At 64.9% G+C, this 56,201-nt stretch carries 54 protein-coding genes and 2 pseudogenes; 18 read left to right on the forward strand and 38 right to left on the reverse strand.

What is annotated here, in order from left to right:
- From HWX22_RS26575 to proP, 3 genes are all read left to right on the forward strand, one after another.
- Nucleotides 1-711 (forward strand): AMP-binding protein (locus tag HWX22_RS26575; RefSeq protein ID WP_175916714.1); only part of this gene is annotated, 711 nt, incomplete at its 5' end.
- A gap of 227 nt (nt 712-938) precedes the next feature.
- The gene (locus HWX22_RS26580; RefSeq protein WP_175916715.1) at nt 939-2,006 is read left to right on the forward strand and encodes a porin; all 1,068 of its coding nucleotides are present in this window, start codon (nt 939-941) and stop codon (nt 2,004-2,006) included.
- Nucleotides 2,007-2,475: 469 nt separating this feature from the next.
- Nucleotides 2,476-3,945 carry a glycine betaine/L-proline transporter ProP gene (gene proP / locus HWX22_RS26585; RefSeq protein ID WP_175916716.1) on the forward strand — a complete coding sequence of 490 codons (1,470 nt, stop codon included), beginning with the start codon at nt 2,476-2,478 and terminating at the stop codon, nt 3,943-3,945.
- A gap of 69 nt (nt 3,946-4,014) precedes the next feature.
- On the opposite strand, the gene HWX22_RS26590 is transcribed toward proP, so the two are convergent.
- The 4 genes from HWX22_RS26590 to HWX22_RS26605 all read right to left on the reverse strand — a co-directional run bounded on the left by HWX22_RS26590 (nt 4,015) and on the right by HWX22_RS26605 (nt 8,117).
- Complete coding sequence (locus HWX22_RS26590) at nt 4,015-4,839, reverse strand: alpha/beta fold hydrolase (RefSeq protein WP_175911462.1); 825 nt, start codon at nt 4,837-4,839, stop codon at nt 4,015-4,017.
- 359 nt (nt 4,840-5,198) lie between these two features.
- Complete coding sequence (locus HWX22_RS26595; RefSeq protein WP_175911464.1) at nt 5,199-6,551, reverse strand: TRAP transporter large permease; 1,353 nt, start codon at nt 6,549-6,551, stop codon at nt 5,199-5,201.
- A gap of 4 nt (nt 6,552-6,555) precedes the next feature.
- Nucleotides 6,556-7,134, reverse strand: a complete 579-nt coding sequence (locus tag HWX22_RS26600; RefSeq protein ID WP_175911466.1) for a TRAP transporter small permease — start codon at nt 7,132-7,134, stop codon at nt 6,556-6,558.
- A complete protein-coding gene (locus HWX22_RS26605) occupies nt 7,131-8,117 on the reverse strand; it encodes a TRAP transporter substrate-binding protein (protein ID WP_059693628.1) in 987 nt (328 codons plus the stop codon). Before HWX22_RS26605 ends, HWX22_RS26600 begins: the two co-directional genes overlap by 4 nt.
- A 555-nt stretch (nt 8,118-8,672) precedes the next feature.
- Here HWX22_RS26605 and HWX22_RS26610 point away from each other — a divergent pair.
- Entirely contained in the window at nt 8,673-8,867 is a 195-nt protein-coding gene (locus HWX22_RS26610; protein ID WP_059693630.1) for a hypothetical protein, read from the forward strand.
- Nucleotides 8,868-8,992: 125 nt separating this feature from the next.
- On the opposite strand, the gene HWX22_RS26615 is transcribed toward HWX22_RS26610, so the two are convergent.
- From HWX22_RS26615 to HWX22_RS26625, 3 genes are all read right to left on the reverse strand, one after another.
- Nucleotides 8,993-9,673: a GntR family transcriptional regulator gene (locus HWX22_RS26615; protein ID WP_059525948.1), complete on the reverse strand. Its 681-nt coding sequence runs from the start codon at nt 9,671-9,673 to the stop codon at nt 8,993-8,995.
- Nucleotides 9,674-9,879: 206 nt separating this feature from the next.
- A complete protein-coding gene (locus HWX22_RS26620; RefSeq protein ID WP_175911468.1) occupies nt 9,880-10,263 on the reverse strand; it encodes an ATP-dependent protease in 384 nt (127 codons plus the stop codon).
- 323 nt (nt 10,264-10,586) lie between these two features.
- Nucleotides 10,587-11,189 (reverse strand): DnaJ domain-containing protein, encoded by a 603-nt coding sequence (locus HWX22_RS26625; protein ID WP_175911539.1) that lies wholly within the window; start codon nt 11,187-11,189, stop codon nt 10,587-10,589.
- A 270-nt stretch (nt 11,190-11,459) separates the two neighbouring features.
- Between HWX22_RS26625 and HWX22_RS26630 the strand changes: the two genes are divergently transcribed.
- A complete protein-coding gene (locus HWX22_RS26630) occupies nt 11,460-12,383 on the forward strand; it encodes a recombination-associated protein RdgC (RefSeq protein ID WP_175911540.1) in 924 nt (307 codons plus the stop codon).
- Between the two features lie 289 nt (nt 12,384-12,672).
- On the opposite strand, the gene abaF is transcribed toward HWX22_RS26630, so the two are convergent.
- Nucleotides 12,673-14,052 carry a fosfomycin efflux MFS transporter AbaF gene (gene abaF, locus HWX22_RS26635; protein WP_059820796.1) on the reverse strand — a complete coding sequence of 460 codons (1,380 nt, stop codon included), beginning with the start codon at nt 14,050-14,052 and terminating at the stop codon, nt 12,673-12,675.
- A gap of 579 nt (nt 14,053-14,631) precedes the next feature.
- On the opposite strand from abaF, the gene HWX22_RS26640 reads away from it, so the two are divergent.
- Nucleotides 14,632-15,573 carry a dihydrodipicolinate synthase family protein gene (locus tag HWX22_RS26640; protein WP_059525958.1) on the forward strand — a complete coding sequence of 314 codons (942 nt, stop codon included), beginning with the start codon at nt 14,632-14,634 and terminating at the stop codon, nt 15,571-15,573.
- A 148-nt stretch (nt 15,574-15,721) separates the two neighbouring features.
- Here HWX22_RS26640 and HWX22_RS26645 read toward each other — a convergent pair whose 3' ends face one another.
- From HWX22_RS26645 to HWX22_RS26660, 4 genes are all read right to left on the reverse strand, one after another.
- The gene (locus tag HWX22_RS26645) at nt 15,722-17,095 is read right to left on the reverse strand and encodes an MFS transporter (RefSeq protein WP_175911470.1); all 1,374 of its coding nucleotides are present in this window, start codon (nt 17,093-17,095) and stop codon (nt 15,722-15,724) included.
- A 205-nt stretch (nt 17,096-17,300) separates the two neighbouring features.
- Nucleotides 17,301-17,642 (reverse strand): NIPSNAP family protein, encoded by a 342-nt coding sequence (locus tag HWX22_RS26650; protein ID WP_175911472.1) that lies wholly within the window; start codon nt 17,640-17,642, stop codon nt 17,301-17,303.
- A 14-nt stretch (nt 17,643-17,656) separates the two neighbouring features.
- On the reverse strand, nt 17,657-19,438 hold the full coding sequence (locus HWX22_RS26655; protein ID WP_244135297.1) for an FAD-dependent oxidoreductase: 1,782 nt from the start codon (nt 19,436-19,438) through the stop codon (nt 17,657-17,659).
- Between the two features lie 85 nt (nt 19,439-19,523).
- Nucleotides 19,524-20,357 carry an SDR family oxidoreductase gene (locus HWX22_RS26660; protein WP_175911543.1) on the reverse strand — a complete coding sequence of 278 codons (834 nt, stop codon included), beginning with the start codon at nt 20,355-20,357 and terminating at the stop codon, nt 19,524-19,526.
- A 186-nt stretch (nt 20,358-20,543) separates the two neighbouring features.
- Here HWX22_RS26660 and HWX22_RS26665 point away from each other — a divergent pair, with 186 nt between their 5' ends.
- Nucleotides 20,544-21,443, forward strand: a complete 900-nt coding sequence (locus HWX22_RS26665) for a helix-turn-helix domain-containing protein (RefSeq protein WP_059820799.1) — start codon at nt 20,544-20,546, stop codon at nt 21,441-21,443.
- 84 nt (nt 21,444-21,527) lie between these two features.
- Here the strand turns inward: HWX22_RS26665 and HWX22_RS26670 are convergent, their stop codons facing one another.
- Both HWX22_RS26670 and HWX22_RS26675 read right to left on the reverse strand, forming a co-directional pair.
- Nucleotides 21,528-22,700, reverse strand: a complete 1,173-nt coding sequence (locus HWX22_RS26670; RefSeq protein ID WP_175911476.1) for a 4-hydroxybenzoate 3-monooxygenase — start codon at nt 22,698-22,700, stop codon at nt 21,528-21,530.
- 144 nt (nt 22,701-22,844) lie between these two features.
- Nucleotides 22,845-23,099 (reverse strand): hypothetical protein, encoded by a 255-nt coding sequence (locus HWX22_RS26675; RefSeq protein WP_059820801.1) that lies wholly within the window; start codon nt 23,097-23,099, stop codon nt 22,845-22,847.
- Between the two features lie 57 nt (nt 23,100-23,156).
- Between HWX22_RS26675 and HWX22_RS26680 the strand changes: the two genes are divergently transcribed.
- On the forward strand, nt 23,157-23,570 hold the full coding sequence (locus HWX22_RS26680; RefSeq protein ID WP_175911478.1) for a hypothetical protein: 414 nt from the start codon (nt 23,157-23,159) through the stop codon (nt 23,568-23,570).
- Nucleotides 23,571-23,614: 44 nt separating this feature from the next.
- Here HWX22_RS26680 and HWX22_RS26685 read toward each other — a convergent pair whose 3' ends face one another.
- A complete protein-coding gene (locus HWX22_RS26685) occupies nt 23,615-24,319 on the reverse strand; it encodes a TetR/AcrR family transcriptional regulator (RefSeq protein WP_175911480.1) in 705 nt (234 codons plus the stop codon).
- Between the two features lie 52 nt (nt 24,320-24,371).
- Between HWX22_RS26685 and shc the strand changes: the two genes are divergently transcribed.
- The gene (gene shc / locus HWX22_RS26690) at nt 24,372-26,417 is read left to right on the forward strand and encodes a squalene--hopene cyclase (RefSeq protein WP_175916717.1); all 2,046 of its coding nucleotides are present in this window, start codon (nt 24,372-24,374) and stop codon (nt 26,415-26,417) included.
- A 174-nt stretch (nt 26,418-26,591) separates the two neighbouring features.
- On the opposite strand, the gene ampC is transcribed toward shc, so the two are convergent.
- The 3 genes from ampC to HWX22_RS26705 all read right to left on the reverse strand — a co-directional run bounded on the left by ampC (nt 26,592) and on the right by HWX22_RS26705 (nt 29,278).
- On the reverse strand, nt 26,592-27,761 hold the full coding sequence (ampC, locus tag HWX22_RS26695) for a class C beta-lactamase (protein ID WP_175911484.1): 1,170 nt from the start codon (nt 27,759-27,761) through the stop codon (nt 26,592-26,594).
- Between the two features lie 185 nt (nt 27,762-27,946).
- Complete coding sequence (locus HWX22_RS26700) at nt 27,947-28,759, reverse strand: alpha/beta hydrolase (RefSeq protein ID WP_175916718.1); 813 nt, start codon at nt 28,757-28,759, stop codon at nt 27,947-27,949.
- Between the two features lie 102 nt (nt 28,760-28,861).
- Nucleotides 28,862-29,278, reverse strand: a complete 417-nt coding sequence (locus HWX22_RS26705) for a hypothetical protein (protein ID WP_175911488.1) — start codon at nt 29,276-29,278, stop codon at nt 28,862-28,864.
- Nucleotides 29,279-29,678: 400 nt separating this feature from the next.
- Here HWX22_RS26705 and HWX22_RS32295 point away from each other — a divergent pair, with 400 nt between their 5' ends.
- Complete coding sequence (locus HWX22_RS32295; RefSeq protein ID WP_006750603.1) at nt 29,679-29,813, forward strand: hypothetical protein; 135 nt, start codon at nt 29,679-29,681, stop codon at nt 29,811-29,813.
- 50 nt (nt 29,814-29,863) lie between these two features.
- Here HWX22_RS32295 and HWX22_RS26710 read toward each other — a convergent pair whose 3' ends face one another.
- Nucleotides 29,864-31,051, reverse strand: a complete 1,188-nt coding sequence (locus tag HWX22_RS26710; RefSeq protein ID WP_175911490.1) for a beta-propeller fold lactonase family protein — start codon at nt 31,049-31,051, stop codon at nt 29,864-29,866.
- Between the two features lie 273 nt (nt 31,052-31,324).
- On the opposite strand from HWX22_RS26710, the gene HWX22_RS26715 reads away from it, so the two are divergent.
- From HWX22_RS26715 to HWX22_RS26725, 4 genes are all read left to right on the forward strand, one after another.
- Entirely contained in the window at nt 31,325-31,963 is a 639-nt protein-coding gene (locus tag HWX22_RS26715) for a TetR/AcrR family transcriptional regulator (RefSeq protein WP_175911492.1), read from the forward strand.
- An 84-nt stretch (nt 31,964-32,047) separates the two neighbouring features.
- A complete protein-coding gene (locus HWX22_RS26720; RefSeq protein ID WP_175911494.1) occupies nt 32,048-32,740 on the forward strand; it encodes a pentapeptide repeat-containing protein in 693 nt (230 codons plus the stop codon).
- 398 nt (nt 32,741-33,138) lie between these two features.
- Nucleotides 33,139-33,360, forward strand: coding sequence for a hypothetical protein (locus tag HWX22_RS32080; protein ID WP_244135293.1), 222 nt, complete (start codon nt 33,139-33,141; stop codon nt 33,358-33,360).
- Between the two features lie 193 nt (nt 33,361-33,553).
- Complete coding sequence (locus HWX22_RS26725; protein ID WP_175916719.1) at nt 33,554-34,672, forward strand: polyamine ABC transporter substrate-binding protein; 1,119 nt, start codon at nt 33,554-33,556, stop codon at nt 34,670-34,672.
- A gap of 39 nt (nt 34,673-34,711) precedes the next feature.
- Here the strand turns inward: HWX22_RS26725 and HWX22_RS26730 are convergent, their stop codons facing one another.
- The 7 genes from HWX22_RS26730 to HWX22_RS26760 all read right to left on the reverse strand — a co-directional run bounded on the left by HWX22_RS26730 (nt 34,712) and on the right by HWX22_RS26760 (nt 41,890).
- On the reverse strand, nt 34,712-35,278 hold the full coding sequence (locus HWX22_RS26730) for a DNA-binding protein (RefSeq protein ID WP_175916720.1): 567 nt from the start codon (nt 35,276-35,278) through the stop codon (nt 34,712-34,714).
- A 77-nt stretch (nt 35,279-35,355) separates the two neighbouring features.
- Complete coding sequence (locus tag HWX22_RS26735) at nt 35,356-36,603, reverse strand: MFS transporter (protein WP_175916721.1); 1,248 nt, start codon at nt 36,601-36,603, stop codon at nt 35,356-35,358.
- 267 nt (nt 36,604-36,870) lie between these two features.
- Nucleotides 36,871-37,200 (reverse strand): H-NS histone family protein, encoded by a 330-nt coding sequence (locus tag HWX22_RS26740; RefSeq protein WP_175911501.1) that lies wholly within the window; start codon nt 37,198-37,200, stop codon nt 36,871-36,873.
- A 728-nt stretch (nt 37,201-37,928) separates the two neighbouring features.
- A complete protein-coding gene (locus HWX22_RS26745) occupies nt 37,929-38,873 on the reverse strand; it encodes an SDR family oxidoreductase (protein ID WP_175916722.1) in 945 nt (314 codons plus the stop codon).
- A gap of 163 nt (nt 38,874-39,036) precedes the next feature.
- The gene (locus HWX22_RS26750) at nt 39,037-39,450 is read right to left on the reverse strand and encodes a DoxX family protein (protein ID WP_059449243.1); all 414 of its coding nucleotides are present in this window, start codon (nt 39,448-39,450) and stop codon (nt 39,037-39,039) included.
- 318 nt (nt 39,451-39,768) lie between these two features.
- Nucleotides 39,769-40,752: a lysozyme inhibitor LprI family protein gene (locus HWX22_RS26755; protein WP_244135294.1), complete on the reverse strand. Its 984-nt coding sequence runs from the start codon at nt 40,750-40,752 to the stop codon at nt 39,769-39,771.
- Nucleotides 40,753-41,005: 253 nt separating this feature from the next.
- A complete protein-coding gene (locus tag HWX22_RS26760) occupies nt 41,006-41,890 on the reverse strand; it encodes a LysR family transcriptional regulator (protein WP_175911505.1) in 885 nt (294 codons plus the stop codon).
- Nucleotides 41,891-42,017: 127 nt separating this feature from the next.
- Between HWX22_RS26760 and HWX22_RS26765 the strand changes: the two genes are divergently transcribed.
- Together HWX22_RS26765 and wrbA are read left to right on the forward strand one after the other, a co-directional pair.
- Nucleotides 42,018-42,743, forward strand: coding sequence for a pirin family protein (locus tag HWX22_RS26765; protein ID WP_059697848.1), 726 nt, complete (start codon nt 42,018-42,020; stop codon nt 42,741-42,743).
- A 61-nt stretch (nt 42,744-42,804) separates the two neighbouring features.
- Entirely contained in the window at nt 42,805-43,407 is a 603-nt protein-coding gene (gene wrbA / locus HWX22_RS26770; RefSeq protein WP_175911507.1) for an NAD(P)H:quinone oxidoreductase, read from the forward strand.
- Nucleotides 43,408-43,526: 119 nt separating this feature from the next.
- On the opposite strand, the gene HWX22_RS26775 is transcribed toward wrbA, so the two are convergent.
- From HWX22_RS26775 to HWX22_RS26785, 3 genes are all read right to left on the reverse strand, one after another.
- Nucleotides 43,527-43,841, reverse strand: a complete 315-nt coding sequence (locus tag HWX22_RS26775) for a hypothetical protein (RefSeq protein ID WP_059820816.1) — start codon at nt 43,839-43,841, stop codon at nt 43,527-43,529.
- A gap of 243 nt (nt 43,842-44,084) precedes the next feature.
- The gene (locus HWX22_RS26780; protein ID WP_175911508.1) at nt 44,085-44,819 is read right to left on the reverse strand and encodes an LrgB family protein; all 735 of its coding nucleotides are present in this window, start codon (nt 44,817-44,819) and stop codon (nt 44,085-44,087) included.
- A complete protein-coding gene (locus HWX22_RS26785) occupies nt 44,816-45,187 on the reverse strand; it encodes a CidA/LrgA family protein (protein WP_175911509.1) in 372 nt (123 codons plus the stop codon). The genes HWX22_RS26780 and HWX22_RS26785 overlap by 4 nt, the downstream gene beginning before the upstream one ends.
- A 354-nt stretch (nt 45,188-45,541) precedes the next feature.
- Here HWX22_RS26785 and HWX22_RS26790 point away from each other — a divergent pair, with 354 nt between their 5' ends.
- Nucleotides 45,542-47,395, forward strand: a complete 1,854-nt coding sequence (locus HWX22_RS26790) for an ABC transporter ATP-binding protein (protein ID WP_175911510.1) — start codon at nt 45,542-45,544, stop codon at nt 47,393-47,395.
- Nucleotides 47,396-47,903: 508 nt separating this feature from the next.
- Here HWX22_RS26790 and HWX22_RS26795 read toward each other — a convergent pair.
- The 7 genes from HWX22_RS26795 to HWX22_RS26825 form a co-directional block, all read right to left on the reverse strand.
- Nucleotides 47,904-48,614: a hypothetical protein gene (locus HWX22_RS26795; protein WP_244135295.1), complete on the reverse strand. Its 711-nt coding sequence runs from the start codon at nt 48,612-48,614 to the stop codon at nt 47,904-47,906.
- Between the two features lie 92 nt (nt 48,615-48,706).
- Nucleotides 48,707-49,255 (reverse strand): hypothetical protein, encoded by a 549-nt coding sequence (locus HWX22_RS26800; protein WP_175911511.1) that lies wholly within the window; start codon nt 49,253-49,255, stop codon nt 48,707-48,709.
- Between the two features lie 8 nt (nt 49,256-49,263).
- A complete protein-coding gene (locus HWX22_RS26805; protein WP_175911512.1) occupies nt 49,264-50,082 on the reverse strand; it encodes a hypothetical protein in 819 nt (272 codons plus the stop codon).
- Between the two features lie 292 nt (nt 50,083-50,374).
- Nucleotides 50,375-50,836 (reverse strand): hypothetical protein, encoded by a 462-nt coding sequence (locus HWX22_RS26810; RefSeq protein WP_175911513.1) that lies wholly within the window; start codon nt 50,834-50,836, stop codon nt 50,375-50,377.
- Nucleotides 50,837-50,844: 8 nt separating this feature from the next.
- Nucleotides 50,845-51,525: a pilus assembly protein gene (locus HWX22_RS26815; RefSeq protein WP_175911514.1), complete on the reverse strand. Its 681-nt coding sequence runs from the start codon at nt 51,523-51,525 to the stop codon at nt 50,845-50,847.
- Between the two features lie 30 nt (nt 51,526-51,555).
- Nucleotides 51,556-53,688 carry a TcfC E-set like domain-containing protein gene (locus HWX22_RS26820; RefSeq protein ID WP_175911549.1) on the reverse strand — a complete coding sequence of 711 codons (2,133 nt, stop codon included), beginning with the start codon at nt 53,686-53,688 and terminating at the stop codon, nt 51,556-51,558.
- A gap of 316 nt (nt 53,689-54,004) precedes the next feature.
- Nucleotides 54,005-54,535: a CS1 type fimbrial major subunit gene (locus HWX22_RS26825; protein WP_175911516.1), complete on the reverse strand. Its 531-nt coding sequence runs from the start codon at nt 54,533-54,535 to the stop codon at nt 54,005-54,007.
- Between the two features lie 331 nt (nt 54,536-54,866).
- Between HWX22_RS26825 and HWX22_RS32085 the strand changes: the two are divergent.
- Nucleotides 54,867-54,986: pseudogene (locus tag HWX22_RS32085) on the forward strand (IS3 family transposase); the annotation flags it as partial.
- On the opposite strand, the pseudogene HWX22_RS26830 reads toward HWX22_RS32085, so the two are convergent.
- Together HWX22_RS26830 and HWX22_RS26835 are read right to left on the reverse strand one after the other, a co-directional pair.
- Nucleotides 54,970-55,182, reverse strand: a pseudogene (locus HWX22_RS26830) (transposase); the annotation flags it as partial. The pseudogenes HWX22_RS32085 and HWX22_RS26830 overlap by 17 nt on opposite strands.
- Nucleotides 55,183-55,499: 317 nt before the next feature.
- Nucleotides 55,500-56,135 (reverse strand): thiol:disulfide interchange protein DsbA/DsbL, encoded by a 636-nt coding sequence (locus tag HWX22_RS26835; protein WP_175911518.1) that lies wholly within the window; start codon nt 56,133-56,135, stop codon nt 55,500-55,502.
- Nucleotides 56,136-56,201 lie beyond the last annotated feature (66 nt).

Consider the following 56,201-nt stretch of genomic DNA (forward strand, 5'->3'; position numbering starts at 1 on the left):
CAGACCGAAACCGGCGGCCACATGATCACGCCGCTGCCGGGCGCGACGCCGACGGTGCCGGGTTCGTGCACGCTGCCGCTGCCGGGCATCATGGCCGCGGTGGTCGACGAGACCGGCCAGGACGTGCCGAACGGGCAAGGCGGCATTCTCGTCGTCAAGCGTCCGTGGCCGGCGATGATCCGCACGATCTGGGGCGACCCGGAGCGCTTCAAGAAGAGCTATTACCCCGAGGAACTCGGCGGCACGCTCTACCTCGCCGGCGACGGCACGGTGCGCGACAAGGACACCGGCTACTTCACGATCATGGGCCGCATCGACGACGTGCTGAACGTGTCGGGTCACCGGCTCGGCACGATGGAGATCGAGTCGGCGCTGGTTTCGCACGAGCTGGTTGCGGAAGCGGCGGTGGTCGGCCGCCCGGACGACACGACGGGCGAGGCGGTGGTCGCGTTCGTGGTGCTGAAACGTTCGCGTCCGGAGGGCGAGGAAGCGGCGGCGCTCGCGAAGACGCTGCGCGACTGGGTCGGCAAGCAGATCGGACCGATCGCGAAGCCGAAGGACATCCGCTTCGGCGACAACCTGCCGAAGACGCGCTCGGGCAAGATCATGCGGCGCCTGTTGCGCTCGCTCGCCAAGGGCGAGGCGATCACGCAGGACACGTCCACGCTCGAGAACCCGGCGATCCTCGAGCAGCTCGGCCAGCCACTCTGAACGACGGGGCCGGCATCGGCCGGCCCTACCCAACCTCTTCGACGCACGCGCGTTCGGGCGCCCATCCCCGCCATGAACGCGTCGCATGCGGCCGACACCCGGCCACGCACGTGCGTTCCGCCGCGCCCCATCCTGCGTATGCGGCCCGCGCACCGGACACCGCTTGTCGGATGTCCAGCGCATTCCCCGTTCGATGCATCGACGTACAACAACACTGGAGACACCCAATGAAAAGCAGAATCGTGATCGGTTGCGCCGCGCTGGCGGGCGCGATGGTGGGCAGCAGCGCCTTCGCGCAGAGCAGCGTGACGCTGTACGGCAACCTCGACGCCGCGTTGCTGTATACGAGCAAGACGCTCGACGCCGCCACCGGCGCGAACGCCGGCCATCAGTTCGCGATGACCGACACCGGCATGACGCCCACGACGTTCGGGATGACCGGCACCGAGGATCTCGGCGGCGGCCTCAAGGCGAAATTCCAGCTCGAAAGCGGCTTTGCCGTCACCAATGGCGCGTTCGCCCATTCGAACGGCAACTTCTTCGGCCGCCAGGCGTGGGTCGGGCTCGACGGCGGCTTCGGCACGGTCAAGGCCGGCGTGCAGTACTCGCCGTTCCTGCTCGCGATCTTCGATTCGGATCCGCGCAGCTTCTCGCACTTCGGTAGCGGGCTGATCAACTACGTCGACAACGTGCTGGTGACGGGCCTGTTCAACCCGAACGCCGTGTCGTACACCAGCCCGACGATCGCCGGCCTCACCGGCAGCGCGATGTTCGCGTTCGGCGGCAAGGCAGGCGACTTCCAGGCCGGCCGCCAGTATTCGGCGAGCCTCAAGTACGAACATGAGGGCTTCATGATCGACGCCGCGTTCTACGACGGCAACGACGGCACCAACCCGACGCCGACGCCGAGCACCGTCGCGTTCGTCGGGCGCACGATCGGCGCCGCGTACCGCTTCGGCCCGGTCACCGCGAAGGCATCGTTCACGAGTTACAAGGTCGGCGGATCGTTCAGCAACAACGTGTATGGCGGCGGCCTCGATTACCAGGCCACGCCCGCCGTCGACCTGAACGGCGGCGTCTGGTTCACCAGCGATCGCAACGACACCGCCAATCACTCGCTGCTCGCAGCCGTCGGCACGACCTACAGCCTGTCGAAGGCAACCGCGCTGTACGCGCAAGTCGCGATGGTCAACAACCACGGTGCGATGAACACCGGGCTCGGGATCAACAACGCGCTTTACGCGGTCACCGGCACGACCGTCGGCGCGAACGTCGGGATCCGCCACATGTTCTGATGCGCAAGCGGCGGTTCAAGTGCCGAATCGCCGCCGCCGTGTATTCGCAGTCCGAATTATATTGCACCGACTTCGGCACGCGAATATGCGTCTGGATTCGGTGCGACTTCCATCGCGTGCATCCGTACGCGATGCATCGCCGATCCCATGCCCGCACGATCCGCCACCGGCAAGATCAACGCCCGGTATAGACCGCCATCGACGCGGCCCGGACCGCCATCTGCCGAACCTGCTGTTACCCGGAGTTGCCCAGCTGCGCCATCCGTGTCGTTTTCGACCGATTTCCGGGCGCATGACCGATAGTCAGCGTTTCCCGTTTCTCTACACTGCTTCACACCAGCACACACCTGCCGGATGTCGCGTGACGCGCGCCGCATCACCGACATCACGGCGATCCCGAGACAACCGCCTTCGTCCCCGACGGTTCCGAATCCGCTCGGCCAGCCGAAGGCTTCTCCAGGAGCGTTCTTTGAGTTCATCGCAAGCGCACCCCGCGAAAGCCCGGTCTTCGCGCAAGTCCCTCAAGCTGGACGACATCACGATCGTCGACCCTGCCGTCCTGAAGCGTGCGGTCGGAGCCATGGCGTTCGGCAATGCGATGGAATGGTTCGACTTCGGCGTCTACAGCTATATCGCCGTCACGCTCGGCAAGGTGTTCTTCCCGTCCAGCAGCCCGTCCGCGCAGCTGCTCGCGACCTTCGGCACGTTCGCCGCCGCGTTCCTCGTGCGCCCGCTCGGCGGCATGGTGTTCGGCCCGCTCGGCGACCGCATCGGCCGCCAGCGCGTGCTCGCCGCCACCATGATCATGATGGCCGTCGGCACCTTCGCGATCGGCCTGATCCCCAGCTACACGTCGATCGGCATCATGGCGCCGATACTGCTGCTCGTCGCCCGTCTCGTGCAGGGCTTCTCGACCGGCGGCGAATACGGCGGCGCCGCCACCTTCATCGCCGAGTTCTCGACCGACAAGCGCCGCGGCTTCATGGGCAGTTTCCTCGAGTTCGGCACGCTGATCGGTTATGTGATGGGCGCCGGCGTCGTCGCGCTGCTCACCGCGTCGCTGTCGCCGGAAGCGCTGCTGTCGTGGGGCTGGCGTGTGCCGTTCTTCATCGCCGGTCCGTTGGGCCTCGTCGGCCTGTACATCCGGATCAAGCTCGAGGAGACGCCCGCGTTCAAGAAGGAAGCCGAAGCGCGCGAAGCGGACGAACGATCGCGCCCGAAACAGTCGTTCGGCACGCTGCTCGTCGAACAGTGGAGGCCACTGCTCCAGTGTGTCGGTCTCGTGCTGATCTTCAACGTGACCGACTACATGGCGCTGTCGTATCTGCCCAACTACCTGTCGGCGACGCTGCACTTCAACGAAACGCACGGCCTGTTCATGGTGCTGCTCGTGATGGTGCTGATGATGCCGATGACGCTTTACGCCGGGCATCTGTCGGACCGGCTCGGCCGCAAGCCGGTGATGATGTTCGGCTGCGTCGGCCTGCTCGTGCTGTCGGTGCCCGCGCTGCTGCTGATCCGCTCCGGCGAGATGCTGTCGGTCTTCGGCGGGATGCTGATCTACGGTACGCTGCTGTCGACCTTCACCGGCGTGATGCCGTCGGCGCTGCCCGCGCTGTTCCCGACGAGGATCCGCTACGGCGCGCTCGCGATCGGCTTCAACGTGTCAGTGTCGCTGTTCGGCGGCACAACGCCGCTCGTCACCGCATGGCTCGTCGATCGCACCGGCGACCTGATGATGCCGGCCTACTACCTGATGGGCGCGTCGTTCATCGGCATCGTGTCGGTGCTCGCGCTGCGCGAAACCGCACGGCGGCCGCTGCCCGGCTCCGCGCCGTGTGTCGCGAGCCGCGCGGAAGCGCAGGACCTGATTCGCCGCGGCGTTGACGAGGGGCGCGTGCGCGACCGCAAGTTCACGCCGGTCGGCGAACGCGCGTAATGCAGTGATGCAGTAACGCAAGTCGTTGCGACGCCGCGCGGCGCCCGCCGCCGGCATCGCGTACGGTGCTCAGCCCGCCGCGAGCTGCTGTTCGTCGAACCAGTCGAGCAGCGTCCGCGTGACGAACGCGGGATTCTCCAGACTCGAGATGTGGCCGGCATCCGGCACCAGCGCATGGTGGCAACCGATCACGCCCGCCATCTTCACCGTCTCCGACGGCGGGCGCGCCATGTCGCCCGCGCCGCACATCAGCAGCGTGCGCTCGGCATCCAGTTCGGCGAGTGCGGCCAGCGTATCCGGTCGCCCGAAGATCAGCCGGCCGAGCGGGACGATCGACTGACGCAGCCGGTCGGACGGCAGGTTCGCGAGCGCGGCGCGAAACGCGGTCGGCACCGGGTCGGCAAGGTTCACGTCCGGCCGGAAGAACAGCGGCACGATCGCATCGAGCAGCGGCGGCACGATACAACCGGCGGCGTCGATGGCGTCGAGCATTCCGAAGTAACGCAACCGCGTCGCGTCGGGTTCGGCCTCCAGCGATGCATCCATCAGCACCAGCGAGCGCACGCGCCGCGGTTCGCGCAACGCGAGCCGCGCGCCCCACATCCCGCCGACGCTCAGCCCCACGACCGCGCACTGCTCGATCTCGAGCGCATCGAGCAATGCGCTCGCATGAGCGGCGAGGTCGTCGAGCGTCTGGGTGCCGTCGGGCAGCGGGTCGGACGCGCCATGCCCCCACAGGTCCGGCACGATCACGCGATAGCGGCTCGATAGCGCGTCGATCTGCGGCGCCCACATCGCCGAATCCCACAGGTAGCTGTGTCCAAGCAGCACCGGAAAGCCGGCGCCGTGATCCTGGTAATGCAGGGTGCTGCCATGAACAATGTGTGCGGGCATGTCGTCTCCGGATGTCAATGCGATCGGCGGCGGCCCAGAAACGGGCGCCGCGATCCGCGGCGTTCTGCGACGAACGCGAAGCGGCGAATCATCGCACAGGTTGCCGCACGGCGTGTGACCGCCGCCGTGCGACCGGGACGACGCCGAACACCGGAATGCCGCGGCTGTCGCCGTTCGAGACATACGCTTACGTCGCCGCATGCGCGAGCGATGCGGCCAACGCGAATGCGGCGGCCGCGACGGCGCGCCATGCTCTTTTCATGTCGATGTGAATTTGCCGTGCGTGAAGCACACCGTAGACGTGACCGCGGCGCCGGATAACCTCGGTCGTCCGGCGCCGCGACGGGCGAAACGCGCGATCAGAACACCGCGTGCCCGCTGATGAGGCTCGGCAGCCAGGTGGAGAAGAACGGCATGTACGTGACGATGTTGATCGCACTGAAGATCGCGAGGTAATACGGCCACGCCATCTTCGTCGTCTCGCCGATCGACACGTTGCCGATCGCGCAGCCGACGAACTGCACCGAACCGATCGGCGGATGAACGAGGCCGAGCGAGCAGTTCAGCAGCAGCATGATCCCGAACTGCACCGGCCCGACGCCGCATGCCATCGCGATCGGCAGGAACAGCGGCGTCGTGATCAGGATGTGCGCGGCCATGTCGACGAACGTGCCGAGGAACACCTGGATGATGTTGATGTACAGCAGCATCAGCCAAGGCGCCGCGGTCGACTGCTTCAGCAGCCCCTCGATCGCATCCGGAATCTCCAGGTACGACATCTGGAAGCGCAGCATGTTCGACACGGCGATCAGCAGCAGCACGACGCCCGTCGTGCGCGCCGCATGCGACAGCGCGCGGCGCAGTTTCTCGACGGTCAGCGTGCGGTACACGATCGCGGTCAGCACGAGCGAATACACGACGGCGATCGCGGCCGCTTCCGTCGCGGTGGCGATCCCCTTCGCGACGCACACGAGGATGATCGCGATCACCATCAGGCCCGGCACCGCGCCGACGAAGCTGCGCAGCACCGCATACCAGCCCGGGAACGCCGGCAGCGCGGACGATCCGTCTTCACGGCGCGGATAGCCGTGACGCACGGCCTGCCAGTACGCGGCGGCGAGCACGAAGCCCATCACCCACAGCACGGGCAGAAGGCCGGAGAACAGCAGGTCGCCGATCGACACGCCGCTCACCTGCTGGCCATGCAGCATCCCCGTGATCCCCTGCGCGGCGAACGCGTAGATGATCATGTTGGTCGACGTCGGCATCAGCGCGCCGGCGAGCGACGCGTGGGTCGTCACGTTGACCGCGTAGGCCGCGCTGTAGCCTTCGCGCTTCATCAGCGGAATCACCACGCCGCCCATCGCCGACGTATCGGCGGTCGGCGAGCCGGACACGCCGCCGAACAGCGTGCACGCGACGACGTTGGCCATCCCGAGGCCGCCGCGGAAGTGGCCGACGGTCGCCTGCGCGAAACGCAGGATCCGGTCCGCGATGCCGCCGTGCAGCATCAGCTCGCCGGAGAAGATGAAGAACGGCACCGCGAGGAACGAGAACGCATTCATTCCCGAGATCATCGACTGCATCGCGGTCGCGATCGGCAGCCCTTCGACCATATAGGTCAGCACGCAGGCAATTCCGAGCGCGAACGAAACGGGCACGCCGAGCACGAGGAAAAGCAGAAAACTGACGGACAGGATCGCGAGTTCCATGACGTTATTGGCCCGACGAAGAACGACGAAGCGCGAGCAGGTGCTCGAGCGAGAAGAGGATGATGGCGATCGCCGCGGGAATCGTGATCAGGTAGCGCACGCCCTCGGGCAGCCCGATGATCGGAATGCGGTCGCCCATCGTCTCGGCGGCCATGCTGCCGCAGCCGACCATGATCGCGATCGCGAACGCGATCAGGCTCAGGTGCTGGATCGCGATCACCACGGTGCGCGCGCACGGCGACAAGCGCCGCACGAGCGAGTCGAGGCCGATGTGGCCGCCGTCGCGCACCTTCATCGCGGCGCCGAACATCGCGATCACGATCACCAGCAGCAGCGCGATCGGCTCGACGAAATCGGGCGCGTTCTCGAACACGTAGCGCATCACGACCGCGTAGAACACCAACACCGTGAGCGCCGCGAGACACAGCGACGCGACCACGGCCAGTGCGCGGAACAGCAGGTCGTTCACGCAACGCAGGAGCGGCGCGGCCGCGCGCGGCCGGCACGATGTCGCACCGTCCGCGGCGGCCGCATCCGGCGAGCCCACGGCGGCCGCGCCGTTCAGGGAAGTGCGACGGGTCACTTGGTTGCCTCGATCTCGTCGACGATCTGCTTCATCTGCGGCGTCTTCTCGTACTTCGCCCACAGCGGCTGCATCGCCTTCACGAACGCCGCGCGGTCGACCTGCGCGGCCGGCAGGATCTTTGCGCCGCCCTTCGTCACCGTCTGCTGCGCCGACGCCTCGCGCGCGGTCCACAGCTTCTGGTAATACGGCACCGAATCGGCCGCGGCCTTCCTGATCGCGGCCTGTTCCTGCGGCGACAGCGTGTCCCAGATCTTCTTCGAGAACACCAGCACTTCCGGCGTCATCGCGTGCTGCGTCTCAGAGTAGTCGGGCGCTACTTCGAAGTGCTTGGTTTCCTCGTACGACGGCAGGTTGTTTTCCGCCGCGTCGACGAGGCCCGTCTTCAGGCCCGTGTAGACCTCGGCGAACGGCATCGGCGTCGGCGTGCCGCCCATCGCCCGGATCTCGTCGACCATCAGGTCGGATGGTTGCACACGCACCTTCAGCCCCTTCATGTCGGCGGGCGTGCGCACCGGGCGCTTCGCGTAGATCGAGCGCGCGCCGCTCTCGTAGAACGTCAGCGCGATCATCCCCTTCGCCGCGAACGCGTCGAGAATCTTCTGGCCGGCCGGGCCGTACATCGCCTTGCGGAAATGGTCGACGTCGCGGAACAGGAACGGGAACGACGGAATCAGCGATTCCGGCACGATCTCGTTGAACGACGCGCCGTTCACGCGCGCCATGTCGATCGCGCCGATCCGCACCTGGTCGACCGTGTCCTTCTCGGAGCCGAGCGCGCTGTTGCCGAACACCTTGATCGAGTCCTTGCCGCCCGTCAGCTTCGACAGCTCGTCGCCCATGTACTTGACCGCCATATTGGTCGGGAAGCTGTCGCCGTGCACGTCCGCCGAGCGGAACACGCGGGCCTGCGCAGACACCGCGAAGCCGGCCATCAGTGCGACGGCCAGTGCGTTACGGGAGCGGGTGAATCGGTGCTTCATCGTCAGTCTCCTTGCTGGTTGCTCGTTATTTGGCAGCGATCCGGGCGGCATCCGCATGCATCGACGTACGGCCCTTCGAGGAATCGCAGTCATACGTTGTATGATGTGTCGGAGCGAATGTACGGCGGTTAATCGTTTTACTCACTTGGTGCATACCCTATAACGGGCACTGGCGCGGGCTCGCGGCGGGATATGAGGCGAAGTCTTCTCTATTCGGGTGACTTTTGGCGAAACGTTTTCCGGAAATGGGTCGGCATCTGAATCGGCACGACGTTGTATCGCTTTCCCGAGATCGAACACCGGGATCCACTTCTATTTCGCAAGTTGTAGGATGACCGACCACGCGACAATCGCTGCCGCGCGACTCCAGGTCTCGAGGATCAACCGGATGCGAACCTCACGCTTCGCAACGTGGCTCGATGTGGGCGCCGTCGTTGTAACGACGATGCGATGACGACTTTCGGCATACGGACCGGCGCCCACACGCATGCAGTCGCCGCGGGCACGCGCGATGCGTGCTCGCGGCGACATCGAAAATGCGAAAGGAGGTATGCGATGCAGACGACCAGAATGTCGGCAGGGCCGAATCAGGACACACCGCTGAATCCGGGCGACGAAGGGCCGCCCGATGCGCCGGGCGTGGGCGAGGACCTGTGCGGCGTGTGCCGCGGCACGGGCATGGTCGAAGGACAGCCGTGCACGGTGTGCGGCGGAACGGGCAAGGTGCTACAGGGTATCGGCGGCGGGTAGGCGAACGTCACGCATGCAGGCCCGTTGCCGCGATGCCCAGACGGGCCGCGCCTCGCACGCGATCGCGCCTCGATGCCGGAATCCGCTGCAACGCGGTGTTCGCAGCGTCCTGGCCGGACGCGCGCTCAACGACCGAGGCGTCGATCGCGCAGAAACGCGTTCAGCTCGCCGCCCGCATGCTCGATATGCCGCTTGAGAAGCGATGCCGCCGCGCGCGCATCGCCCTTGCGGCACAACGCGACCAGTTCGGCGTGTTCGGATTCGGCCACGTCGCGCGCGGCCTCGGACAGCGACAACTGCACGCGCGTGTAGCGGTCGGTCTGCTGCAGCAGCGACGCGACGATCGCCGCCGTCTTCGGCTGGTCGGCGCGCGACAGCAGCAGATGATGCAGTTCGGTGTTCAGTTCGCCCCAGCGCCCGGACTGGCTCGCATGCAGCACCTCGCTGTATTCCTCGAGGATCGCATCGAGCCGCGCGAAATCCTCGGCGGTCAGCTTCGGAATTGACTTCTTCAGCAGCACGGGTTCCAGCAGCGCGCGCAGTTCGAACAGTTCGGTGATGTCTTCCGGGGACAGTTCCGAAACGATCGCCCCCTTGTGGGGCAGGATCTTGACGAGCCCCTCGCTCTCGAGCTGCACGAGCGCTTCGCGCAGCGGGATCCGACTGATGCCGAGCTCGGTCGCCAGCGCATCCTGGCGAAGCTGATAGCCGTCGACATACTCCCCTGTCAGGATACGGCGGCGCAATTCGTTCGCTGCGGCTTCGGCGCGCGTGGCGTAGACAAGAGCAGGGCGTTTCTCGTTCATGTTCGGGCTGGGGAAGGCGGTCAGGCAGGATGCCGGCGCAGCGGCGGATATTGCATATTTTCTACAATATTAGCAGAGCGCCCGTGTCGTCGAACCGCCCCCGCATGGGGCTTCACGCTGTCGCGCCCTTCGTTCGCCCGCCTGCGGATGTCGGGTACCGCCCCACTGCACCCAGCACGACTCAACACCCCAGCGACAAGCAACGATCAGAGATCGCCGCGCACTTCACCGGTTCCCAGCGCGCTCCGCTGCCGATTGACTTCCGCCCACAGCTCATCGCTATCGTCATCGCGCAGCAGGACCATGCAGTCCAGTTGATCGTCGGTCACGCCGAAGTATTCCAGGATTTCCCGGCGAACCGCATCGACGAACTCCGCGTATTCCGGGGTCGCCTGGGCCTGCGCGTGCAGCGCATCGTATGCTGCATCGTCCGCCCCGCCGCCGTGCTCATCGATATAGCGCGTGATCCACCGGTCTCGCTCGCGGTCGTAATCGGCCTCGGCGCGCATCGCTTGCACCGCCGTGTAGAAATCCAATTGGGCAAATGCGGCGATCGCCGCCGTTGTCGCCTGGTCGAACGTAGTCGTCATTCCATCTCTCATGTTGGTCACGGCACATCATCGCATGGGTCGCACCCGGACAGGCGCCGCGAATTCGGACGATGCAACGCGCCGCCTGACGCCGACGTTTGGCCCGTGCGCCTTCGCACCCGTTCAACGGCCGTATCGCCGTCTCGGGCCTCTGCCCCGCAAGTGTGTCAACTCATCGTCCTCGATGGGAATGACCGTTTAGTGATGCAGATTCAATCCAATTAGCCATCGATTCATGAAGCAGTCGATCGAAGAACATCCCCCGAAGACGGCACCGATCGCGGTCGAGTTCCGCGTTCGCAAAACCGGTCGCCCACCAGGACTCACGGGCGCAGCCCGAACATGCCGTGCCACAGAGCGCGGAAAAAGTCCGTATGCGCGTGTTCGTCACTCCTTCGCGCGTCGCTCTCTGACGCTTGCGCCGATGCCGCCTGCGTCGCCCTCTCGTCGCATTGCGGCATCTGCTCATCATGCTGTCCGTCCCGCGATGCACCAGGCTGGCGCGACGCATGCAGCTCGACCACGCTGTCGGCAATGCGCTCGGCGAGTTGAACATCGCAATCGCGGCCGAGCAGAACACCGAACACGACGTCGCGGTTGTGCCCTTGCTCGGCGAAGCGCATCGCCCATGCCACGAACTGCGCATATTCCGCTTCGCGCTCCGCCTTCAGGCGCTCCTCTTCTTCGCGAAGCCGTGCGTGACGGAGCATTTCCTCTGCGTAAACGGTGTCGTAGACGCGGCGCAGCTCCGGATTCGAGAGAATCGCGTATGCCTCCTTGATCTCCTGAAATCGCGCATGCGCGTCCGCTTCGCACCCGACGTTGCGGTCGGGATGCGCTTTCATCGCCGCCTTTCGGTAGCCGCGCTTGATTTCCTCGTCGGTGGCGTTCTCGCACACACCGAGCAATTCATACATTGTCGTCATCGTGCGTCGGGATGAAAGTCGGATCGCGTTGATCGTAGCATGTCGCCGCAACGCCAATTTGTCGGGTTGAGAATTCACCAGATGCTGAACACCCTGAGTGCAGGTCGGGAGCACTTTGGTGGATGACGAGATCCGAATCATTCACATCGGAACGTCCGTTTGCCAACCGGAGCGGTCGCTCGAGTATCCGAATGAGCATGCAGGCTGACGGCGCTTCCTGGCCGGCAAACGTCACCGTCATATAGAATGATGCGCTTTGCCCGCACGCCTATGTGGTTCAAGAATCTTCAGCTTCATCGTCTTCCGGCACCGTGGGCCGTTACCCCCGATCAGATGGAAGCATGGTTGGCGCCTCACGCGTTTCAGCCGGGCACCAGCGTCGAGATGCAGCGCGTCGGATGGGCGTCGCCGCGTGACGACGGCGCGCTCGTGTATTCGATCAACCGGCAGATGCTGCTGACGTTTCGTGCCGAAAAGAAGCTGCTCCCGGCCTCGGTCGTCAATCAGGTGACCAAGGCCCGCGCGCTTGAAGTCGAGGAGCAGCAGGGCTTCAAGGTCGGACGAAAACAGCTGCGCGAACTCAAGGAGCAGGTCACCGACGAACTGCTGCCGCGCGCGTTCACCATTCGCCGCGATACCCGCGTATGGATCGATACGGTGAACGGCTGGCTCGTCATCGATGCGGCTGCACAGGCGCTCGCCGACGACGTCCGCAGCCTGCTCGTCAAATCGATCGATCAATTGCCGCTCGCCGGCGTTCAAGTGGCGCTTTCGCCGGTCGCCGCGATGACGGATTGGCTGCTGTCCGGCGACGCGCCGGGCGGATTCACCGTGGACCAGGACGCCGAGTTGCGCTCGAGCGGCGAAGGCGGCGCCACGGTGCGATACGTCGGCCACGCGCTGGAAGCGAACGACATGCGCCGGCACATCGAGGCCGGCAAACAATGCATGCGCCTCGCGATGACCTGGGATGACCGGATCTCCTTCGTGCTGACACCGTCGCTGACGATCAAGCGTGTCACGCCGCTCGACGTGATCAAGGAAGCAACAGATCCGACCGCGCAAAACGACGAGGAACGCTTCGACTCGGACGTCACTCTGATGACGGGTGAATTGGGGCGGATGTTGACCGATCTTGTCGATATCCTGGGCGGTGATCGAGACGACGCGATTCATCAGGCGGCAGCAGCCTGAACCCCGTCGACTGTCGAAAATCATCGCCCCGCGGCGGCAAGGTTTTGCCCTGACGCGACATGTCGAGCAGGACCGTCGCCGCGCCGGCGCGGGTCGCGGCTGCGCGCTCGCGATCCATAGGAAACCGGAGCAATTCCTGAAAGCGGCGGCGATCGTCAAGGGCTCCAGGCAATTCGTAGAAGGCCACTGACCGTCTTCCCCGCCCTCCCCCGGGAATCCGCGATGAACCGAAAAAAAGCCACCCTCGCGGGTGGCTTCGGTGCGTTCAAGCAGGCTTCGGTCGCATACGTCACGCGTGGGTCCGTCGGCTTGCCTCGGCGTCGACGTCGCGCAGCGACTTGCCGCGCGTTTCCTTCGCGAGGCCCACGCATACGATCGAGATCGCCGCCGCCGCGACCAGATACAACGCGATCGGCGTCGAGGAATGATAACGCTCGAGCAACGACAGCCCGATCAACGGCGCGAGCGAGCCCGCCATCAGCGGCGCGACCTGATAGCACAGCGACAGCGCGGTATAGCGCACGTTGGTCGGGAACATCTCGGTCATCAGCGCCGAGTACGGCGAGTAGGTCATCGATTCGATGAACAGGCCGAGCACGATCGCGGCCATGATGATCCAGTCGTTGCCGGTGTCCATCATCGGGAACGCGACGAAGCCCCAGCCCGCGGTCAGCACCGCGCCGGTCAGGTACACGGGCTTGCGGCCGACGAGGTCCGACATCAGCCCCATCAGCGGAATGAAGAAGAAGTGGATCGCGTTGGCGGCGAACATCAGCTTCAGGATCCGTGTGGTATCGAAGCCGACGACCAGCTTCAGGTACGTCAGCGAAAACGTGACGACCATGTAGTACAGGATGTTTTCGGCGAAACGCGCGCCGATACCGATCAGCACCTGCCGCCAGTGGTACTTCAGCACGTGCCCCACGCCGAGCTGCTTTTCCTGCTTCTGCGCGCGGCGCGCCTGCGCTTCCTTGAAGATCGGCGCATCGTCGACCTTGCGGCGAATCCAGAAACCGATCAGCACGACCACCGCCGAGAACCAGAACGCCGCGCGCCAGCCCCACGCCAGGAAGTCGGCCTCGGACAGCGAGCTCGACAGCACCAGCAGGATGATCGTCGCGACCAGGTTGCCGGCCGGCACGCCGGCTTGCGGCCAGCTGGCCCAGTAGCCGCGGCGGTTGTCCGGGCTGTGCTCGCTGACCAGCAGGATCGCACCGCCCCACTCGCCGCCGAACGCGAAGCCCTGAATCAGGCGCAGCGACACCAGCAGCACCGGCGCCCAGTAGCCGATCGCATCGAAGGTCGGCAGGCAGCCCATCAGGAACGTCGTGATGCCGACCACGATCAGGCTGACCTGCAGCAGGTATTTGCGGCCGAACTTGTCGCCGTAATAGCCGAACACCAGCCCGCCGATCGGGCGCGCGGCGAATCCCACCGCATACAGCGCGAACGCCGCGAGCAGGCCGTCGATCGGGTTGCCCGTCTTCTTGAAGAAATGCGTGCCGAACACCAGCGCCGACGCCGTTCCATACAGGAAGAACTCGTACCACTCCGCCACCGACCCGACCATCGACGCCGCGACGACCCGCTTCAATTCCCGTTTCGATGCCGTGTCCTGCACGGTCGCCACACCACCAGGCGAAACTGCCTCGCCGACCTGACTTGTCATCTCCGTATCTCCTCTCGTTATTTTCCATTTCCCTTGACGGGCCGGTTCGCGGGTAAGCGCGCCGAAAGATTTTATACAATATCCAATACACAATCCAAGCAATCTCAAAAATTCCTTCGGCGGAAATGCGACACGTCGGCGGTCGTTCAGAGAGTCATCGGAGCAAGCGGATTTCGGTCAGATGAAAGCGCGACGGGAACAGCTTGCGCAACGTTGGTCCGGCTTTACGGACCATCGTGCGGCGCCAGGACCCGCATCGCGCCGACTTCGCCGGAATCGCCCCACCATCCTCGCCAGAGGCCGGCGCGCAGGGGTTCGCCGCCCGCCCCGCTGCCCCGGAACGACACCTTCGTCATGCCCTTTTTATTTTATATTGTATAAAATATGCGAACTGGCTAGAATGCACTCGTCGATGGCTGACTCTCGGGCGAAACCGGAGGCAACGTTTCGGCACCGAGGCAAACAAGAGGTGGCCAGCCGCCGTCCGGATCACGTGAAGCACCGACGAGACGGCGAGCGCGCGTACCGCCCACGTTGCCAGCAATGGCAGTTGACCCTATCTGAATGTGAGGAAACGAGATGAGCGACAACATTTTTACCGGCACCATTCCGGCCCTGATGACGCCGTGTACCGCTGACCGTCAGCCGGATTTCGATGCGCTGGTGAAGAAGGGCAAGGAGCTGGTGGCACTCGGCATGCGCGCGGTGGTGTACTGCGGCTCGATGGGCGACTGGCCGCTGCTGACCGAAGCGCAGCGCCAGGAAGGCGTCGCGCGCCTGGTCGAAGCCGGCGTCCCGACGATCGTCGGCACCGGCGCGGTGAACTCGAAGGAAGCCGTGTCGCACGCGGCGCATGCCGCGAAGGTCGGCGCGCACGGCCTGATGGTAATCCCGCGCGTGCTGTCGCGCGGCGCATCGCCGGCCGCGCAGAAGGCACACTTCGCCGCAATCCTGAACGCCGCGCCGAACCTGCCGGCCGTGATCTACAACAGCCCGTACTACGGCTTCGCGACCCGTGCCGACCTGTTCTTCGAACTGCGTCGCCAGCACCCGAACCTGATCGGCTTCAAGGAATTCGGCGGTGCCGCCGACATGCGTTACGCAGCCGAGAACATCACGTCGCAGGACGACAGCGTGACGCTGATGGCCGGCGTCGACACGCAAGTCTTCCACGGCTTCGTGAACTGCGGCGCCGCGGGCGCGATCACCGGCATCGGCAACGCGCTGCCGCGCGAAGTGCTGCAACTCGTCGACCTGTGCAAGAAGGCCGCGCAAGGCGATGCGGTGGCACGCGTACGTGCGAAGGAACTGGAAGCGGCGCTGGCCGTGCTGTCGTCGTTCGACGAAGGCTGCGACCTGGTCCTGTTCTACAAGCACCTGATGGTGCTGAACGGCGACAAGGAATACACGCTGCACTTCAACGAAACCGACGCACTGAGCGACGCGCAACGCAACTACGCGGAAGCGCAGTACACGCTGTTCCGCAACTGGTATGCGAACTGGTCGAAGAGCATCGCGTAAGCGCGCTCGCACGATGGAGTGCGATACGCGGCCGTGACACGGCTGCGTGATCGAGAAGAAAAGCCACGGAGCCCTCCGTGGCTTTTTTCTTGTTCATGCCCCGCCCCGAAGCAACGCGCACGCACGTGCTCGTCAGGCCCCCGCCGCATCAGTGTTGCTGCACGGCCGCGCCACTCGCGCGCTCCTGTTCCGTGATTTCCGTGCGGCAACGGCCGATCGCATGCAACGCACCGGCCGCGACGAGCGCCGGCACCGCGAGCAGGCTGAACACATCGCCGAAGCGCCAGCCGAGCCCCATCAGCAGCGCGCCGGCGAACGCGCCGGCCACGCCGCCGATCCGTCCGATGCCGAGCATCCAGGCCACGCCCGTCGCGCGGCAACCCGTCGGATACAGGCTCGCCGCATAGGCCGACATCGACGTCACCGCGCTGGTTACCACGGTGCCGCACAGGAAGATCAACGTGCCGAGCCACGCGGCATGCCCGATCGTGCGGCTCGCCACGAGCACCAGCAGCGCAGCCACGACATACGCGAACACGATCGTCCGGTTCGGATTGAAGCGATCCATCAGCCATCCGACACCGAGGTTGCCGAGCACACCGCCCAGCGGGAACAGGGACGTCATCAGCGCGCCGCCTTCGGCGCTGAAGCCCGCATCGCGAAGCAGCGTCGGCATCCAGTTGGTCAGCAGGTAATAGATCAGCAGCCCCATGAAGTAGGCCGCCCACAGCATCAGGGTGCGCGAACGAAACTGCGCGGACAGCACCTGCGCGAGCGCGGACGCCCCGCCGGCCTGCGGGCGCGCGCCGGCGGCAACGAAGGTACAGTCGTCGAAGCGCTCGTTCGGCGCGATCCGTGCGAGGATGCGCGCGATGCGCGCATGCGTGCCCGGTCGTGCCGCGAGATACTGCGCCGACTCGGGCAGCAGCATCACGAGCGCGACCGCCAGCGCGATCGGTCCGATGCCGCCCGCGGTCAGTACGCTTTGCCAGCCGAAGTGCGGAATCAGCCATGCCGACGTGATGCCACCCACCGCGAGCCCGCACGAGAAGCCGCAGAACATCGCGTTGACGGCCACGCCACGAATCCGGGCCGGCGCATACTCCGCCATCAGCGTGACGGCGTTCGGCATCGCCGCGCCGAGGCCGAGCCCGGTCAGAAAGCGAAAGGCGGTCAGCGCCTCGATCGACTGCGCATGCGCCGACACCATGCTCCACGCACCGAAGCACACAACCGACAGCACGAGCACGGTCTTGCGGCCGAGCCGGTCCGCGCAGGGGCCGGCGGCAAGTGCGCCGATGCCGAGTCCGGCCAGCGCCGCGCTCATCACCGGGCCGAGCGCGCTGCGCGCGATGCCCCAGTCGTGCGTCAGCGCGGGCGCGATGAAGCCGATCGCGGCCGTGTCGTAGCCGTCGGCGGCCACGACCAGGAAGCACAGGATCAGGATCAGCCACTGGCAGGGGGAAAAGCGCTCGGCGTCGATGAACGACTGCACGTCGAGCGTACGCGGTTGGGTTTTCATCGTGTGTCTCCTTCAGTCCGGGCGCAAGACGGCGCTGATGCGCCGCACGCGCGCGGATATCTCCATGTTCATGTTTCGTTGTATGTCTGGCGTCCAGGCGACGTGCACAGGTCAGCCAGGCGGCGCATCGGCGGCGCCCGTCACGACCGCCACCCTCTCCACGCGAATGGCGTCCATGTCGTAACGGGGTGTCGTCGTTATGGACTCAGCGCGTCAGGTACGCGAGGCTCGGGAACTCGACGCGGCGGATGATGCGGCTTTCCTGCGCGACGATCAGATGGCCGGATGCCTGCAGATACGCGGGCCAGTCCGGATCGGCATCGCGCGCGGTGCGCCGCGCGTCGTAATCGGCGATGCTGTCGTAGCCCCACAAGTGGACGACCTGATTCAATGCGCCGATGTCGCTCATGTAGAAGCCGACGGGCGCGCCGAGATACTTCACCTGGATCGGCATCGCGAGCCGGTCGAAGATCTCGATGAACTCAGCCATGCCGCGCGGCCGGATCGTATAGATGCGATGATCGATGAATGCTTTCGCGGTAGTCATGGTGTGCTCCGGGTTCACGCGGTCGCGCGCGTGTCGGCGGGATGCGCCACGGCAGCGCATGGTGTCGGTTCGGTGGGGCCGATCAGGTCGATGAGCCCCGCGATATGGCGCGCGCTCAGATAGCCGAACGTCATGATCGGACCGAGCGTGATCCCCGCACCCGGATAGTTTCCACCCATGATGCTGGCGCGATCGTTGCCGACCGCGTACAGGCCGGCGATCGGCTTGTCGTCCGCGGCCAGCACCTGCCCAACCGCGTTGGTACGGATTCCGTCGAAAGTGCCGAGATCGCCCATCACCACCTTCAGCGCGTAATACGGCCCGTTGCCGAGCGGCGCCACGCACGGATTCGGACGATGATCGGCGTCGCCGAGATAGCGGTTGAACGACGTCGTGCCGCGGCCGAATTCGGGATCCTCACCATGTGCGGCATCACGGTTGTAGCGCTGCACGGTTGCCTCCAGATTCGCCGCATCGATACCGGCCCGCTGCGCGAGTTCCACCAGCGTGCGGCCTTGCACGAGATAGCCGTTGCGCAGCAGCGGCCCGAGCGGCACCGGTGCGGGTTTCGCAAAGCCGAGCCCGTATTTGCGGATCGTCGCGCGATCGCACACGAGCCACATCGCCGTTTCGGTCTCGTCGCGACATGCGGCGATCATCGCGGCACCGACGTCATGGTAGGAATTCGATTCGTTCGTGAAACGCATGCCGCGGCGGGTCACGCCGATGACACCCGGCTTGTAGCGATCGAGCAGATGCGGAAACACCCCGAAGCGGCCATCACCGAGCGGCACGCGCGAAACGGGCATCCATGCGGCCGGTTGCGGATAGCGAATCTCCACGCGGCCGCCAGCCTGCTCGGCCAGCTTCGCGCCGTCGCCGGTGTTGCCGACCGGCACGGGCGACACATGTTCGCCGCCGCGCGCGACGTGCGGATACGCACGCGCGATTCGCGCGACGTCGTGCGAGAATCCGCCGCTCGCCAGCACGACCGCACGGCGCGCGGAAATGCGATACGTCTCGCCGTCCGCCCCGACCATGGCGCCGGCGATGCGGCCTCCATCGGTCACGAGTTCACGTGCGGGCGTGTTCGTCAGGATCGGGATCCCGAGGTCCAGCGCCGACTTCGCGAGTCGCGCAGCGAGCGCGTTGCCGCTCGTGATCTGCACGCCGCGCCGGTACAGCGCGAGATCCTTCAGATGCGCGGCGAGCCGCTTCGTCACGTACCACGCGGACTTGAGCGAGCGCGTTGCGTTGAAGAAATGCTTCAGGTCCGCATTCGACGAATTGAACATCATCCCGATGAACGTGATCGTCTTCAACGGCGGATGCAGGCGCTCGAGATCGCGCCCGAGCCGCCGCGCATCGAACGGCGCCGCGACGACCGAGCGGCCGATGTCGACTCCGCCGGGCAGGTTCGGATGATAGTCGGGATACAACGTCGGGAAGAATTTCACGTCCGTTTCGCGCTCGAAGAATTCGAGCATGCGCGGGCCGTGCTCGAGAAAGGCCTCGATTGCCGCGTCGTCACGGAACGCGCCGGTTTCGCCGCGCAAATACATGCGCGCCGCCTCGCGCGTATCGTGCACGCCGTTTGCACGCGCGTGGCGATTGCCGGGAATCCACAGCACGCCGCCGGAAAACGCGGTCGTGCCGCCGAAGCACGCTTCCTTCTCGACGACGATCACGTCGAGGCCGGCCTTGCGCGCGGTAATCGCGGCGGACAGGCCGCCCGCTCCCGATCCGATCACGAGCAGATCGCACGTGACGTGCGTCGAACGATGCCGATCATTCATCATGTCTTCCTCCATGGATGGAACAGCCGCGCCGCCACACCGCTGAACACGGCATGTCTGCATCACGCGCGGCAATGTCGTTGAACTACCTTGCGCCGGCACCGGCCTCATAGCCCGGCCGCGGAACGAGATCCATCAGCATCGCGTCGAGACCGCCGTCGACCACCAGTTCCGCTCCGTTCACATACGCGGCGCGCGGACTCGCGAGAAACGCGACGACGTTCGCGATGTCGTCGGGTCGGCCGATGCGCCGGCTCGCGGTCATCGCACTGCGGCGCGCCTCGATGTCCCCGCTCTGATAGAACGATTCGGACAGCGGCGTGCGGATCATCCCCGGACACACCGTATTGCTTCGAATGCCGCGCGGCCCCCACTCCGCCGCCAGTTGCCGCGCGAGCATCGCGACCGCCGCCTTGCTCGCGCTGTACGCACCGCTATGCGTCTGCGGGTAGCGCGCCGCGATCGACGCGACATGCACCAGCGAGCCCGAGCCGCGCGCCAGCATCGCGCGGCCGAACGCCTGCGAGCAAAGCATGTAGCCGGTGAGATTGACCTGCAGCATCGCGTTCCATGCGTCCAGGCTGATGGTCTCGATGCCGCCGGCACGCAACAGGCCGGCATTGTTCACGAGTACGTCGGCGGGACCGAGATCGCGCTCGACGCGTTCCGCGGCCTGGGTCACGCTCGCCGCGTCGCCGATGTCGCATCCGATCGCAACGACATCGCCGCCTGCCGTGCGCAGCCGCTCCGCGACGGCAATGGTCCTGTCCGCGTCGCGATCGAGCAGTGCGACTCGCGCACCGGCCGCCACGAGCACTTCGACAATCGACGTGCCGATGCCGCCCGCCGCCCCCGTCACGACACACACTTTTCCGTCGAGATGCAGCCAGTCCGCCTTCCGGTTGTCTGCTTGCGATATCATTAGGTTTCCTCTTTAAATAGGCTTGAAATGTCCGGATCGAACCGGCATACGCTGCCCGAACGTCGCGCGATGCGTCAGTTGCGAGCGCTACGTCGATGAGAAAAGTATAGAAGCGCGCATCGCGCGAAAATTGGACAAACGCCGCAAGCAACAGGACAATTTGTACACAGGAGGCCGCGCGGCATGAGGAGAATCCCTAACTACGATCTGTATGGCGAATCGGCGCGCCCGCCTTGGTACGACGCGTTCAACTTCGAATGGATACCGGAGCGCAGCCAGCCGAACGACTGGCGTATCGCCGCGCACCGCCACGATGCGCTATTGCAGATTTTGTACATCCGCGGCGGGCACGGGCATGTCGTGATCGAGAGCGGGAAGCACACGTTCGCGCCGCCGTGCCTCGTGCTGCTGCCCGCGCAGACGGTCCATGCGTTCGAGTTCTCGCCGCAAATCGACGGCCTCGTGATCACGGTCGTGCAGCACGCGCTGGAAAAACTGGTCAAGACGGTCGCGCCGGGCGCGCTGTCGATTCTGCAACGAGCGGCCGTGATTCCGGTCAAGGGGCCGGACGCGAGCGTGTCGATGCTGATGCCTTTGTTCGCGTTGCTCGAACAGGAATTCCGCAGCACGTCACGCGGCCGCGGCGCGGCCGGGATGGCGCTGCTGGTCGCGCTGGTCGTGCATGTCGCGCGCTTGAGCGATCTCGCGGCAGCGCCGTCGCATGCGGGCGTCGACCGGCGCGGGACGTTGCTGCGACGTTTTCGCGAGCTGATCGACACACACTTCCGCGAGCATCGGCCGGTGGAATTCTATGCGGAGCGGCTCGGCGTGACGGCCGCGCAGCTTGCGCGCGTCTGCCGCGAGGAGCTGGGGATTTCGACGACGGCGGTCGTCAACGCGCATCTGATCCGCGAAGCGCAGCGCGATCTGGTTTATTCGAATCTGAGCGTGAAGCAGATCGCGCACGAGATGGGCTTTGCGGACAGCGCGTACTTCAGCCGCTATTTCCGCAAGCAGACCGGTCAGACGCCGGGCGAATTCAGGGAATCGGCCCATCGCGACCTGATGCCCGGCCAGTCTTGAACCGGCCCGATCCGGACGGCGGAGCCGGTCGCGACACCGAGGTGTCGCGACCGGAAAAGCCGACCCGCCAGATCTGGCGGCCCGTCAGACCGCGACGGCGCCGACGTAGTTTTCCGCCATCGCCATCGCCGCCGAGCGCGACGTCGTCACGTGCTCGAGCTCCGCGACCTGCAAACGCTGCTCGAACGGCGATGCGTCGTCGAGACGATGCATCATGCGCGTCATCCAGTACGAGAAGTGTTCGGCGCGCCAGATCCGGCGCAGCGCGGTTTCGCTGTATGCATCGAGCAGGTCGGTGCGGTCTTCGTCATAGAACGCCTGCAACGCGGCCGTCAGGATGCGCACGTCCGACACCGCGAGGTTGAGGCCCTTCGCGCCGGTCGGCGGCACGATATGCGCGGCATCGCCGGCGAGGAACAGTCGCCCATGCTGCATCGTCGTCGACACGAAGCTGCGCATGCCGACGATGTTCTTCTGGAAGATCCGGCCTTCCACGACCCGCTGGCCGTCGGCGGAATCGACGCGCGCATGCATCTCCGCCCAGATACGATCGTCGGACCAGTTGTCGACCGAATCCTTCGGGTCGCACTGGAAATACATGCGCTGCACGTTCGGCGAACGCGTGCTGACGAGCGCGAAACCGCGTTCGTGGCGCGCATAGATCAGTTCGTCCGACGACGGCGGCGCTTCGACGAGAATGCCGAACCAGCCGAACGGAAAGACCCGTTCGTAGTCCTGCCGCAATGCGGCGGGGATCATCGTGCGCGACACACCCTGCGAGCCGTCGCAGCCGATCACGAAATCGCAGTCGAGCGTCTGTTCGACACCGTCGTGCACGAAGCGGATCGACGGCGCGTCGGTCTCGATGCCGGAAATCGTCGTCCCGGATACGTTGAAATACAGCGCACCGCCGGCCGCGACACGCGCGGCCACGAGATCCTTGAGCACCTCGTGCTGCGCATAGACGGTAATCGCCTTGCCGGTCAGTTCGGTGAGATCGATGCGGCGGCGCTTGCCTTCGAACGCGAGTTCGAAGCCGTGATGCAGCGCGCCTTCCGCTTTCATCCGGTCGCCGACACCGGCTTCAGTCTGCACGTCCATCGTGCCCTGTTCGAGCACGCCGGCGCGAATCGTGGACTCGATCTGTTCGCGACTGCGCGACTCCAGGACGACCGACTCGATGCCGCGCAGATGAAGAAGATGGGAAAGGAGCAGGCCCGCGGGCCCCGCGCCGATGATGCCGACTTGCGTACGCATGAATGTCTCCGGGTAGGATTGATTTTGCGCAAGTTTGGCGGCGGCGCGTGCTATCCCGCAACGCGATATCCGGAATATGAACTATCTCGATAACGGATAAAGGCCGAGTACGCTTCACGCCATGCGTGGTATGCGGCTACCCGGTCAGGGTTTTACCGTCGTCAGCCGAGACTCCATCCCGTCGATCTTCGCGAGCAGGCCATTGCCGAGTTCCGTCACGCGGCGCGGCATGCCGGGAATCGCCAGCAGCGCTTCGATCCGCCCGCGCCAGTAACTCGGACGACTCACGCGCATCGCGCACGGCATCGCCGCATCGCCGCTTTCGGCATCGCTTTCCAGCAACGCGACCATTCTCTCGATATGAGACAGCTCGCGCTCCACATAGTCTCTCGTCAGCATTTGATCGATATTCCCCCGCAACACAGCCCTGGCCTGTCGTCATCGCCGCATCGCCGCATGGTCGTTTTCGCGGGACACGTCGTACTCGCTTCTCGTCACGGTACGCACGCTCTGTGTCAGAACACCGCCGATCAGCGCAATGATTTGGTTCTTATCATCGGATCATTGCCGCGCAGCCTTCGAAACGTCGCCGCCGTGCCGCGTCGGATGCACCCGCACCCCGATCCTTCGTTGACGATCGTAGATGCTGCGCCTCGCCGCGACATCCTCAATATTGAGGATGCCTGCTGGAATCGATCGCACCGCATCCGTGCGATGCGGCGCCTGCGGCAATCAGAAAATGGGGATGTCCGAGGCACGCTCACGCGTGCGGAAATGGCCGTCACGACCGACATCGACAGCCGCATGCACGGCGTGCGGATCGGCACCATGCGCAGCAAGATCAAGGCGCCGTCGCAAGAACGGTTGTGAGAAGGCGCGCCGGTCCCGGCGCGCTGTAAGGCGACCGAACCCGCTCAGCCGCGCCGGCCGCGCAAGCCTTTGCTCTTGCCCGCAGGCGGTTCGCCCGCACTCATCCGGTCCAGTTGCCGAACGATCTCCGCGCGCAACTCGGCCGAAATCTCCACGCTGTCGAGCAGCTCGGAAATCCACAGCCCGTCGGCCGCGAGCCGGCAGATCATCAGCATCGCCGCCTGCTCGAGCGGCACCGGGTCCGGGCGCGTCCACTCACGCATCGGCACCGACCAGCGTGCACGTGTCTCCTGCTCGGTAATCATCGACGCGACCAGCACGCGCAGCACGTCGGTGCTCGCGGCCGGCTGCGCGGTGTCGAGCACCGCATGCAGATACGCGCGCGCCGCCGCGCCATTGTCATGCGCATCGGCCGCCCGGTGCGCGGCCATCTGCGATGCGAAGCGCTCGGTCGCCTGCCCGAACAGCGCATCGAGCAAGCCCTGCTTGTTCGCGAAGTGATACTGCAGCGCGCCTTTCGTCACGCCCGCGCGTTCGGCGACCGCGTCGAGCGTCAACGCGGCCACACCCTGATGTGTCGCGATCTCGGATGCGGCTTCCAGCAGTTGCGCGCGCACCTGCTCCGGCGCTTTTTTTCGCCGCACGCCGGCGGCGGGCGCGGCTTCGTGTGCTTCCGGTGCGCCTGCCGGCCCTGCCGTGTCGACAGGCGTGGAGATGTCGCGCGAAGCGGATTCTGGGCGTTTTTTCATGGGGGCGATGTTAGCACCCGTGGTCTCGATATAAACATTCCAGCTGGATGGTATGATCCGCCGCATGAACAAACCCGCCCCCTCCCACTGGTCCGCGCTCGACGCCGCGATCGCCCGCGGACGCGACGCGCTGATGCGTCTTCAGCAGCCTGACGGCAGCTGGTGTTTCGAACTCGAGTCCGACGCGACGATCACCGCGGAATACATCCTGATGATGCATTTCGTGGACAAGATCGACGACGCGCGCCAGGCGCAGATGGCGCGCTACCTGCGCGCGATCCAGCGGCTCGACACGCACGGCGGGTGGGACCTGTACGTCGACGGCGATCCGGATGTGTCGTGCAGCGTGAAGGCGTACTTCGCGCTGAAGGCCGCCGGCGACAGCGAGCATGCACCGCACATGGTCCGCGCGCGCGACGCGATCCTGAAGCTCGGCGGCGCCGCACGCGCGAACGTGTTCACGCGCATCCTGCTCGCGACGTTCGGCCAGGTGCCATGGCGCGCGGCGCCATTCATGCCGATCGAATTCGTGCTGTTCCCGAAGTGGGTGCCGATCTCGATGTACAAGGTCGCGTACTGGGCGCGCACGACGATGGTGCCGTTGCTCGTGCTGTGCTCGCTGAAGGCGCGTGCGCGCAACCCGCGCAACATCGCGATTCCCGAGCTGTTCGTCACGCCGCCCGACCAGGAACGCCAGTACTTCCCGCCCGCGCGCGGGATGCGCCGCGCGTTCCTCGCGCTCGACCGCGTGGTGCGCCACGTCGAGCCGCTGCTGCCAAAACGCCTGCGGCAGCACGCGATCCGGCATGCGGAAGCATGGTGCGCGGAGCGCATGAACGGCGACGACGGCCTCGGCGGAATCTTTCCGCCGATCGTTTACAGCTACCAGATGATGGACGTACTTGGCTATCCTGACGATCATCCGTTGCGCCGTGACTGCCAGAACGCACTCGAGAAGCTGCTGGTCACGCGGCCCGACGGCAGCGTCTACTGCCAGCCGTGCCTGTCGCCGGTATGGGACACCGCGTGGAGCACGATGGCGCTCGAACAGGCACGCGGCGTGGCCGCGCCGGAAGCCGGCGCACCCGCGAGTGCACTGGACGAACTCGACGCGCGCATCACGCGCGCGTACGACTGGCTCGCCGAGCGTCAGGTGAACGACCTGCGCGGCGACTGGGTCGAGAACGCGCCCGCCGACACGCAACCGGGCGGCTGGGCGTTCCAGTACGCGAACCCGTACTACCCTGACATCGACGACACCGCGGTCGTCACCGCGATGCTCGACCGTCGCGGCCGCACGCATCGCAACGCGGACGGCTCGCACCCGTATGCGGCACGCGTCGCGCGCGCGCTCGACTGGATGCGTGGCCTGCAATCGCGCAACGGCGGCTTCACGGCCTTCGACGCCGATTGCGACCGCATGTACCTGAATGCGATCCCGTTCGCCGATCACGGCGCGCTGCTCGATCCACCGACCGAGGACGTGTCGGGCCGCGTGCTGCTGTGCTTCGGCGTCACGAAGCGCGCGGATGACCGCGCGTCGCTCGCGCGCGCGATCGACTACGTGAAGCGCACGCAGCAACCCGACGGCAGCTGGTGGGGCCGCTGGGGCACGAACTACATCTACGGCACGTGGAGCGTGCTGGCCGGGCTGGCGCTCGCAGGCGAAGACCCGTCGCAGCCGTACATCGCCCGTGCGCTCGCGTGGCTGCGTGCGCGTCAGCACGCTGACGGCGGCTGGGGTGAAACGAACGACAGCTACATCGACCCGGCGCTCGCCGGCACCAACGCAAGCGAAAGCGCGTCGAACTTCACCGCGTGGGCGCTGCTCGCGCAGATGGCGTTCGGCGATTGCGAATCCGACTCGGTGAAACGCGGCATCGCGTATCTGCAATCGGTGCAGCAGGACGACGGCTTCTGGTGGCACCGATCGCACAATGCGCCGGGCTTTCCGCGCATCTTTTACCTGAAGTATCACGGTTACACCGCGTACTTCCCGCTGTGGGCGCTCGCGCGCTATCGGCGTCTGGCCGGTGCGTCTTCTTCCAGCGGGTCCGGCGTGGCGACCTCGCACACCACCGACACCGCGCTCGCCTGAGCATGTGCGTCATGCCCGAGCCCAGGCTCGGGCGGCAACGCGCCGGTGCGCGTCACGGCGTCCGGCGCGATCACACTTCGATCCGCCACCCTTCCCGCTCGCTCGTCGCGCGGATCGCTCTCGGACACTGCACGCCGATCGTCGGCAATTCCACGCAGGCCGGCACGACGCAGGTTACGGCTTGCCCTGCAGCGACTCGACGATCCGGTACGCGGTCTTCACGCGATCCTCGATCGGGAAGCTGCGGTTCGCGAGCATCACGATCGCGATCCGCTTCGCGGGAACGAAGGCGACATACGTGCTGAAGCCGTTGGTCGACCCCGTCTTGTTGATCCACGTGTCCGGGCGCGGCTTGAGCGGCGGCTCGATTTTGGTCGCGGGCGTCGCGTTGTGGAGCATCGGCGGCGCATTCCCCGCGAGCAGCGTCGGCAACGCGACCGGATACGGATACTGTTCCCAGATCAGGTCCTGCGTGAACGGGCCCGCACGGAAATAGCCGGTATGCGTGCGTTCGAGCGCGCGCTGCAGCCGCGGCGACGTTTCGACGAGCCCCATGTTCGCCTGCACGAAGCGCAGCAGGTCGGCCGCCGTCGTCCTGACGCCGTACGCCGGCTGCCACAGCATGCCGCCCGTCATCCGGATCGGCTTGCCGTCCTGCGTATAACCCTGCGCATAGTCGGCCTGGCGCGCGGCGGGCACGTCGATGTAGGTATGCGTCATCCCGAGCGCGGGGAACAGCCGCTGTTCCATCAGCACCGCGAAGTCTTCGTGCATCGCCTTCGCGGTGAGAAAACCGAGCATCCCGATCGCGACGTTCGAATACGTGCGACGCGTTCCCGGCGCGTACGCAGGCCGCCATGCGTCGAGATAGCGCATCAGGTCCGCATCGTCGCGGATGCTGTCCGGCACCTGCAGCGGCATTCCGCCGGGCGTATGCGTGCCGAGATTGAGCAGCGTGACGACACCGAACGGCTTGCCCTGCAGCGCGGGAAGGTACTTGCCGGCCGGGTCCGTGAGCGACAGTTCGCCGCCTTCCTGTGCGTCGGCCGCGAGCGTCGCGGTCAGCGTCTTGCTGACGGAGCCGATCTCGAACAGCGTATCGCCGGTCACCGGCTTGCCGGTTTGCGTCGACATCACGCCGTAGTCGAACACATAAGGCTTGCCGTCGGCGACGACGCCGATCGCCATGCCGGGAATGGCGAACTGCTTCATCAGCGGCGCGACGTGGCGGGTCACGGTGTCGTGAATTTCGTCCTGCGTGGCGGCGGCCGAGCGGCCGGCCATGGCGGCGGCGCACGCGGCGACGAACAGGGTCGCGGCAATGCGGATCGCGTTGAATCGCATGATTGCGGTTCCTTCGATTTTTGTGATGGTTGCGTGAACAACAGGTCCGGCCGCGCCGCGTGAGGACTGCGGTAGCCGATCTGTCGAGCAGGACTATCCGCCGCCGGCCGCTTGCCAACAATCGATGAAATTTTGCGCGAGCCTAAAGAAAAACTTATGCGGCCCGCGAACCGGCCATACGGACGTCAGTCCGGCAACCGGTCGAGAAACGCCAGCATCGCGGCGTTGAAGCGCGCCGGCCGTTGCAGCGGCGCGAAGTGGCTCACGCCTGGCAGGATCGTCAGCGTCGCGCCCGGAATCGTGTGTGCGAGATACGCTGCATGGTCGGGGCGGATGAATTCGTCGTGCTCGCCCTGCACGATCGCGACCGGCACGGTGATCGCCGCGAGGTCGGCCGCGCTGTAATCCGGTTGCGTGCGCATCATTTCGCTGACGGCCGCGACGAACGCATCGAACTCGCCCGGCGTCGCGGACAACCGCGCGTAGTCCTTGCGGTGCCGCGCGAAGCAGCGGTCGATCAGCAGGCTCGGCACCATCTCCTTCGTGCCGCCCGGATCCATGTTGCACGCGAAGAAGAACACGCCCACCACACGCTCCGGCGCGCGGGCAGCCAGCACGAGCGACACGCACGCACCGTCGCTCCAGCCGACGCAGCGCGCGCGCCCGATGTGCAGCGCATCGAGCACCGCGAGCACGTCGGAGGCCATGCGTTCGTAGGAATACCGGCGATCGTCGCGTGTGCTGCGGCCATGGCCGCGGCTGTCGATCACGATCGCGCGGTAGCCGGCAGCGAGCAGCGCCGGCACCTGGCCGCCCCAGTTGCCGGCGTGGCCGAGACCGCCGTGCAGCAGCACGACCGGCGGCCCATCACCGAACGACGCGTGCCAGATGCGCGCGCCGTCGTGGTCCAGCCATCCCTCGTTGTCGGCCGCCGGCAGCGGCGTGCCGCCTTGCGCGTCGAAGCGGATGAGATCGTCGTCGGTGAATTCCGCATTCATCGTTCTGCCGTCCTTTCGAGGGAGACGAGCTTGCGATTGTAATGCGCGGGGTGGCGTGCCGCGATGCGTCCGCGCACTGCGCGACGGTGCGGCGCCGTGCCGTCAGGCCTGCGTCGACACCAGCCCGCCTGAGGTCGAGCCGCCAGACTTCTGGATCGCCTGCGCAAGCTGCGCGATCGCCGTCGACAGCGCGGCGGAGATTGTGCTGGCTTCCGCGCTCAGCGTCTGCTGCTCGATCGCCGCGGCCGGATCGTTCTTCGCGCGCTGCGCGGCGGCCGCCATTTGCTGCTGCACTTGCGCGAGCTGTTTCTGCAAGCGCTCGATGAGTTGCTTCAGCTGCTTGACCGCGGGATCCTCGAACGAGGATTCCGACGCGCCCGGCGTCTGCCCCGCGCTGTCGGCCGGCGCCGCACTGCCCGTCGGCGACGACGCGGTGGACGTCGCCGTCGACGCGGCACCGGTGGCCGTCTGACCGGTGGTGAGCGAAGTCTGCGCGGCGGAAGAAAGATCGATCTGCATCGTGTCGGTCCGTAATGAGTGTGCGACTCGGGTCGGTTGAACAAGGGATACCTTGCAACTCGTTTACGGCATTCGTCGGACAAAACTTTAGCCCCGCCCTCCGAAGTGCGTTGAAACGGCACCTGCGCCGTGGCTGCCGTACGCGCACCGTCGATTGTCGCGAAGGGGCCAGATTAGGCGACCGTCGACGCTGGTAAAATCGCCCGCTGGCCTGCTGCCGCGGCATACCGGCTGCTTCCGGCAAGGCCGCGCGGGCTATCCGCGTCGGCGCCCGCCCGATCGGGCCCGATACGCGATGCCGTCCGGCGCCGTCGGTGCGCGAGCCCCGCGCCCGCATCGACATGACGACGCGCCGACTCCGGCACGCACACCCTTCATCACGCATTTCGAGGAACTTACGATGGCCCGCATCGGCGCCTTCTGCCTGACCACGTGGCTCGCGGCCGCGATTCTCTATTTCGGCCAGCATTCGGTCGCGATGATTGCGCTCAGCGGCGTGGTCGTGTTCGGCGGATTCGACCTGCTGCGTCCGTAACGCCGGTCGGCGCGGCGCGAACACGATCAGCCCGTCAACGCTTCAACACATCACCGCGGCAACGTCCTCAACGACGACGGCCCGCCCGACAGCGCAATGCGCTTGCCCGTATCGCGCAGCTTGCCGCCCTCGACCACATACAGCGCGAGCTGGCGCTCGACGTTGAACTGCACCATCACGTGCCGGCTATCGGCCGTAAACACGATGCCCTGCGCGGCTTCGCCGCCCGGCACGTCGCTCGTCTGCACCGCACGGCCGTCGCGTATCTCGAACAGCACCACCCTGCCGAGCTTGTGGCGACCCGGGTTGTCGGCGGTCAGGTTCGAGCCGTCCATCGCCTGCACGGCGATCCACTTCCCGTTCGGCGAGATCGCAACGCCTTCCGGCAGCGACGGTACCGTCAGGTACTGGACCGTGCGGAACGGCGTGCGCGACACGTCGATCAGCGCGACCGAATCGGCATCGCCCGCGAGCGTGCCCGTGTAGCCCGGCAGCCCCGCGAGCCCGACGTTGCTGACGACGGCCCAGCGATTGTCGCTCGACACGTCGATCGTATAGGGCGCAACGCCCGTGCTCAGCCGCGTGCCGCTGTCGGTCACCTTGCCGTCGTCGACGTTCAGCACCGCGACACCCTGCTCGTCGCGCAGCGACACGAGCGCATGCTTGCCGTCGTGCGTGAAGCTGATCCCCGCGAGCCGCTTCTTGCCGATCCTCAGGTTGCCGTCGAGCGTCACCTGCGTCCCGTCGATTCGCAGGATCGACACGCTGCCGTCGACGTTCGCCACCAGCGCAAGCCGGCCCGACCGGTCGATCGCGATCCCCTGCGGGTGCGTGCCGAGTTCGATACGCGTGATCGCCGGCGGCGACGCATCAAGGTTCACGACCTGCAGGAACGTGTCGTACACGAGCTGCTTCGCGTTCTGGTCATAGCGCGTCGGCGCGCCGACCAGCGCGAGCTTCGCGCCGGGCGCGATCGCGACGGCCTGCGGCGGCCCCTGGATGCCGTTCTCGACATCGACCTGCAGCACGACCTTCGGCGGAACCACACTCGCGTCGAGCAGCGTCAGCGTGTCGGCGGGCGGCGACGCGAGATAGGTGTCGCGCCCTTCGACGCGCTGGTACTTGCCGTCGTTGCCGGACACGATCCAGTCGGCCGCATGCGCGGCGACGGCAGTGGTGACGAGCGTCAGCGCGGCGAGCAGGCGGGCGCGACGAAGGCGAAAGGGATTCGAATGCATGGCGGTCGGTTCTCCGGATTGGTTGCGGACGCAATGACTCGCACGACCCTGCTGCTCGACGGGTCGATGCAACCGCATGATGCATGAAAGCCCTCGAATCCGGCGTCTCGTGCCCGCCGCTCGAGAACATGCAGGGCGGGTTGATGCGTCCCGCGCTATGTCACATATCAATCAATTTGTGACAACGTGTGCGAGAATTCCGAACCGGCGCATTCGGTCGGCACACCGGCACACGTCGCGCGACTCACGACACTCACGGCATCGAGGAAACGCATGGATCGGCAACTGCGCTGGGGCGACGCCAGCAGGAGGGACAGCGTCAACGACGGGCGAAATGCCATCCTGCGCGCGACGCTCGATACGATGATCGAGCACGGGATCGACCGTCTGTCGATCGACGACGTCGCGCGTCGCGCGAACATTTCTCGACGCACGCTGTACCGCTATTTCGGCACGAAGAAGGAACTGATCCAGGGCGTGATTGGCGTCGAGAATGCCGCGTTCTTCGACGAGATGCAGCGTGCGCTCACCGGCTTCGAGCACGACTTCGAGGCCTATTGCGAGGAAAGCATGTGCTTCGCGGTGCGCTACCGCGATCGTCATCACGGCGGTTTTCACCACAACTATCTCGCGACGAGCGTCTCCACGGAGGTGTTCGGCTACATCGTCGAGAACGTCGCGCCAATGTGGCAACGCGTGCTGGAACGGCCGTACCGCGAATACGTCGCCCTGCATGGCGCGCAGGTGCCCGCACTTGACGACATCATCGCGCTGATCAGCCGCATCGGGCTCGCATACTGCCTGATTCCGGCGGACGAGCAGGCGATGCGCGCGCAGATGCGCATCCTGTGGACGTTCCGGCCCGTACCGACCGGCAAGCCGGTCGCCGCCAGGATGAAGGCGGCGCGCTGAACGGCAACGCGCGCGATGTCGCGCAACCCGGCCGATGCCATCCGATACCGGCCACGAACCTTTCAACTCACACTGGATTCCCTCATGACGACCTGCGGAGTTTCCGTCTCCGGCCGAACGCTCGATCGCGCCGACTTGCTGCTTCTCGTCGAAGGCTCGCCCGCGCCGATTCGTCTCGAAGACTGCGACCTTGAAGGCGCGGACCTTTCGCGGCTCGATTTGCGCGGCGTGCGATTCGAGCGCTGCGCGCTCGCGGAAGCGTCGTTCGTCGGCGCGACACTCGCGCAGACCGCGTGGATTCGCTGCCGCGCGCGCCAGACGAGCTTCGCGTCGGCCGACCTGGAGGACGCGCAGTTTCAGTCCTGCGATCTCAACAACACGAGCTGGCGCCGCAGCAAGCTGAGCTCCGCACGCTTCGACGAATGCAGGCTCACCGGTGCGGACTTCGAGGAATGCAAGTCACTCGGCATCGAGTTCTCGAACACACTGCTGGTCGGCGCGAGTCTGCGCCGTTTCTCGTTCCGAAAGACGCGGCTCGTGGCGCTCGATTTCTCGGATGCCGATCTCGCCGGCACCGACTTTCGCGACGCCGTGTTCGAAGGCGGCAGCCTGAGCAACGCGCATCTGAACGACGTCCGGTTCGATGGAGCCGACCTGCGCGACGTGGAACTCGGCGGCACGCCGAAGCTACTCGCGTCGGGCGTGCTGCGCGGCGCGACCATCTCGTATGACCAGGCCGCGATGCTGATCGAGAATCTGGGAATCCGGGTCACCTGACGACTGCACGCGCATTGCTTCGCATCGCGGCCGATATCCGCGACTTCGCGCGCGAACCGCGCATGTTGCAAATGTCGCCGGCGATCTGTCGAATATTTTCGTCACTTCGGCGGCATTCCGAGCGGCGCGCACCACGCACGCCCCGCGCGCTCACATTCGCCCACTGAACCCAACGGAATTCAAATCACTAGGGAAAATCCTGAGACATCCTTACAGCGATTTACCTGATGATTCACAGGAACGTCATGTTTCGGCGATTCCACTTTGCAAAGTGCTTTCGTTTTGCTTTAACGCTTCGATATCTCCGCGCGGCAAACGCGACGATCGAAGCACGAAACGGCAAGCGTCCGCAAGTCGCCAGGTGTTCAATACTTTCAACAACCCGGTCGAGAGTAATCGTGAGAATCCGTGGCCCGCTGGTGCGGTGGAGACGAGGCGATGCGCGCAACGTGCGCGTCGCGATCTCGTCCGCCGACGACAGTGACCGCCGGCAGAGTCCTCGCCAGCATCTGTCGATCTATACCATCCTGTCCCGCCGTTCCGTCCGCCGTCACAACGCCGTCGCCGCACGCGCGTTCGTTGCGATCCACACCGACGACGTGGCATCGCTCCTGCCTTAGCACCCCGTCCCTTCCGTTCGACCTGCGCATCGTGTCTGCGCGATTCGCTTCGTAGACCGAATGGACTCCCGATCATCATGCAGCGCCGGCGCTCGTTTCGAATGCCGGCCGGTTACACACGTCCACCCTTGAACCGTGGCGCGGCGACTCGCCAACCGCCGAGCACCGCGCGCTCCAATACGGAAGACATGCCATGCAACTCCGCACCCTTCGCCTCGCCATCGCAACCGCCGCCATGATGTCCGTCGCGGGCATCGCCGCCTTCGGCAGCACGAACGCCCAGGCGGTCGGCGAGCTGAATATCTACAACTGGTCCGACTACATCGCGCCGGACACGATCCCGAATTTCCAGAAGCAGACCGGCCTGCACGTGCGCTACGACAACTACGACAGCGACGACACGCTGCAGGCGAAGCTGCTGTCGGGGAACTCCGGCTACGACATCGTCGTGCCGACATCGAACTACATGGCCAAGCAGATCCAGGCGAACGTCTACCAGCCGCTGGACAAGACGAAGCTGCCGAACCTGTCGCACCTCGATCCGCTGCTGATGAAGATGGTCGCCGACGCCGATCCGGGCAACCAGTACGGCGTGCCGTGGGCGTATGGCACCGACGGCATCGGCTACAACGTGCAGGCGGTGAAGAAAGCGCTCGGCGACAAGGCGCCGGTCGACAGCTGGGCGCTGGTGTTCGACCCGGCCAACATGGCGAAGCTGAAGAGCTGCGGCGTATCGTTCCTCGACCAGGCCGTCGACGTGTTCGCCGCGACGCTGCAATACATGGGCAAGGATCCGAACAGCACGAATCCGGCCGATTACCGCGCCGCGTACGAGGTGCTCAAGAAGGTGCGCCCGCACATCACGCAGTTCAACTCGTCGGGTTACATCAACGATCTCGCGAACAACGACCTGTGCGTGTCGTTCGGCTATTCCGGCGACGTCGGCATCGCGCATCGCCGGGCAGCGGAAGCGAAGCGTCCGTACGAGATCCGCTTCGCGAATCCGAAGGAAGGCGGGCTGCTGTGGTTCGACATGATGGTGATCCCGAAGGACGCGCCGAACCGCGACGCCGCGCTGAAGTGGATCAACTACCTGCAGGACCCGAAGGTCAACGCGGGGATCACCAACGCGGTGTTCTACCCGACCGCGAACAAGGCCGCGCGCCAGTTCGTGAAGCCCGCGATCGCGCGCGATGCGTCGGTCTATCCGGCCGACGAGGTACTGAGCAAGATGACGTTGCTCAAACCGATGCCGCCCGAGATCCGCCGGCTCCAGAACCGGTTGTGGGCGCAACTGAAGACCGGGCGCTGACGGAGCTGCTCGCGACGGGCAGCGACGGCCACGGCCGCCCTATCGCTGCACCCGCTCCGCATGCGGCAACGCGGCCGCGAACGTGGCGTCGATGAACCGGATCACATCGTCGAGCGACGACGTGCACGTCGCGCCCGCGGCAAGCTCCCGGAACACGCCGTCCGGCCCGAGGCAGATGAGCGGCTTGCGCCAGCGCCGCGCGAGCGCGATCTCCTCGGCCGTCCCGTGCCCGCCGGGCAGCGCGACGATCAGGTCACTGCTCAGCACGTTCACGTAGTTCCGGTTGATGGTATGCGGTTCGGCGCCCGGTTCGCGGCGCGGCAGCGGCGTGAGGATCGGGATTTCGACGAACGGATGCGGATAGCCTTCGAGCGGCACGAAGCCCGCGTGCGGATCGGCCTGCGTCGGCACGATACCGATCGACCGGCCCGCCCGTCCCGGCACGCCGGCGAACGCACGCGCGACCGCCAGCATCACGCCCTGGCCGCCGCCCGTCAGCAGGTTGAAGCCAGCCTGCGCGAGCCACGCGCCGAGCGGCTCGGAAAACGCGAGCCACGGTTCCTTGCCCGAGCCCATTACGCCGATCGTTCGGTTGTTGCGTTGCATCGTGAATTCCGGTGATGAAGTTGAATAGAACCGCAGCGTGGCGCCGGGTCGCGAATCCCGGCGCGCGCCGCGCGTCGTCATTCGAGTTCGACGCCCTTGAGCTCGGGGATCAGGAACAGCGTCGCGACCATGTCGAACACGTAGAGGCCGGCGAGCAGCGCGATCGCCGTCTGGAACGAGTAGTGTGCGGCGAGCGCGCCGACCGCCACCGGCCCGAAGCCGCCGACCGCGCGGCCGATGTTCCACAGCACGTTCTGCGCGGTCGCGCGCGCGGCGGTCGGATAGCCTTCGGACATCAGCGTGCCGTAGCCGCCGACCATCCCATTGACGAACATCCCCATCAGCGCGCCGGTCCACAGCATCGCCGTCGGGTCCGTCAGGCGCGCATATGCGAGGACCGTCACGACCGAACCGAGCTGGTACAGCAGGAACGTCGGCTTGCGGCCGATGCGATCGGCGAGCTGCCCGAACGTCCAGACGCCGATCATCATCCCGACGACAGTCGCCGCCGTCCACAGCCCCGACTTCGTCAGCGAGAAACCCATCTGCTTCGACAGGAAGGTCGGCAGCCAGATCATGATCCCGTAATAGCCGAAGTTCTGGACCGAGCACAGGATCACGATGCCGAGACTCGTGCGCGCGGTGCGGGCGTCGGCGACGAGCATCCGGAACGCGTTGGCCCGCGGCCGCGCCGCGCGTTGCACGAAGACTTCCGGCTCGTGCAGCCGGTTGCGCAGCAGCCACGCGAGCAGCGCGGGCAGCACCCCGACCGCGAACATCCCGCGCCAGCCGATGTGGAGCAGCAGCAACGGCGTCAGCAGCGCGGCCAGCAGCACGCCAGCCTGCCAGCCGAGCGCGACGTAGCAGGACACGCGCGCCCGCTTGCTCGCCGGCCACGCTTCGGCCGCGAGCGCCATGCCGATTCCGAACTCGCCGCCGAGGCCGATGCCGGCGATGGTCCGATACACGAGCAGATCCCGGAAACCCTGGGCGAACGCGCACAGGCCGGTGAAGATCGCGAACAGCACGATCGTCCAGGTCAGCACGCGCACGCGGCCGTAGCGGTCGCTCAGGGCACCGAACAGAATGCCGCCCGCGACGGCGCCGATCAGCGTCCACGTGACAAGCGCGCCGCCTTGCCCGGGCGTCAACTGCAATGCCGCCGTGATCGCCGGCAGCATGAAGCCGAGGATCAGCAGGTCGAAGCCGTCCATCGCGTAGCCGATCGCCGAACCGGCCAGCGCCTTCCACGCGTACGCGCCGACCTGCTCGCCGCGCGGCGTCGCCGGATCGCCGAGCGCCGAAGATTTCATGTTTGCTGCCATGGTGTCCTGCCGGAAATGTCCGGGCGACATTCTAAAGCCTGTTCCCGCGCATCACGGGCGCCGGACGCGCGCACGCGAAAAGCGCCGCGCTGCCCGCTTCCGGGAACGGAAGCAGGCAGCGTCGGTAATAAATTTGAAAGACATTGAAGCCGGCGATCCGCAGTCAGGCGGGACACCGAAAGAACGCGATGAAGCGGGTGTTGGGAGGCCGGCGTCGCCGCCGGCGCGGGTCGAACGACACCGGAGCGGTGCCGGTGCGGGGCAGCCTCAGCCCTGATCGTCGCCGGGCCACCAGGTTTTGGCTTCGCGGTCGACGATCAGCGTATCGAGATCCTTGCCTTCGAGCCACTTGGGACGGGGGCCACGGCCCGACCACGAGCGGCCGGTCGTCGGATCGTAATACTTGGCAGGCGCCTTGCGTTTGCGCTGGACGATGTAGCCGAGGGCGCTCAGCACTTCCTGCTGCGAGATGCCCAACAACTCGACCTGCTCCTTGAATGCCGCGAGTGCGGCTTGCTTCTCCTTCTGCTTGGCTTCCGACAGCTTGATATTCAGGTCCCGAAGTTGTGCTTCGAGATCCTGCAGGGCCTGGGTCATGTATTCATCCTCTTTGGGCATGTTTTTATTCAAAAAAACCTCCGACGGCCGAACCTATCACGAAGTTCCGCCAATCGGTGTTGCGATATGTGAATCGTTTGCCTGGACCTGTAACGCTTTCGAAGTGTACCGAACGCCACGCCATCGTCGAAAACCGCACGGCATCGGCACGCAACACATGGCGCCGCACCTTGCACAGGCGCGGCATGGCGCGAATGATAGCAGTGCGCATCCGTCATGTTCGAGGACTTTTGCGGTCCGGCGCACACTTGCCTTCGCCAGCCCGCGCGCGTCGGCGCCGGTGCGGCGGTTTACGTGCCGAAGCGGCACCCGTTCCACGCAACTCGCGCGAACAGCGCATGCAGCTTCGTGCCGCGCGCGGCCCCGATCTGACGACCGCGCTGGCCGCGCGCGGCGCGTGCAACGTTTCGGCGTCGATATGGATGACGTAACGTTTCACGTCTCCGGGCAACGCGGCCAGAAGGTAGCCTGGCCGGGAACGGGCACGCACGAGGTCGTGCACGCGATTGAATCCGATACGAAGACGTAGCGCGATGGGCGCTCTCTGCTCTCGTGATTGTTCGATTGCGTCAAGCCATCGGCGAACCCGACGCACCGCCCCGCAGCCTCGACGTTCCCCGCCGAGCGGGAATGTTGCGCGGCGTGGCGTCTTGCCGTGCACCTGCGATGACCGCTGCCATGCGTCGCGGCATCACGGTTCGACGCGCTTACGGCAGCGGCGGCGCGTCGCGCAGCACGGCTTGCAGCCCGGTCGCGAACGGCGTCGCATGATCGATCCCGAGTGCGCGCACGCGCGACGCATCCAGGTGGCAATCGTACGGACGCGGCGTCGCGTCGGCCGGCGTGTCGATCCGTGCAAGCGCCGCATCGACGCCGAGCGCGACCGCGATCCGCTGCGCGATGTCGTACTTCGTCATCGGCTCCTCGCCCGACCAGTGACGGATGCCCGTGACCGACGAGCCCGCGAGATGGCGCAGCGTCAGGTCGCGAATGACCGCCGCGACGTCGGGCGTGTAGGTCGGATAGCGGATCGCCCATGCGTCCATCCCGACCGCATCCGCACCCGGTCGCGCGGACGCGACGATCGCCGGCACGAGGCTCGTGACGGCCGACTCGCGCCAGTCGACGATCGGCCCGTAGAGCAACGGCAGCCGCAGCACGCAGGCAAGCGGCGATGCGGCGAGCAACGCGGCCTCGCCTTCCAGCTTGGTGCGGCCGTAGATGTTCAGCGGGTTCGGCGCGGCGTCTTCGCGGTACGGCGCGGCCTTGCCGTCGAACACGTAGTCGGTGGAGATGCCGAGCGTCCACGCGCCGTAGCGCGCCGCGAGCGCGCCGATGCGGGCCGGTGCGTCGACGTTGATCGCACGCGCGGCGGCCGGGTCGCGTTCGCAGACGTCCGGGCGGCGTTCGGCGGCGCAGATGATCACGGCGGCCGGTCGGCGAGTTGCGAAGAGGTGTTCGAGCGCCGGCTGATCGAGCGCGTCGAGTCGGGCGACGTTTTCCGGCGGCAACGCGAGGCGCCGGGCGCCCGCGGTGTCCGGGTTACGGATCGTTCCGATCGGCGTCAGTGACAATTCGCGGGACAGCGATGCGGCAACCGCACGGCCGAGCAGGCCGGACGCGCCGATGAGAAGGATGGTCGGATGCGACACGGTGGCCAACGATGAAAGGGAGTGAGGGCCCCCAATCTATACGAGAACACGCAACCGATGTCGATTTCGATCGCACGTCGACGACGTGCGCGTGATGAAAACAAGGCCCGATGCGCGATTGCGCGCACCGGGCCTGTCGTGCGGCACGAAGCCTCGCGCCCGCTTACTTCCGGTCGAACGAATAGCGCCCCGGCCCGCTCACCGCGAGCAACAGCAACCCGCCGATGATGCTGATATTCTTGTAGAAGTTGATCATCGCGAGATACTGGTCCATGCCTTGCAGCGCCCAGTAGCGATGCCCGATCAACGCGGTCGCGAGCGTGTAGACCGCGAACACCAGCGCAAGCGGACGCGTGTAGAACCCGACCGCGATCAGCGCGCCGCCGACCAGTTCGACCGCCACCGCGATCACCGCCGACAGCTCGGGCGACGGTGCGCCCGTCGAGGCCATGTACGCGACCGTGCCCGAGAAGCCGTTCAGCTTCTGCCAGCCGAACAGCACGAACAGGATCATCATCAGCACGCGAGCCGCCAGCAGCAGCTCGTCCTTCTTCGACTCCAGCGAAACGTAACGCATAGCAATCACCTTGAATTGACGGTTTGACGCATTCGGTGCCGATGGCCGCCGCAACGGCGAACCCACGGATCGGCAACGAACCCTCCTCGCACGATCGAACGGCGGGCCGGCCGGCCCGCTGCCGAGGAATCCGCCCCGTCGCGCCGTCGTGGCGCGCTGCGGAGCGGTTCTGGCGAAGCACGGGTGCAGTCTACTGTCTCACCGAAAATCATCAATCCGTCGAAACAAGATTGGCTGTCGCGATTGAGTGGACAATTGTCACGTAACAAACGCGTCATCCGCGGCCGGGCACATTGGCCGGCGCGCCTGCCCGCCGGATCACATCAAATCGACCGGCAGCGTCTTGTCGAGATTGTCATGCCATGCGCGAATGGTCTTCGGCACGGTCTTTTTCCACGCCGGCGCGCTCGTGTAATAGCGCATCCGCACCTTGTCTTGCGCATCGAACACCAGCAGACCGATCCACAAATCGGTGCCCCGGCGCATCACGATCGCGGCGTTCGTCGTCGCGATGCCGCGTACCCAGTACGACTTCACGCCGGCATTCAGGCCGTCGAGATCCTGTTCGTCCGCGCTGGAGTTGACCGTGTCGACGAGCGTTTGATAATCGGCGCCCAGCAGCTTGTGCGCGATCGCGTTCTGCCGTGCATCCGCCAGCACCTTCAGGGTCACGAGATCCGCCGCCTGGCTCGCCTGCGCCTTCGACGCCGTCACGTAGTCGCCCGAATACACGACGCCCGCACCGGCGCCGCAATCGGCATCGCCGCCCTGCTGTGCGACCCGCACGCGCCCGCCCTTGCGGCTGAAATCGAGCCGGCATCGATCCTGGCGAAACGTGGCGCTGTCGCCGTGCAATTCGATATCGCCGCTGAGTCCGCCGGTATTCGCGCCGTTGTTGCCGCTCAATTCGAAGTGAAGACGCGGTGCCGTGCCGGTGAACGTCAGCACGCCGCCGACGGACGGGTTCGCGCTGTCGCGATACCACGTCTGCTGCCAGCGGTCGGCCGCAAGCGACGTGCCGTTCAGGATCGCGAGCCGCTCGCGATAGCGGTCGCCGAGGCAGGACGCATCGTTGCCGCAGCGATCGCGCTGCTTGAGCCATTTCAGCTGCGCGGCCTTCAGCGCGGCCGTATCGCCGCCTTTTGCGAGCGCCTTTTTCCATGCCGCCGCCAGCTCGCCGTCGAGCGACGACAGCCCGGCGTCCGCGCAGATCGCCTTTTCGGTCGGCGAAACGGCTTTCGCGCAATCGAAGCTGGCCGCGTGCGCGGCAATCGGCGAGATCGTAAGCATTGCCAACATCATGACGGATCGCAGGTTCGTGCTCCACGCATGCCGGCCGTGAAGTGCAGCCTGCCCTCGCTCGCCCGCGCGAGCATTCGATCGATTCTTCATTGTCATTGGACTGGACTCGTCGTGGATGGCGGTGAGTAGAAGCTACGTGCCCGATGTACGTGCCCGATTCGTTCGAGGTAAAAATACCCGGCCCGGCATGCGCTGTCGGCCCGCGCCCCCGGCGAAGCCTAACGCGAATGCGCGCCGCCGATCAATCGGCGCGCTACCCCCGCGCGCCCAACCGCTCCGCCAGAAACCCGATGAACGTGCGCAGCGTGACGAACCCTTCCCGGTGCTGCGGAAACACCGCATTCAGCGTGATCGGCGACGGCGCATACGCGTCGAGCACCGGCACGAGCGCGCCGCTGTCGAGCGCCGCGCCGACGATGAAATGCGGCAGCAGCACGATGCCGAGCCCCGCGATCGCCGCGTCGCGCACGACTTCGCCGTTGTTCGCGACGAGCGGCCCCTGCACGTCGAACGTGCGCGCCGCACCGTCGACCCGGAACTCCCAGCCGACGCGCCGCTCGCGCCCATACATCAGGCACGTGTGGCCGGCGAGGTCGGCCGGCGTCGCCGGCGTGCCGTGGCGCTTCAGGTAAGCGGGGCTCGCGCACGCGATCATCTCCCACGCGCCGAGCTGCCGCGCGATCAGCGTCGAATCCTCGAGCGTGCCGATCCGCAGCACGAGATCGAAGCCCTCGCCGATCAGGTCGACACGCCGGTCGGTCAGGTCGACGTTGAGCCGCACGGCCGGATGCGCGGACAGGAATTCGGCGATCAGCGGCGACACATGCGTGATCCCGAACGACAGCGGCGCGCTGATCTTCAGCGAGCCGTGCAGCTCGGTGCTGCGCACCGACATCGCCTGCTCGGCGTCGGCGACCTCGGCCAGGATCCGCTGCGCACGCGCATAAAACTCGTGCCCCGATTCCGTGACCGCGAGATTGCGCGTATTGCGATGCAGCAAACGCACGCCGAGCGCTGCCTCGAGCGCCATCGTGCGCCGGCTCACGAACTGCTTGGACAGCATCAGTTGGTCGGCCGCCGCCGTGAAGCTGCCCGCATCGACGGTCGCGACGAAGATCCTCAGGTCGTTGAGTTCCATATTGTCCACCTCAAAGTGACAGTCATTATCTCTACAGCCATTTATTTGTCAAATCGATTGACCTAAGATTCATCTCAACGAACAGCCGGCCCCACTTCCGAGGGCAGGCCAAATCCAGGAAAAAATCATGATCGAGACTCGTGCAGCAAACCAACGTGGCCGTGCCGAGCATGGCTGGCTCAGCTCCCGTCACACGTTTTCTTTCGCGAATTACTACGATCCGAAGCAAGTCGGCTTCTCCGACCTGCTGGTCATCAACGACGACCGCGTCGCGCCGGGCCGCGGCTTCGGCACGCACCCGCACCGCGACATGGAAATCCTGTCGTACGTGCTCGACGGTGCGCTGGAGCACAAGGATTCGATGGGCACCGGGTCGGTGATCGTGCCGGGCGACGTCCAGTTGATGAGCGCGGGTACCGGCGTGCGTCACAGCGAGTTCAACCACTCGCACGAGACGCCCGTCCACTTCCTGCAGATCTGGGTCGGGCCGTCCGAGAAGGGTGCCGAGCCGCGCTATCAGCAGACGAACATCGCGGCGGACGACAAGCGCGGCAAGCTCACGCCGATCGTGTCGCCCGACGGTAGCGGCGGTTCGCTGAAGATCCGCCAGGACACGCGGATCTACGCGGGCCTGTTCGACGGCGACGAGCGCGCCACGCTCGAACTCGCACCGGACCGCTTCGCCTACGTGCATGTCGCACGCGGCAGCGTGACGGTCAACGGCGTGACGCTCGGCGAAGGCGACGGCGCACGTATCCGCGACGAGCAGGTATTGACGTTCACGGATGGCAAGGATGCCGAAGTGCTGGTATTCGATTTGCGTCCGGTCGAAGTGACGGCCGAGTGGGCATGACGCCCGTTCGGAACATCGGGCCCCGCTGAACGCGGGGCCTTCTTATTCGGAGATTCGCAACATGGCCAAGGTACTCGTTCTTTACTACTCGTCCTACGGGCACGTCGAAACGATGGCGCAGCACGTCGCGGAAGGCGCGAAATCGGTGCCCGGCGTCGAGGTCACGCTCAAGCGCGTGCCTGAAACCATTCCCGTCGACCAGGCGAAGGCGATCGGCGTCAAGGTCGACCAGGCCGCACCCGTCGCCACCGTGGACGAACTCGCGAGCTACGACGCGATCATCTTCGGCACGCCGACCCGCTTCGGCAACATGGCCGGCCAGATGCGCACGTTCCTCGACCAGACCGGCGGCCTGTGGATGAAGGGTGCGCTCGTCGGCAAGATCGGCAGCGTGTTCGCGTCGACCGGCACGCAGCACGGCGGCCAGGAAACGACCATCACGTCGTTCCACTCGACGCTGCTGCACCACGGGATGGTGATCGTCGGCGTGCCCTATGCGTGCAGCGGGCTCGTCAACATGAACGAAATCACGGGCGGCACGCCGTACGGCGCAACCACGCTCGCGGGCGCGGACGGCAGCCGTCAGCCGAGCGCGAACGAACTCGACATCGCGCGCTACCAGGGCAAGCACGTCGCGGAACTCGCCGCGAAGCTCGCGTCGTAACGCGGGCGCTCCCTCCCGGGAAGCCCGGGACCGCGCCGCACGCCGCCTGCGCGGCACGCACGAGAACGAACGGCGCCGGTTCGACCCGGCGCCGTTTTCCGTCGCGCGAACGCAGGCCGTTACTGGCCCGATGCCGGCGCGGCGGGCGCAGCGGGCGCCGCCTTCGTCGCGGGCGCCTTCTCGACCGCGTTCTGCGGATAGTTGCTCTGATCGTTGGTCAGCCGGTAGCCGCTGCCCGTGCCGATCGCCTTCAGGTCCTTCGCGTGGCGCGCGCGGGCCGCCTTGCGGGCTGCCTTCTTCTGCGCCTTGTCGAGTTGCTTCTGCGTCGGCGCGGACGCCGGATCCTGCGCATATGCCGCCGGCGCGGCGGTCAACAGCAGACCGAACGACGCCGTTACTGCCACTGCCACCGAAACCACGCGAGACTTCGTCATGGCCGGATCTCCTTGTCGATTGTTGGTTGTGGGTCGAACGCCGGCACGCACGCGACGGACGTCGGCGTGCGACCACGGCGCCGATGCAACGTTAGCCGATCGCTGCGCAAATGTCCGTGCCGGTTCCTGAATTCTCCTGATAACGGCAACGATACATGCGCGGCAGGCGCCCGGCCAGACGGCGTGGCGCACGTGCCATCAGGGAAACCGATAGCATCGCGCGCCGCCGGCACCCGGCGCCGCTCAGATCCAGCGCGACAGCACCGGCAGCAGGATCGGCACGACGAATGCGGTCAGCACGCCGTTCAGCCCCATCCCGAGGCCGGCGAACGCGCCGGCCTCCTCGCTGACCTGGAACGCACGCGCTGTGCCGATCCCGTGCGACGCGACGCCGAGCGCGAAACCGCGCACGGCCGGCTCCTCGATGCGCAACGCGTTCAGGATCGCGCGGGCGCACACGGCGCCGAAAATCCCGGTCGAGATCACCAGCACGGCGGTCAGCGACGGAATCCCGCCGATTTCCTGCGCGACGGCCATCGCGATCGGCGTGGTCGCGGATTTCGGCGCGAGCGACGCGATCGTCTGGTGCGACGCGCCGAACAGCGCGGCAATGCCGACCGCGGACACGATCGCGGTCAGCGAACCGGCCAGCAGCCCGACGAGCAGCGGCACCGCGGCGCGCCGCAGCTTCGACCACTGGCGGTACAGCGGCAGCGCCAGCGCGACAGTCGCCGGGCCAAGCAGGAAGTGGACGAACTGCGCGCCCTCGAAATACGTCGGATACGGCGTGTGCGTGATCGTCAGCAGCACGACGATCAGCGCGACCGCGATCAGCACCGGATTCGCGAGCGGGTTGAAGCGCGCGCGGGTATAGACGGCCTGTGCAATCAGGTACGCGATCAACGTGATCGTCAGGCCGAGCAACGGAGTCGCGGCGAGGTAGACCCAGATCGCGCCGAGTTTCGGGAAGGCCGTCATTGCGTGCCCTCCGCCGTGCCGTCCGCGCGCCGCTGGCGGCGCAGCAATGCACGCGTGACGAGCGCGGTCACGGCAATCGCGAGCGACGTGCTCACCGCCAGCGCGACGACGACCGCGAGCGCATCGCCGCGCACGCGGTCGGCCGACACCATGATGCCGACGCCGGCCGGCACGAACAGCAGCGACAGGTGGCGCAGCAGTTCGAGCGCAGTCGGCTCGATCGCGTCGGCCATCTGCGGGCGCAGCATCACGAAGCCGAACAGCAGCAGCATGCCGATCACGGGGCCCGGCACCGGCAGGCCGAACAGATAGGACACCCCTTCCCCGAGACACTGGAAGGTCAGCAAGACCGCGAACGCCTGCAGCATGAAGCGCTTCTCCCGAACATGGCTGCGCGCTCGTGCAGACGCGCGACCGATCAGCCGGCGGCGTGTCGCGCCGGCGTGGACGATACGCGCGATCGTATCAACAAAGGCTGCCGGGCGGGCTGTCGGCGCGGCGCGCGACTGCGGGCAACCGCCCTGCAGCCGGATCGAATCGATGCGACACTTGCCGCCGGACGATGCGAAAACGATGCAATCCGCGCGCACGCGGATGCGTCGCCTACGCACGGCGCGATCGAGTCATGGATTCGTTCGCAACGAATGCGCGCCGCACGGCGCACATGAGACATGCATGAGCGGCCGGGCCACCTGCCCGCGCCGCATCAAGGAGAAGGTTCAATGTTTTCGTGGTTTGAACGGCGCCTGCCGACGTTCCCGCTCGAGGATCCCGCCACGCCGCCGAAGGGGTTTTTCTCGTTCGTCTGGGCGTGCACGAAAGGCGCGCGCGGCTGGATCCTGCTGATCGCGCTGACGTCGGCCGCGACCGCCGCGTACGAAGCCGTGCTGTTCGCGATGATGGGGCGCGTGGTCGACTGGCTGTCGTCGGCGACGCCGGCCGAATTCGGCGGCCGGCATTTCGGCACGCTCGCCGGCTTCGCGGCGATCCTTGCCGGCAGCGCATTGCTGATCGCGCTGCATACGATGATCAAGCACCAGGTGCTCGCGATCAACTTCCCGATGCGGCTGCGCTGGCTGTTTCACCGGCTGATGCTCGATCAGAGCCTTTCGTTCTACGCGAACGAGTTCGCGGGCCGCGTGACGACCAAGATCATGCAGACCGCGCTCGCCGTGCGCGACGCGCTGTTCATGTCGGTCGACGTCGTGATCGGCGTCGGCGCGTACCTGATCGGCATCCTCGCGCTCGCGGCGAGCTTCGACTGGCGGCTGATGATTCCGCTCGCGCTGTGGGCGCTCGGCTACGGCGTGGCGTGCGCGTATTTCGTGCCGCGCCTGGGTGCGGTCGGTAGCCGGCAGGCTGACGCGCGCGCGCTGATGACGGGCCGCATCACCGACGCCTATTCGAACATCACGACCGTGAAGCTGTTCTCGCACACGCGCCGGGAAGCCGACCACGCGCGGCGTGCGATGGAGGCGTTCAAGGTGACCGGCGATGCGCAGATGCGGCTCGTCAGCGCGTTCGAGGTCGTCAACCACCTGCTGTCGACGCTGCTGCTGGTCGGCTCGACCGGCCTCGCGCTCTATCTGTGGCTGCACGGCGAGGCGAGCGCGGGCGTGGTCGCGGCCGTGATCGCGATGGCGCTGCGCCTGTCGAGCTATTCGCACTGGATCATGTGGGAGATGACCGAACTGTTCGAGAACGTCGGCACGGTCCAGGACGGCATCAACACGCTGACGAAGGTGCGCAGCGTGGTCGACGCACCCGACGCGAAGGCGCTCGCCGTGCAACGCGGCGGCATCGTGTTCGACAACGTGAGCTTCGCGCACGAGGACAACGAGCGCGCGGTGTTCGACGGGCTGAACCTGACGATCCGGCCGGGTGAGCGGATCGGCCTGATCGGCCGCTCGGGCGCCGGCAAGTCGACGCTCGTGAACCTGCTGCTGCGCTTCTACGACGTGGACGACGGCGCGATCCGGATCGACGGACAGGACATCGCGCACGTGACGCAGGACAGCCTGCGCGCGGCGATCGGGATGGTCACGCAGGATACGTCGCTGCTGCACCGGACGATGCGCGAGAACATCCTGTACGGCCGCCCCGACGCGACCGAGCAAGAGATGCACGACGCGGCCGTGCGCGCGGAAGCGTCCGACTTCATCGACCGGCTGCGCGACCGGCACGGGCGCAGCGGCTACGACGTCGAGGTCGGCGAGCGCGGCGTGAAGCTGTCGGGTGGTCAGCGGCAGCGTGTCGCGATCGCACGCGTGATGCTCAAGGATGCGCCGATCCTCGTGCTCGACGAAGCGACCAGCGCACTCGACTCCGAAGTCGAAGTCGCGATCCAGCGCAGCCTCGACGGTCTGATGAGCGGCAAGACGGTGATCGCGATCGCGCACCGGCTGTCGACGATCGCGGCGATGGACCGGTTGATCGTGCTCGACGAAGGGCGCATCGTCGAGGAAGGCACGCACCTGCAGCTGCTTCAGGCGGGCGGCATCTATGCGGCGCTGTGGGCGCACCAGAGCGGCGGGTTCCTCGGCGAGACGGCGGATGCGGAGGGGGCGGCGCAGTAACGCACGACAACGCATCGGGCATTCGCCACGCGCGCGGATGCACGATGGCGCGCGTCGTTGAGCCGGTTTGATGCGGGTGGCCCAAATTCCGTCCCGGTCTTAAGTGGAAAATTCCGGCTCTTCAGGGCGGGCCGGATCGGCCCGATCGGTGCACTGGCGGGTTTCCCCTCTTCCAACGTAACCTCGGTTCGGGACAGTTTCAGCACGCCAGCGGCCGGACTGCTCGTGCAACACACGGCGGCTAGAATGCCCGGGCGGGCGCCCTTGCCCAGATTCACCTTCTTTTCCGGCGTCCACCGGAATTCGTGACCTTCTGCACGTAATCGCGCGCCGACCGGCGCTCGAGGCTGCAGCGCTCAAACTGCCCATACCGATAGCAGATCACGCGCGCTTCCAAAGACAGCTTCCGTGCAGACACCTCCTTATCGACGACAGGCGGGATAGTTCTTCCACAGAGTCCGGAAAGGCTACGGCTAGACATCGCGACTCACTTGGACTTGACGACACCTCACCACTCGAGCACGCCCCGCCCTGCTGGAAGCGATCCATTCGGTCTGGCCACCGCGTTGCAGACGGGATAGCCGGGAATCTCCACGATACGTCCCGTCACCGGAATCGGGGTGCCGGGATAAACGTTGAAATTGTCGAGGCTTTGGCCGTCCGCTTTGGCACCTTCCACTCGATAGTGAACATTTCCGTTCGCCGTCAGCTTCACGCCGGACGTTTCGCACGAGACCGAGAGCCCCTCGCGGGGCTTCGCCGGCAATTGGCGAACAATCCCGCTGAAGGCGAGGTTGGTGACCACGCTTGCAGACGACTTTTTTGTATGATCGGCCCCCAGCACCTTAACTACTGGTTTCACATCGAGTCGATAGAGGGTTTCCGTCTCCACCGCGCGCAGTGCCTTGAGCGTGATGACCTTCGTCTGCCCGGGAGCCAAGCTGATCCGGAATGGATATGCATAAAGTGTCGGCTGCACGGCGTTACTGACGGGTTCAAGACGTTCGCTTTCCAGCGGCACACCGGGATTCAACAGGCGTGACAGCGTTACGCTGACGTATTCGTTGCGATCTCCATTGTTGATCACCTTGACCGAGGTGCCCTCATCCCTCACTGTCGCGTCCTTCGGCATCATGTCGATCGCCGCGATCGCCGAGAACGGGATGGTCAGCGCCATCGCACTGAATGCGCGCAAGAACACGGATGATTTTTCGTTCATGCGGAGATATCCTTCAAATAACCCTTCACTGTGCCGGCACGCTCGCCGCCGAATCTTGCTTGACCGATGAACGCTCGACGACACGTCGGCCGTTAGGGTGTCTTGATCACGGGCTCGAATGTCATCGACAACACGCCGCTGTACGTGCCAGCAGTGCTCTTGAATTCGCCGGCGGGAGGATAGGCGGCAATGTTGAGGTTGTAATACCCGACCGAATCGACTCCCTCAACCGGCGCGGATGGGTTCTGGAACTCCGTGGCCTGCCCGACCAGCAGCGGCTTTGATGCGCCGCCTTCGATACCCAGCTTGACCGTCGGCGCGCGAAATTCCAACTCCGGATTCGATTGATGCGTGATCGTCAGCGGTGAATCCAGGCGAACCTGGAAGGTTCCGCTGCTCGACACGAGCTTCAACCGTGCCTGCACCTCGTAGGGCGTATCCCAGCCGCCGAGTTGCTGCATTTCCAGTCCATGATCGAACCACCCGCCCGAATCGTTCGTGACAAACAGATTGTTGGGCCGTGTTACGTGGGCGGTGATCTTGCTTGTCGTTTTGCCGGTCAGTTTTACCGTCTGCGCCTGCACGACCACAGGCAGCATCAGCACAACGCACAGCCACTTCCTCATAAATCGCTTTGGCATGCTCGCTCCTACGGTTTGACCACTACGGTGAACGTCAGCACATCGCTGTAATCGCCCTCTTTCACCTTGGCGTCCACGGTGGTCTTGAATGTCGGCACGAAACACGTCTTGCCAGAGCTGTCGAACGGCAACGCGGCATTCGAGGCGTTTGGCAGAGACAGGGCCGATGTGCCACTGTCCAGCGTGATGTCGTACGGGATCAGCTGCGACGCATCGGCCACGTTCTTAAGCCTGTACCGGTTAGCGACGACGCCGTTGGCGTCGCTCGCGTTGATGACGAAATTCTTGCCTTTGACCTTCGGTCCGGAGTAAGTGAAGCAAAGTTGATTCGCAATCTCGGGAAACGATTTTTCCGATTCCCCCCGCGGTAACTCGCCCAGATTCCAGTCCGGTGCCGTCACGTTTACTGCGATATCCAGCGGCTGGGGTGAATTCGGGTTCACAACTGTACATGCCCCCCCGGTCTCTCCAACGCGGATATATACGGAACCGGTATTTTCATAATAACCTGGATAACCATCAGAAAAACTCTGTGCAGCCATAATTCCGATAGCCGGCCAATCCGCAATTTTGCTGTTATCCATTCGTACACTCGCTACTCCGATAAACGGTTCGGTATTGACCCAATCTTCGGATTGACCATAGCCGTAAGATCTTCCACCGGGAGGATTGTCTTGCCATCCCCAAGCAGTTACAACGCCATTCAAAAAAACGCCGCTTGGACGTTTGACCAAAACGTTTCCATTTCCGTCATAAGTATGAACGATCAATACCCTACCCACGCTGCCACTACTAGGGGCCATTTTCTTGAAATCGATCGAGACCATGAAGCTGCTCGTTCCATCTCCGTTGTCCATCCATGAACAATCGCTATATCCATTGATTAAGCTCGCGGGCACCAAAGAACTCCCGCTCGCATGCGTGCATACTAAAAAAAGGGCGCACATCGTCAATAGCTTCCATTTCGGACATTTCACTTTATCTAACAACACCTTTGGCATTCCCCTGGCACGGCGTCAGGTACCGCCATGCTGATAAATATTTGAGAAACAAGCTCAATTGTCTGCGACTCGACATCGACAACCAGACGCATACACCATCATCGCAAACTGCGAGGCGTTACCCCCCCTGACCGTTCATCTGGTAGATCACGACGCCATAGCCAACACTGACAAGCAGCGGCGCCGTCGTGCCTTCCTTTTGATCGGCTCTGACCGCGACGCGCTCGCGCGGCCGGAATGTCACCCGCCATACCTGATTCTGTCCCGGCACCGAAATCTCCTTCAGTACCATCCGATATCGCTGCCCGGGCGAGAGTACCAACCGCCGGGGCAAAACCAGTAACGCGGGCCGCTCAACCTCCTCAACCAGCATCCGCTGCTCCGGCACTTGCCCCGGGTTGATCACCAACTGCTGGGTGATGTCGAGATACAACGGCGTGTCGCCGATGTTTGTCGCCCACAGCTCGCTCGCGGGCTTGTCCGGCGCCAGCGTCAATTCGGTGCGCGATAACTTCAGAATACCCGCCGCATGACAGCCGGCGCAGCACAGCACCGCGAGCGCCGCCGGAACCCAGTTCATGCGCCTCGTCACGGACACACCAGCGTTTTTGCCACATCGTCCACACGCAACGTCATCTGCCGGGCCGGAAAATGCTGCGGCGTCCCGGGGAAGACAGCCAGGGTCTGCGCAGGCTTCGCCTTGTCATACACGACGTCGGTAAAGATCTGGCGGATATTCCCCGTGTTTTCCAGCGTCAATCCGCCGTTTTCGCAGCGATGCGTCCACGCGGATTTCTGCTTGCCCGGTGCCGGCATGTGCCGCACCAGCACGCCGTAGCCAATCGCCACCGACATGGGGGCGGTGATCTTGTCGTCCGGCGCGTTGTCGACTTTCAGCGATCTGACCGGCAGGATGTACAACCGGTAAAGCTCTTCCAGCTCCGGCTCGCCCAGCGATTTCAACACGATCGATCGCGTCTGGCCCGGGCCGAGCGTCAGCTTGTCGGGGCTCGCCAGCATGCCCGGGCGGGCGACCTCGCCCAGATTCACCTTCTTTTCCGGCGTCACACCGGGATTCGTGACCTTCTGCACGTTGATGTTCAAATAGAGCGGCGCATCGCCCATGTTCTTCACGGTCACCGTCTGTTCGTGCGCGTTGAAGACCTGCGTCGACACCGGCATGACCATCAACTCGCCTTCGGCATGGGCAAACTGGCTAGCTGCCATCACCAAGCCGAACAACAGCGAAAGCGGGGTATTACGTTTCATTGCATTTCCTCTCTGAAATTGACCGGGTCGTCATTTGCAACGGAAGTAGTTGCCGCTTTCCTCCGTCAGATCGCATGTCAGGCGTCGCCCTTCTTGCTCAACGGTGACGAGCCGCAGCATCTTCTTGCTCACGATCGAGAACAGCCCGTTCCGGTACGCCACGTCGCCCGTCTCGGCGATCCTGCCGCTGACGGGCTTGCCTCTCTCGTCCGTCAGGAAGCCGCTGTAGATCATGCTGATGTCGACGCGCGCCTTCGCCGAATAAACCTGCCCCGGATGGGCTCGAACGACGTTTGCCGGCACCTCGATGTTCATGTCCAGCTTCGCGTTGTCGCTGAACACACGTGCAAACGACACGTCGCTGTACGCGTTGAGCGGCACAGCGTATGTTCCGCCTCCCGCTACCGGGCTGCCTTCGACATTGAAGCCATACTTCATGCCGTCCATATTCGGTGTCTTGAGCAATAAAGCACTGCCGCTCGCGCTGTAACGTCCGACAGCCACGCCGTCCTTGCTCGCTGCCACCATGCCGCGATAGTTGAAGTCGGCATTGCTGCCGCCATTGCTCGTGCCGAGGTTAAGCGAAACATCGCCACGCGTACCGGACCGCGTACCGTAGAGGTTGACGCCGTAGTTGCTGCCGACCCGATTGGCCGTGACGCCAATGGTCGATGTGCCGAAGCCGTTGACGAAATCCTTGCGGACATCGCCGCTCAACTGGGTCTGCCCACCCGCATGCGCGGCGTTGAAGCTTGCCTGAACCTTGTCCAGCGTCATCGTCGTGTTGAAGTACACGCCGTAGCCGCCGTTGCCGTTCTGGTAGCCCCCCTTCTGCACGCCGAGTGCGAACATGGCCCATAAGCCGTTCGGCCGGTAGTTCCAGCGGACCTCCGCCTGATGTGAAGCACCGCCGAACCCCGACTGCTGGTAGTTGTATCCGACGATCGCCTTTCCGATGTTGCGACTGTAGGATGCGCTCGTACTCGGCTGCCCACTGTAAAAGCGCGACACATTCGTGCGTTGGTAGCGGCTCACTGTCAGACTGCCCAGTGCCTCGCTGGCCATCGAGATGTTCACGTAACCGCCGACTCCGCGCTCGCCGCTCAGCACGCCGAGCGTCGGGGTAACATCGATACCGGCGATCTGCGTCGGGCGCGTGATATTGATTTCTGCCGCCCATTTGCCGCCGTGGCCGGCCAGCATCGAAGCATTCACATAGAACTGCTTCAGGTTGCGACTCACGGCAGCTTCGAGCAAATACCCGCCGCTACCCATCTCCTTGCCCGCGGTGAAATGCCAAGCATTGCTGCCGGAGGCGCCGAAATTGAGGTTGTTGACTTCACGACGCTCGCGGCTAACCACGTTGCCGTTGCGGTCGACGAGCCGGACCTCGACCGGGTAGTAGCCGCCCGGCAAGTCGACAAAGCTGATTTCATTACGCCCGATCGATGCCGGCCGCTTCAAAATCAGGCGATCGTTGCGGTAAAACTCGTAATTACCTTCGGCTGTCGCATAAAGGATCAGCGAACCGGCGTTAGTGTTCACCTTCAGGTGTGCCTGACTGCCGATCGTCACGAAGTGGTCGAAGCTCGGCGACAGCAGCGTGCTGACGGAGCCCGACGTATAGTCGATACTGTTTTGCTTGCCTGCCCGAACATACGTGCTGGCGAAGTTCTTCTGCAAGTAATACGACGACACGCCGCGGTCGCTACCACTGTGGCCGCGCGCCGTCGTCTGGTTTGCATACCAGTTCGCATAGCCAAAGCTTTGCGATGGAAGCCCGACCCAGGTGTTGCCGTTGATATTCGCCGCGCGATAGCCGTCGGACGCGGCGCGGAGATCGATCGACTGATTGTTGACGATACCCAGATTCGTCGGCGGCGCTATGTAATCCTCGCGCGCGTCGCGGATCGAGATCGATCGTCTCATCTTGTCGACGGTCACGTGATAACCGTCTATCTCCAGGTCGCAGCCCTTGCTGCAACGCTTGTAATCCAGTTGCGAGACGACTCGCTTGAGCGTCGAGACATCTTCCGCCGATATTCCATTTTCTTGGAATTTCGCGGCGTCGAACGTCAGCACGCCATCCGCTTGCGAAAAACCAATAAAGCCCGGCAGTGTCCGCCCGTTGAACGTCGCAACGTAATTCGCCGCATCATCCATTTCGGCCGCACTGAACCCCTCAGGGATTCCATACGAAATCTTCAGATCTGCAAATGCCTGCGACGAGATGAAGAGAAACGCACCTACCCACAGCTTGTTGAGACGAAAAGGGACTTGATCGGCGTACACGCTTAATCTATGGGGGAAGAGGAGGAACGGACATAAGCGATTTTTTTCGGCTGGAGCGAATCAGGAAGCCCTGCAATGAGGGCTTCCGGTTAGCGCTTACTTCATCATTTCTGCAATTACCAGAGGTTCGAAAACCATGGCCTGAGCGCGGCGGCAGCTGCCGTTCGTGCTCAATGAGTGCTTCCCGTTAGGGCTTCGGTGCAGTTGCCAGAGGTTCGAAAACCATGACCAGATCGCCGCTGTAGCTGCCGCTCGTGCTCACGGTGCCGACTTTCGTCGGCGCCTCGACGTTGATCTTGATGTCGTGAATTTCGTCAAAGCCGCCGTTGCCCGCGACCGTCTGAGTGATCTTCTGCGCCGTGCCGAACGTGACAGCTGCGTCGCCGCTGTTGCTCGACATCGTGACCGCGGCATTCTTCATTTCGTACTTGCCGTTTGACAGTTTCAGCGGCTGGGCCAGCGAAATGTTGAAGTCCGCGTTCTTCGACCATACGCGAACCGGCAGCGTCTTCGAGAACTTCGTCTGCGTGTGGTCGTCTGCTTGCAGTTCTTCAGTGCTGTACCAGGTCGAGCCGTCGGGCTTCGACACGAAGATGCCGTCGTCGATTCGCGCGGTCAGCGTGATTTTCTTCGACACCGTATCGGCATGAGCCGTGTTTACGATGCCAAACAGTGCCGAGGTCACGCCCAGTGCCAGAACGAGTTGCTTGAGTTTCATCAGCTAATCTCTATAAAGCCGTTTAAAAAAATAAATGCCGATTTAAAATTAAGGTCGACACGCAATGCGTGGAATGCACACCCCACAGGAAAGCAATTTTCCGGATTCCCAACTCCTCTTAAATAAGACAAGTCAGAAAATATTATTGGAATAGATATGACAAGTAAGAGCGAAAAAGGCGTTCTTCCGGAAATTTTCGCGGTGATTGATAGATTAATTTAACAATTCATCGAGCCCCAAAAAAATTCCCCGGAGTCGAACGGGAGGCTTCCCGCGAGCGTTACATGCGCAGAGACGAGACAAAACGAGACGTGAGGATGATGCGACGAGCCATTACGGATTGACGATGAGGCGGCCCTGTCGGCTTGTAATGCGACTGCGCAGCGTTCAGTACTACAGAAGCGTCAAGGAACCTCGTCCGAAGCTTCGGTCGTGTATGCGCGAGATCGCCTATGGCCAGGCTGGAGCACGTTCCATTCGCCGTCGACCTTCATGCCCGAACTGTCGCCCGCCAGATGGATCGGGTCGCTGTCGTGAACGATCGGCAGTTGGATCTCGAGTGTTTGCGCGCGAAGGCACAGCGCCGTGTAGCTTGGTACCGGCAGGGAAGCCAAAGCCAGATCGCGCAGGCTTTGCGCGAAGCCTTGCCATCGGGGGCCTGCAGGGTGTTCTCGGAAAAAAGTGAGTTCGCCCACACCGCGCCGGGAAGCCGTGCAGCAGGTGATTGAACAGCGCGACTATTCGGAGCGCCGGACGTGCGCGCGCTCATTGAGCTCAATCGCCGGACGTTCCGACGGCCGGCGCCGTCTGTCGCCGACCACGAACTGCGGCAACGGCTGCGCGAGATGGCGCAGCAGCGGACATGGCTTGGTTCCCCCGCGGCATCTCTTACTACTTCGAGAGGACCTGCCCAGCACCACAAACGCACGGAATGTGCTGTATCGTGCAGTTCGTGTACGAACCATTATCTGTCACGTTGATGCTCGTTCATTTGATCGGCAACGATGCGATCAAGCGCATCGACTGTCTCGGCCGGCCCGGTGCCCATCGTGGGGCTGTACTTCCCCTGTACAACCAACATCGGCACCGCGCGCACGCGGTACGCTTCCCACATTTGCCGGTCCGCCTGAAGCGCACGTTGCGTCGCCGGCGAATCGACCATTACGGCGAAGCGCTGCGGATCGACGCCGTGTGCGGAAACGAACGCCATTTGTTGTTCCGTGGTCAGCAAGCGGTTGCTACCCCCGTGAATCGCATCGAACGCGGCCGGAATCAACGCCTCCTGGTGCAACGCAACCAGCGCGTGATAGAGCTTCGCATACGGGAGCAATTGCGGAACTGGCGCGACCGGCACACGTCGGAACACGATCCTGTCGCCCTGCTTTTCCCGCCAGGTCGCGAGGGTCGGTTCGAGCAACCGGCAGTACCGGCAGCCGAAATGAAAGAATTCGACGACTTCGACCTTGCCGGCCGGCACGCTGACCGGTACCGGCGTATCGAGCGTCCGAACACCCGCCTGCGCCGCCTGCACATCGAGACCGCCCTGAAGTACAACGACTAGCGCCGTGATCAACGCGGCCCGCACCCACTCTTTCTTCATCGTGTTTCCCTTGTGCCGGCAACCGGCGCGAAACGTGTTGGAAACTCCCGCCGCACCGATGCCGGA

The sequence above is a fragment of the Burkholderia sp. BCC1638 genome, from assembly GCF_902833195.1.
GTDB lineage: Bacteria > Pseudomonadota > Gammaproteobacteria > Burkholderiales > Burkholderiaceae > Burkholderia > Burkholderia diffusa.

What these genes read in the sequence shown, in the direction of transcription:
- HWX22_RS26580 (WP_175916715.1), top strand. Translation starts at nt 939, where the DNA reads ATGAAAAGCAGAATCGTGATCGGTTGCGCCGCGCTGGCGGGCGCGATG.
- HWX22_RS26590 (WP_175911462.1), bottom strand. Translation starts at nt 4,839, where the DNA reads ATGCCCGCACACATTGTTCATGGCAGCACCCTGCATTACCAGGATCAC.
- HWX22_RS26595 (WP_175911464.1), bottom strand. Translation starts at nt 6,551, where the DNA reads ATGGAACTCGCGATCCTGTCCGTCAGTTTTCTGCTTTTCCTCGTGCTC.
- HWX22_RS26605 (WP_059693628.1), bottom strand. Translation starts at nt 8,117, where the DNA reads ATGAAGCACCGATTCACCCGCTCCCGTAACGCACTGGCCGTCGCACTG.
- HWX22_RS26610 (WP_059693630.1), top strand. Translation starts at nt 8,673, where the DNA reads ATGCAGACGACCAGAATGTCGGCAGGGCCGAATCAGGACACACCGCTG.
- HWX22_RS26615 (WP_059525948.1), bottom strand. Translation starts at nt 9,673, where the DNA reads ATGAACGAGAAACGCCCTGCTCTTGTCTACGCCACGCGCGCCGAAGCC.
- HWX22_RS26620 (WP_175911468.1), bottom strand. Translation starts at nt 10,263, where the DNA reads ATGACGACTACGTTCGACCAGGCGACAACGGCGGCGATCGCCGCATTT.
- HWX22_RS26625 (WP_175911539.1), bottom strand. Translation starts at nt 11,189, where the DNA reads ATGACGACAATGTATGAATTGCTCGGTGTGTGCGAGAACGCCACCGAC.
- HWX22_RS26630 (WP_175911540.1), top strand. Translation starts at nt 11,460, where the DNA reads ATGTGGTTCAAGAATCTTCAGCTTCATCGTCTTCCGGCACCGTGGGCC.
- abaF (WP_059820796.1), bottom strand. Translation starts at nt 14,052, where the DNA reads ATGACAAGTCAGGTCGGCGAGGCAGTTTCGCCTGGTGGTGTGGCGACC.
- HWX22_RS26640 (WP_059525958.1), top strand. Translation starts at nt 14,632, where the DNA reads ATGAGCGACAACATTTTTACCGGCACCATTCCGGCCCTGATGACGCCG.
- HWX22_RS26645 (WP_175911470.1), bottom strand. Translation starts at nt 17,095, where the DNA reads ATGAAAACCCAACCGCGTACGCTCGACGTGCAGTCGTTCATCGACGCC.
- HWX22_RS26650 (WP_175911472.1), bottom strand. Translation starts at nt 17,642, where the DNA reads ATGACTACCGCGAAAGCATTCATCGATCATCGCATCTATACGATCCGG.
- HWX22_RS26655 (WP_244135297.1), bottom strand. Translation starts at nt 19,438, where the DNA reads ATGAATGATCGGCATCGTTCGACGCACGTCACGTGCGATCTGCTCGTG.
- HWX22_RS26665 (WP_059820799.1), top strand. Translation starts at nt 20,544, where the DNA reads ATGAGGAGAATCCCTAACTACGATCTGTATGGCGAATCGGCGCGCCCG.
- HWX22_RS26670 (WP_175911476.1), bottom strand. Translation starts at nt 22,700, where the DNA reads ATGCGTACGCAAGTCGGCATCATCGGCGCGGGGCCCGCGGGCCTGCTC.
- HWX22_RS26675 (WP_059820801.1), bottom strand. Translation starts at nt 23,099, where the DNA reads ATGCTGACGAGAGACTATGTGGAGCGCGAGCTGTCTCATATCGAGAGA.
- HWX22_RS26680 (WP_175911478.1), top strand. Translation starts at nt 23,157, where the DNA reads ATGGTCGTTTTCGCGGGACACGTCGTACTCGCTTCTCGTCACGGTACG.
- HWX22_RS26685 (WP_175911480.1), bottom strand. Translation starts at nt 24,319, where the DNA reads ATGAAAAAACGCCCAGAATCCGCTTCGCGCGACATCTCCACGCCTGTC.
- shc (WP_175916717.1), top strand. Translation starts at nt 24,372, where the DNA reads ATGATCCGCCGCATGAACAAACCCGCCCCCTCCCACTGGTCCGCGCTC.
- ampC (WP_175911484.1), bottom strand. Translation starts at nt 27,761, where the DNA reads ATGCGATTCAACGCGATCCGCATTGCCGCGACCCTGTTCGTCGCCGCG.
- HWX22_RS26700 (WP_175916718.1), bottom strand. Translation starts at nt 28,759, where the DNA reads ATGAATGCGGAATTCACCGACGACGATCTCATCCGCTTCGACGCGCAA.
- HWX22_RS26705 (WP_175911488.1), bottom strand. Translation starts at nt 29,278, where the DNA reads ATGCAGATCGATCTTTCTTCCGCCGCGCAGACTTCGCTCACCACCGGT.
- HWX22_RS32295 (WP_006750603.1), top strand. Translation starts at nt 29,679, where the DNA reads ATGGCCCGCATCGGCGCCTTCTGCCTGACCACGTGGCTCGCGGCCGCG.
- HWX22_RS26710 (WP_175911490.1), bottom strand. Translation starts at nt 31,051, where the DNA reads ATGCATTCGAATCCCTTTCGCCTTCGTCGCGCCCGCCTGCTCGCCGCG.
- HWX22_RS26715 (WP_175911492.1), top strand. Translation starts at nt 31,325, where the DNA reads ATGGATCGGCAACTGCGCTGGGGCGACGCCAGCAGGAGGGACAGCGTC.
- HWX22_RS26720 (WP_175911494.1), top strand. Translation starts at nt 32,048, where the DNA reads ATGACGACCTGCGGAGTTTCCGTCTCCGGCCGAACGCTCGATCGCGCC.
- HWX22_RS26725 (WP_175916719.1), top strand. Translation starts at nt 33,554, where the DNA reads ATGCAACTCCGCACCCTTCGCCTCGCCATCGCAACCGCCGCCATGATG.
- HWX22_RS26730 (WP_175916720.1), bottom strand. Translation starts at nt 35,278, where the DNA reads ATGCAACGCAACAACCGAACGATCGGCGTAATGGGCTCGGGCAAGGAA.
- HWX22_RS26735 (WP_175916721.1), bottom strand. Translation starts at nt 36,603, where the DNA reads ATGGCAGCAAACATGAAATCTTCGGCGCTCGGCGATCCGGCGACGCCG.
- HWX22_RS26740 (WP_175911501.1), bottom strand. Translation starts at nt 37,200, where the DNA reads ATGACCCAGGCCCTGCAGGATCTCGAAGCACAACTTCGGGACCTGAAT.
- HWX22_RS26750 (WP_059449243.1), bottom strand. Translation starts at nt 39,450, where the DNA reads ATGCGTTACGTTTCGCTGGAGTCGAAGAAGGACGAGCTGCTGCTGGCG.
- HWX22_RS26755 (WP_244135294.1), bottom strand. Translation starts at nt 40,752, where the DNA reads ATGATGTTGGCAATGCTTACGATCTCGCCGATTGCCGCGCACGCGGCC.
- HWX22_RS26760 (WP_175911505.1), bottom strand. Translation starts at nt 41,890, where the DNA reads ATGGAACTCAACGACCTGAGGATCTTCGTCGCGACCGTCGATGCGGGC.
- HWX22_RS26765 (WP_059697848.1), top strand. Translation starts at nt 42,018, where the DNA reads ATGATCGAGACTCGTGCAGCAAACCAACGTGGCCGTGCCGAGCATGGC.
- wrbA (WP_175911507.1), top strand. Translation starts at nt 42,805, where the DNA reads ATGGCCAAGGTACTCGTTCTTTACTACTCGTCCTACGGGCACGTCGAA.
- HWX22_RS26775 (WP_059820816.1), bottom strand. Translation starts at nt 43,841, where the DNA reads ATGACGAAGTCTCGCGTGGTTTCGGTGGCAGTGGCAGTAACGGCGTCG.
- HWX22_RS26780 (WP_175911508.1), bottom strand. Translation starts at nt 44,819, where the DNA reads ATGACGGCCTTCCCGAAACTCGGCGCGATCTGGGTCTACCTCGCCGCG.
- HWX22_RS26785 (WP_175911509.1), bottom strand. Translation starts at nt 45,187, where the DNA reads ATGCTGCAGGCGTTCGCGGTCTTGCTGACCTTCCAGTGTCTCGGGGAA.
- HWX22_RS26790 (WP_175911510.1), top strand. Translation starts at nt 45,542, where the DNA reads ATGTTTTCGTGGTTTGAACGGCGCCTGCCGACGTTCCCGCTCGAGGAT.
- HWX22_RS26795 (WP_244135295.1), bottom strand. Translation starts at nt 48,614, where the DNA reads ATGAACGAAAAATCATCCGTGTTCTTGCGCGCATTCAGTGCGATGGCG.
- HWX22_RS26800 (WP_175911511.1), bottom strand. Translation starts at nt 49,255, where the DNA reads ATGCCAAAGCGATTTATGAGGAAGTGGCTGTGCGTTGTGCTGATGCTG.
- HWX22_RS26805 (WP_175911512.1), bottom strand. Translation starts at nt 50,082, where the DNA reads ATGGTCTCGATCGATTTCAAGAAAATGGCCCCTAGTAGTGGCAGCGTG.
- HWX22_RS26810 (WP_175911513.1), bottom strand. Translation starts at nt 50,836, where the DNA reads ATGAACTGGGTTCCGGCGGCGCTCGCGGTGCTGTGCTGCGCCGGCTGT.
- HWX22_RS26815 (WP_175911514.1), bottom strand. Translation starts at nt 51,525, where the DNA reads ATGAAACGTAATACCCCGCTTTCGCTGTTGTTCGGCTTGGTGATGGCA.
- HWX22_RS26820 (WP_175911549.1), bottom strand. Translation starts at nt 53,688, where the DNA reads ATGGATGATGCGGCGAATTACGTTGCGACGTTCAACGGGCGGACACTG.
- HWX22_RS26825 (WP_175911516.1), bottom strand. Translation starts at nt 54,535, where the DNA reads ATGAAACTCAAGCAACTCGTTCTGGCACTGGGCGTGACCTCGGCACTG.
- HWX22_RS26835 (WP_175911518.1), bottom strand. Translation starts at nt 56,135, where the DNA reads ATGAAGAAAGAGTGGGTGCGGGCCGCGTTGATCACGGCGCTAGTCGTT.